General features: G+C 59.5%; 44 protein-coding genes, 4 tRNA genes, 1 pseudogene and 1 riboswitch (1 of these 50 running past the window's edge). Of the genes and pseudogenes, 34 read left to right on the forward strand and 15 right to left on the reverse strand.

The genetic code is table 11. The features are described from left to right. A protein-coding gene (locus ICY20_RS20645) for a dermonecrotic toxin domain-containing protein (RefSeq protein WP_194938471.1) crosses the window boundary here: on the reverse strand, positions 1-5,721 show its 5' portion. The gene continues 201 nt to the left of window position 1, outside the view; only the first 5,721 of its 5,922 coding nucleotides appear in the window; its start codon is at positions 5,719-5,721; the stop codon falls past the left edge of the window. 308 nt (positions 5,722-6,029) lie between these two features. Here ICY20_RS20645 and ICY20_RS20650 point away from each other — a divergent pair, with 308 nt between their 5' ends. The 7 genes from ICY20_RS20650 to astE all read left to right on the forward strand — a co-directional run bounded on the left by ICY20_RS20650 (position 6,030) and on the right by astE (position 13,857). Then, positions 6,030-7,250, forward strand: a complete 1,221-nt coding sequence (locus ICY20_RS20650; RefSeq protein ID WP_194938472.1) for an aspartate aminotransferase family protein — start codon at positions 6,030-6,032, stop codon at positions 7,248-7,250. A 208-nt stretch (positions 7,251-7,458) separates the two neighbouring features. Then, complete coding sequence (gene aruF / locus ICY20_RS20655; RefSeq protein WP_159961342.1) at positions 7,459-8,478, forward strand: arginine/ornithine succinyltransferase subunit alpha; 1,020 nt, start codon at positions 7,459-7,461, stop codon at positions 8,476-8,478. 53 nt (positions 8,479-8,531) lie between these two features. After that, entirely contained in the window at positions 8,532-9,557 is a 1,026-nt protein-coding gene (gene astA / locus ICY20_RS20660) for an arginine N-succinyltransferase (RefSeq protein WP_078738706.1), read from the forward strand. After that, positions 9,557-11,023: a succinylglutamate-semialdehyde dehydrogenase gene (gene astD, locus ICY20_RS20665; RefSeq protein WP_194938473.1), complete on the forward strand. Its 1,467-nt coding sequence runs from the start codon at positions 9,557-9,559 to the stop codon at positions 11,021-11,023. The genes astA and astD overlap by 1 nt, the downstream gene beginning before the upstream one ends. Positions 11,024-11,179: 156 nt before the next feature. Next, complete coding sequence (gene astB, locus ICY20_RS20670; protein ID WP_159961346.1) at positions 11,180-12,526, forward strand: N-succinylarginine dihydrolase; 1,347 nt, start codon at positions 11,180-11,182, stop codon at positions 12,524-12,526. Between the two features lie 24 nt (positions 12,527-12,550). Further along, positions 12,551-12,841, forward strand: coding sequence for a hypothetical protein (locus ICY20_RS20675; RefSeq protein WP_003214319.1), 291 nt, complete (start codon positions 12,551-12,553; stop codon positions 12,839-12,841). A gap of 11 nt (positions 12,842-12,852) precedes the next feature. After that, a complete protein-coding gene (gene astE, locus ICY20_RS20680) occupies positions 12,853-13,857 on the forward strand; it encodes a succinylglutamate desuccinylase (RefSeq protein WP_194938474.1) in 1,005 nt (334 codons plus the stop codon). A 96-nt stretch (positions 13,858-13,953) separates the two neighbouring features. On the opposite strand, the gene ICY20_RS20685 is transcribed toward astE, so the two are convergent. Beyond that, positions 13,954-14,814: a calcium-binding protein gene (locus ICY20_RS20685; protein WP_194938475.1), complete on the reverse strand. Its 861-nt coding sequence runs from the start codon at positions 14,812-14,814 to the stop codon at positions 13,954-13,956. Between the two features lie 169 nt (positions 14,815-14,983). Next, a complete protein-coding gene (locus ICY20_RS20690) occupies positions 14,984-15,490 on the reverse strand; it encodes a 6,7-dimethyl-8-ribityllumazine synthase (protein WP_112196517.1) in 507 nt (168 codons plus the stop codon). Positions 15,491-15,578: 88 nt separating this feature from the next. Further along, positions 15,579-15,748, reverse strand: a riboswitch (FMN riboswitch). Between the two features lie 190 nt (positions 15,749-15,938). Between ICY20_RS20690 and ltaE the strand changes: the two genes are divergently transcribed. The 8 genes from ltaE to mgtE all read left to right on the forward strand — a co-directional run bounded on the left by ltaE (position 15,939) and on the right by mgtE (position 23,664). Further along, on the forward strand, positions 15,939-16,943 hold the full coding sequence (gene ltaE / locus ICY20_RS20695; RefSeq protein ID WP_194938476.1) for a low-specificity L-threonine aldolase: 1,005 nt from the start codon (positions 15,939-15,941) through the stop codon (positions 16,941-16,943). 146 nt (positions 16,944-17,089) lie between these two features. Then, positions 17,090-19,708 (forward strand): alanine--tRNA ligase, encoded by a 2,619-nt coding sequence (alaS, locus tag ICY20_RS20700; protein ID WP_159961352.1) that lies wholly within the window; start codon positions 17,090-17,092, stop codon positions 19,706-19,708. A gap of 95 nt (positions 19,709-19,803) precedes the next feature. Further along, positions 19,804-21,045, forward strand: coding sequence for an aspartate kinase (locus tag ICY20_RS20705; RefSeq protein ID WP_090400445.1), 1,242 nt, complete (start codon positions 19,804-19,806; stop codon positions 21,043-21,045). A 174-nt stretch (positions 21,046-21,219) separates the two neighbouring features. Next, positions 21,220-21,408 carry a carbon storage regulator CsrA gene (gene csrA / locus ICY20_RS20710; RefSeq protein WP_003175645.1) on the forward strand — a complete coding sequence of 63 codons (189 nt, stop codon included), beginning with the start codon at positions 21,220-21,222 and terminating at the stop codon, positions 21,406-21,408. Positions 21,409-21,470: 62 nt separating this feature from the next. Beyond that, a tRNA-Ser gene (locus tag ICY20_RS20715) sits at positions 21,471-21,561 on the forward strand. A gap of 108 nt (positions 21,562-21,669) precedes the next feature. Next, positions 21,670-21,746 (forward strand) — tRNA-Arg (locus ICY20_RS20720). Positions 21,747-21,818: 72 nt separating this feature from the next. Next, a tRNA-Arg gene (locus tag ICY20_RS20725) sits at positions 21,819-21,895 on the forward strand. Positions 21,896-22,221: 326 nt separating this feature from the next. Beyond that, positions 22,222-23,664 carry a magnesium transporter gene (mgtE, locus tag ICY20_RS20730; RefSeq protein WP_135291620.1) on the forward strand — a complete coding sequence of 481 codons (1,443 nt, stop codon included), beginning with the start codon at positions 22,222-22,224 and terminating at the stop codon, positions 23,662-23,664. 103 nt (positions 23,665-23,767) lie between these two features. Here the strand turns inward: mgtE and ICY20_RS20735 are convergent, their stop codons facing one another. The 3 genes from ICY20_RS20735 to ICY20_RS20745 form a co-directional block, all read right to left on the reverse strand. Beyond that, positions 23,768-24,094, reverse strand: coding sequence for an Arc family DNA-binding protein (locus tag ICY20_RS20735; RefSeq protein ID WP_003193592.1), 327 nt, complete (start codon positions 24,092-24,094; stop codon positions 23,768-23,770). A gap of 400 nt (positions 24,095-24,494) precedes the next feature. Then, positions 24,495-24,674: a PA3371 family protein gene (locus ICY20_RS20740; protein ID WP_159961354.1), complete on the reverse strand. Its 180-nt coding sequence runs from the start codon at positions 24,672-24,674 to the stop codon at positions 24,495-24,497. A gap of 11 nt (positions 24,675-24,685) precedes the next feature. After that, complete coding sequence (locus ICY20_RS20745; protein ID WP_015885464.1) at positions 24,686-24,913, reverse strand: hypothetical protein; 228 nt, start codon at positions 24,911-24,913, stop codon at positions 24,686-24,688. Positions 24,914-25,238: 325 nt separating this feature from the next. Between ICY20_RS20745 and ICY20_RS20750 the strand changes: the two genes are divergently transcribed. Then, a tRNA-Arg gene (locus tag ICY20_RS20750) sits at positions 25,239-25,315 on the forward strand. Positions 25,316-25,582: 267 nt separating this feature from the next. Beyond that, positions 25,583-26,962, forward strand: coding sequence for an MFS transporter (locus ICY20_RS20755; protein WP_194938477.1), 1,380 nt, complete (start codon positions 25,583-25,585; stop codon positions 26,960-26,962). A 71-nt stretch (positions 26,963-27,033) separates the two neighbouring features. Here the strand turns inward: ICY20_RS20755 and ICY20_RS20760 are convergent, their stop codons facing one another. The 4 genes from ICY20_RS20760 to flgA all read right to left on the reverse strand — a co-directional run bounded on the left by ICY20_RS20760 (position 27,034) and on the right by flgA (position 29,628). Further along, positions 27,034-27,783 (reverse strand): flagellar brake protein, encoded by a 750-nt coding sequence (locus tag ICY20_RS20760; protein ID WP_159961358.1) that lies wholly within the window; start codon positions 27,781-27,783, stop codon positions 27,034-27,036. 96 nt (positions 27,784-27,879) lie between these two features. After that, positions 27,880-28,350 (reverse strand): flagella synthesis protein FlgN, encoded by a 471-nt coding sequence (locus tag ICY20_RS20765; RefSeq protein WP_159961360.1) that lies wholly within the window; start codon positions 28,348-28,350, stop codon positions 27,880-27,882. Between the two features lie 48 nt (positions 28,351-28,398). After that, positions 28,399-28,722 (reverse strand): flagellar biosynthesis anti-sigma factor FlgM, encoded by a 324-nt coding sequence (gene flgM / locus ICY20_RS20770; RefSeq protein WP_159961362.1) that lies wholly within the window; start codon positions 28,720-28,722, stop codon positions 28,399-28,401. Between the two features lie 141 nt (positions 28,723-28,863). Beyond that, the gene (flgA, locus tag ICY20_RS20775; protein WP_159961364.1) at positions 28,864-29,628 is read right to left on the reverse strand and encodes a flagellar basal body P-ring formation chaperone FlgA; all 765 of its coding nucleotides are present in this window, start codon (positions 29,626-29,628) and stop codon (positions 28,864-28,866) included. Between the two features lie 81 nt (positions 29,629-29,709). Between flgA and ICY20_RS20780 the strand changes: the two genes are divergently transcribed. From ICY20_RS20780 to flgE, 6 genes are all read left to right on the forward strand, one after another. Next, positions 29,710-30,642 carry a chemotaxis protein CheV gene (locus tag ICY20_RS20780; RefSeq protein ID WP_159961366.1) on the forward strand — a complete coding sequence of 311 codons (933 nt, stop codon included), beginning with the start codon at positions 29,710-29,712 and terminating at the stop codon, positions 30,640-30,642. Between the two features lie 42 nt (positions 30,643-30,684). Further along, positions 30,685-31,512: a protein-glutamate O-methyltransferase CheR gene (gene cheR, locus ICY20_RS20785; protein ID WP_016979774.1), complete on the forward strand. Its 828-nt coding sequence runs from the start codon at positions 30,685-30,687 to the stop codon at positions 31,510-31,512. A gap of 313 nt (positions 31,513-31,825) precedes the next feature. Continuing rightward, positions 31,826-32,233 carry a flagellar basal body rod protein FlgB gene (flgB, locus tag ICY20_RS20790; RefSeq protein ID WP_017529461.1) on the forward strand — a complete coding sequence of 136 codons (408 nt, stop codon included), beginning with the start codon at positions 31,826-31,828 and terminating at the stop codon, positions 32,231-32,233. Positions 32,234-32,236: 3 nt separating this feature from the next. After that, entirely contained in the window at positions 32,237-32,680 is a 444-nt protein-coding gene (gene flgC, locus ICY20_RS20795) for a flagellar basal body rod protein FlgC (protein WP_122485069.1), read from the forward strand. Between the two features lie 15 nt (positions 32,681-32,695). Further along, on the forward strand, positions 32,696-33,418 hold the full coding sequence (gene flgD, locus ICY20_RS20800) for a flagellar hook assembly protein FlgD (RefSeq protein WP_159961368.1): 723 nt from the start codon (positions 32,696-32,698) through the stop codon (positions 33,416-33,418). Positions 33,419-33,449: 31 nt separating this feature from the next. Next, positions 33,450-34,742 (forward strand): flagellar hook protein FlgE, encoded by a 1,293-nt coding sequence (flgE, locus tag ICY20_RS20805; protein WP_194938478.1) that lies wholly within the window; start codon positions 33,450-33,452, stop codon positions 34,740-34,742. A gap of 206 nt (positions 34,743-34,948) precedes the next feature. On the opposite strand, the gene ICY20_RS20810 is transcribed toward flgE, so the two are convergent. Further along, entirely contained in the window at positions 34,949-37,846 is a 2,898-nt protein-coding gene (locus ICY20_RS20810) for a ribonucleoside-diphosphate reductase subunit alpha (protein ID WP_159961372.1), read from the reverse strand. 681 nt (positions 37,847-38,527) lie between these two features. On the opposite strand from ICY20_RS20810, the gene ICY20_RS20815 reads away from it, so the two are divergent. Further along, positions 38,528-39,253 carry a response regulator gene (locus ICY20_RS20815; protein ID WP_159961374.1) on the forward strand — a complete coding sequence of 242 codons (726 nt, stop codon included), beginning with the start codon at positions 38,528-38,530 and terminating at the stop codon, positions 39,251-39,253. Further along, positions 39,250-40,860: an ATP-binding protein gene (locus ICY20_RS20820; protein WP_159961376.1), complete on the forward strand. Its 1,611-nt coding sequence runs from the start codon at positions 39,250-39,252 to the stop codon at positions 40,858-40,860. Before ICY20_RS20815 ends, ICY20_RS20820 begins: the two co-directional genes overlap by 4 nt. Before the next feature lie 113 nt (positions 40,861-40,973). Here the strand turns inward: ICY20_RS20820 and ICY20_RS20825 are convergent, their stop codons facing one another. Next, positions 40,974-41,690, reverse strand: a complete 717-nt coding sequence (locus ICY20_RS20825; RefSeq protein WP_159961378.1) for a 4'-phosphopantetheinyl transferase family protein — start codon at positions 41,688-41,690, stop codon at positions 40,974-40,976. 114 nt (positions 41,691-41,804) lie between these two features. Between ICY20_RS20825 and ICY20_RS20830 the strand changes: the two genes are divergently transcribed. The 3 genes from ICY20_RS20830 to ICY20_RS20840 are packed head-to-tail and all read left to right on the forward strand — an operon-like array spanning position 41,805 to position 44,152. Then, positions 41,805-42,113: a hypothetical protein gene (locus ICY20_RS20830; RefSeq protein ID WP_159961380.1), complete on the forward strand. Its 309-nt coding sequence runs from the start codon at positions 41,805-41,807 to the stop codon at positions 42,111-42,113. Positions 42,114-42,131: 18 nt separating this feature from the next. Beyond that, complete coding sequence (locus ICY20_RS20835; RefSeq protein WP_159961382.1) at positions 42,132-42,809, forward strand: response regulator; 678 nt, start codon at positions 42,132-42,134, stop codon at positions 42,807-42,809. Then, positions 42,806-44,152: an ATP-binding protein gene (locus ICY20_RS20840; protein WP_159961384.1), complete on the forward strand. Its 1,347-nt coding sequence runs from the start codon at positions 42,806-42,808 to the stop codon at positions 44,150-44,152. The genes ICY20_RS20835 and ICY20_RS20840 overlap by 4 nt, the downstream gene beginning before the upstream one ends. 139 nt (positions 44,153-44,291) lie before the next feature. Here the strand turns inward: ICY20_RS20840 and ICY20_RS20845 are convergent, their stop codons facing one another. Next, complete coding sequence (locus ICY20_RS20845) at positions 44,292-45,290, reverse strand: AraC family transcriptional regulator (protein ID WP_194938479.1); 999 nt, start codon at positions 45,288-45,290, stop codon at positions 44,292-44,294. Positions 45,291-45,629: 339 nt separating this feature from the next. Here ICY20_RS20845 and ICY20_RS20850 point away from each other — a divergent pair, with 339 nt between their 5' ends. From ICY20_RS20850 to ICY20_RS20860, 3 genes are all read left to right on the forward strand, one after another. Beyond that, the gene (locus ICY20_RS20850; RefSeq protein WP_159961388.1) at positions 45,630-46,961 is read left to right on the forward strand and encodes a dicarboxylate/amino acid:cation symporter; all 1,332 of its coding nucleotides are present in this window, start codon (positions 45,630-45,632) and stop codon (positions 46,959-46,961) included. A gap of 134 nt (positions 46,962-47,095) precedes the next feature. Next, entirely contained in the window at positions 47,096-48,049 is a 954-nt protein-coding gene (locus ICY20_RS20855; protein ID WP_194938480.1) for an XdhC family protein, read from the forward strand. After that, the gene (locus ICY20_RS20860; protein ID WP_159961392.1) at positions 48,046-48,636 is read left to right on the forward strand and encodes a nucleotidyltransferase family protein; all 591 of its coding nucleotides are present in this window, start codon (positions 48,046-48,048) and stop codon (positions 48,634-48,636) included. Before ICY20_RS20855 ends, ICY20_RS20860 begins: the two co-directional genes overlap by 4 nt. A gap of 175 nt (positions 48,637-48,811) precedes the next feature. Here ICY20_RS20860 and rne read toward each other — a convergent pair whose 3' ends face one another. Beyond that, positions 48,812-51,952, reverse strand: a complete 3,141-nt coding sequence (rne, locus tag ICY20_RS20865) for a ribonuclease E (protein ID WP_159961394.1) — start codon at positions 51,950-51,952, stop codon at positions 48,812-48,814. A 759-nt stretch (positions 51,953-52,711) separates the two neighbouring features. On the opposite strand from rne, the gene rluC reads away from it, so the two are divergent. From rluC to ICY20_RS20880, 3 genes are read left to right on the forward strand one after another with little or no spacing between them, the layout of a single operon-like run. Further along, the gene (rluC, locus tag ICY20_RS20870) at positions 52,712-53,671 is read left to right on the forward strand and encodes a 23S rRNA pseudouridine(955/2504/2580) synthase RluC (protein WP_015885439.1); all 960 of its coding nucleotides are present in this window, start codon (positions 52,712-52,714) and stop codon (positions 53,669-53,671) included. Further along, a complete protein-coding gene (locus ICY20_RS20875) occupies positions 53,658-54,320 on the forward strand; it encodes an HAD-IA family hydrolase (protein ID WP_159961396.1) in 663 nt (220 codons plus the stop codon). The genes rluC and ICY20_RS20875 overlap by 14 nt, the downstream gene beginning before the upstream one ends. A 21-nt stretch (positions 54,321-54,341) precedes the next feature. Next, a complete protein-coding gene (locus ICY20_RS20880; protein WP_194938481.1) occupies positions 54,342-55,325 on the forward strand; it encodes a S49 family peptidase in 984 nt (327 codons plus the stop codon). A gap of 133 nt (positions 55,326-55,458) precedes the next feature. Here ICY20_RS20880 and ICY20_RS20885 read toward each other — a convergent pair. Then, a pseudogene (locus ICY20_RS20885) lies at positions 55,459-55,559 on the reverse strand (septum formation inhibitor Maf); the annotation flags it as partial.

Here is a 55,559-nt window from a genome sequence, read left to right on the forward strand (position 1 = left end):
AATCTCTTCGATCAAGTTGTCGCTCAAGTCCAGGGTGCGCAGCTCACGCAAGGCGACCAGCCCACTGGGCATTTCAGTGATGTCAGTGTCTGGCAGGTGCAGCACTTCCAGTTCAGACAGCTGACTGACGTCAGGCGTGAGGCCCAGCAGGTTGCCGCCCAAGTCCAGGTATTGCAGGTTCCTCATCCCTGACAGGGCATCGACACTGGTTGGCGTCAGGTGGATAGCTGACTCGGTCAGGCTCAGGGCGTTGAGTTCAGTCAGGCTGAGCGCGGTGAGGGGAATATCGCCCAGGCTGAATCGCGTGATGACCAGACTCTTGAGTTTAGGGAAACATTTGAGCAGCCCGTCGATACGGGTGGTGGTGCCATTGCCTTCAAGGTCGATGGTTGTCACATGGTCAAACCGGGCGCTCAATTCGGGCAGCTCGCCCAGTATCGGCACTTCAAGCGCCAGCTTATGGGTAGGCCCAAAGCTGTCGTTGTTGTCGTCCAGTTCGATTTCGCGGCGCCAGGCTTCTTCGAGCAGCGCTTTGAATGCCCGGCGATTGAGCTGATCCTGTGCCCGCGTTTGTTCATCCAGTGGCGCGTCCATGACCGGGTGCCGTTCTGGAACATTCACCACCCATTCCTCAAGGTCGGTGCGCAGTTGTGCGTATTCGGCTTCAAGTTGTCCGATGGCAGGCTCAGCCGCATCCAGGTCACCGGGTAGCTCAAAGAAAAAGCTGTTGGCTTCGCTTTCGGTGAAGGTGGGGTACAGCGCTTGAATCCTGCCTCGCGGCGCTGCCGGGGCATCGACGCGCCAATGCTCGCCAGTACGTTGGCAATGGCGTTTGATCTGTGCCAGTGCCGCGCGGCTCAGTGGGTTGTGGGAGAGGTCAAAGCTAGCGGTTACTGCGTCGGGCAGTTTGAACGCACTGTCGGGCACTTGGGTGATGAGGTTGTAGCTCAGGTTGACATGTTGGCGCTCCACGGCCGTCAGCAGGCTGTCGGGGATTGCAGTCAGGCCGGTTGCTTCAAGGCCGATAGTGGAAAGCCTGGGCAGCGCGCCGAAGTCGGGGAGTTGCCCCAGTGGGTTATGGCTTACGTCCAGCGTCCGCAGTTCGCTCAGTGTGGCCAGTGAAGCGGTACTCTCAGTTGATAGTGTGATCGTGCAATGGGGCAGGCGCAACGATGAAAGTTGAGGCAAGTCCCATAGCGAAGCAGGAATGTCACCCATCACGTAACCCTCGATATACAAGTGGTTAAGGGTTGGGAAGCCTCTGAAGAACAGCGAGGACTCCAAGGGGAATGGACCCTGCGCGCCCTTCAGGCGCAATGAAGAGACGTGCCTGAAAATGCCGCTGTCGAGTGACGGGAATGTACCCGTTAACGGTTGCGGGCCTTCCAGAGCGAACGTAGGAATGGCCTGTGGGCTGCTCACGTCCAGTGGACCCTCTCGGCGCCAGCAAGCGAGAAGTTCCTCTTTGAAATCCTCCCGCCGGATTTGCTCTTGCGCAGCGGGTGCCTCCCTTGCCCAGGCATCCAGCCTGTCGGATAGACCGGCATATTCGCCTTCCAGTCGTGCCAGTTCGATCTGGCCCATTTCAATAGTGCCGGGTAGGCCGAAGATGAATCGGTTGACCTCGTTCACGCTGAAGTCCGGGAAGAGCGTCTTGACTTGCTGAATATCGATTGCCAAGGCGTCAATGTCCCAATAGCGACCTGTTCGTTGGTAATAGCTTTTCACCTGCTCCAGGGTCGCTCGCGACAGGGGGTTGCCCGACAGATCGAAGGTGGTTGGAGTGTTGGCGGGCAGCTCGAACAGCTCGGAAGGCAGTTGCGTGATCTGGTTTCTGGACAGCACTGCCAGCTCCAGCGATGCCCGGCTGAGCAGGCCGACAGGTACGGTGGAAATAGTGGTCTCGGACAGGTCCAGATAGCGCAGGTCAATCATGCGTTCAATGTTGGGGGTCAATCCCAGCGGGTTATTGTACAAGTCCAGGGTTCGAAGCCTGCTCATGGCCGTCAGCGCGTTCAGGCTGTCGGGTGTGAGGGTGATGCCGCAGTCGCTGAGGACCAATGTGTTAAGGCGCGGCATTGCGCTGAGACTGGCTGGCAGCTGACCCAGTTGGGCATTGACGAGGCTAAGGTGGCGAGCATTGGGGAAGCTACGCAAAAAGCCATCGACATTCAGTACGGTCTGGTGGCCGTTGAGTTCGAGGTACGAAATGTGCTCGAAATTGGCCTGCAGCGCCGGCAGGTCTCCAAAGAGAACGGCGCGTGATTTGAATCGCTGACCGTTTTGGGTAGGAAGCTCGAAGTAGGCGTCTATCTCGGTTTCCCGGCGCCAGGCGCTTAAGAGTTCCCGCCAGAAAAGGACACGATTTTGACGCACATCACTGTATTCCTGGCGACCCATAGTCACCTCCGAGCCTGGGTAGCGGCGCGGGGTGTCTTCTGTCCAGCGGGCCATGTCGTGATTGAGTTGCCGATACTCTTGGCGCAGGGCGGTTAATGCCGGCACGGCCCCGCCCGGGTGATTGTCGAGCGCCAGAATCATCTCATCGATTTGCGCATCGGTATGGGCGGGGTACAGTTCCCTTGCCAACGCCTGTACGTTGGGTTGTTCAGCCGGTGCCGGTGGGTAGTTGTCCATGCCCAGCAGGCGCATGTGGGTACGGGTGTCGGTGGGCGCGCGCGCGGGCTCTGCGGTGATCAGCGTTCGCAACGGCGCGCGCTCCAGTGCATGGGCGCGCAGCGCCAGGCGCAGGGCCGGGCCTTGGCCGATGCGCAGGCCCAGAGCGTTACGCTCGGCATCGGGGAGGGCTTGTAGCACCGCGTTGTACAGGTCGGTTGCGCCGGACAGCTCGCCGCTGCTGTCTTGTGGGGTGTAACGCCCATCGGGTGAGCGCACCAGGATTCTTTTGATTCGTGCCTTGGGTTTGCCGATCGCATCCAAGAGGGGGCCTTCAGCCCCGGAACTCCTGATCTCGATGCGCACCTTTTTTCCTGCCCAACCGGGCAATTGCTCCAGGGAGTGCAAGGCCAGTCGGTGAGTGTCCAGACTGTCCGTCGAGTCGAGGTACAACCCGTCATAGGCGTGGTTCACCTTGGCTTCTTCTCGTAGCGATTGGGCCAACTCGGTCAAGCGCACGGGAACGTCACCCTGGTCGACTGCCTTGAGTTCCTGACTGTTGGCGGTGTCCAGCAGTGCATCGGCTGCGCTGAGCGGCAGCCCAGGGGTGCTATCGACCAGTGCCTGCTGTCGAGCAGAGGTGGGCGTTTCCAGCTTCAGGTAACGGGAATTGAACAGTTCTACCCGATGGGATTGGGCCAGCCCGGCCAGTTTTTTCCTGAGTTTATGTGCGCGGTTTTCCAGGGAGGTGACCGGGTCGCCGAATGATTCCCCCAGCAGGGTTTTGCGCTGGGGTTCATTCAGCGCTTCCAGCAGGGTTTTCAGCAAATTACCGTTTTTCAACTGGGCTTCGCTAATTTGAACCACGCTGGCGTTGGTTTCGCCGGGCAACTGCCAGGTGGTTCTGCCTTCGGCGTCTACAAACTGCAGGGTCTTGGCTTTTGGCCATAGGTTCAGGTTGGCCAACAGGTGCAACTGAGACTGCGCATCGGCCCGTTTGTAAACCGCCGGATCATCGCTGTTCATTTGATCGATGAAGTCTTGCAGTGTCTGGTCGATCTGGAAGCGGTCAACGGTGTCGGTCAGCAAAGGGGGCGGCTGGTGTTGGTTGACGTACATCTTGCGCAGCGCGCCGTCGCCGGTGCCGCTGATGCGCCGGGCAGTGAGCAACTGTTCATCGCTGAGCCCGGCGGATTTTGGGCCTTGGCGTTTCATGAGGGTGGCGCTGTCCCAGCTCAGGGGCGTGTCCAGTTCGCTCATCCATGCGCCCTTGCCGTTGGTCAGCAGGGGCGAGCGGTAGGCGTCGGCCCGGGTGGGATGTTGAAGGTAGGGCTGCCCGGTGACAGGGTCCGTCTGTACAACCAACGGTTTGTCCGGGAGCAGCAGGATATTTTTACCGTTGTGGGCGTGCAGGCCCTGGGCGTTTGGGTAGGCGTGATCAGCCAATTTGATAGCGTGGGCGTAGGGCGCAAGATCTGGCTTCCAAAGTCGGGCCTTGCCGTTTGGCAGCGTGACGGGCTTGAGGCCATTGAAAAACGTGATGACTTCGGCAGGCAGCACGGCACGCAAGGCGCCAGCGGCCAACGGTGCGCCCGCGATGAACAGGCCCAATTGTAACCCTTGTTCCACGAATGACAGAAAATGCCCCCATGCCACGGTCGCGTCGCCCACAGCCAAATCGATGACCCATTCAAAGACGTCATCGAGCATTTGATAGGCGGCGTAGCCGAGCATCAGCAGGCCCACGGGGGGAACAAAGGGAGCGACGACCAGCGCTGCAATTTGCAGGATGGCCGAGGCGACTTTCTGCACGATGGCCCATCGCTCCCAGCGCACTCTCTGGTCGACACTGGCGGTGGACACTGCGACGACGCGAGCATCGTTGAACACCTTGCTGAGTTTCGTCTGAAACAGGTGCTTGAACAGATCCCCGCTGATGCTGGAGGCGCTGAACGACAAATGCGGATTATCGATGGGCGTCTCGCGCCAGGAGGGCAGTGGGTCGCCGCGTGTATGCTCGTGCCAAGTGACTTTGGACAGCCTGCGATTGAGGTCGGCAAAAAAGGCGCCGCGGTCCTCATGATTGACGAAACGGCTGAAGAACTGCTGGTACTCAGCGTTGCGCAGGTTGTTGCCCAGTGCGGTCATGAAGTCGACGAGCGTGGGGTATTGCTTGAGCGGCGCGTAAGGGTCGTCTGGGATATAGGCGATAACGCCTACGGGGTGACGGCTGCCGATGTTCTCGGCAAACAGAACGATGCCGGTGAGGGCGGTGGACATGATGCTCAGGTTGTAACACCGCAGCGGGTAACCGGCACTTCGACTGTCGTCGCTGTCGAGCAGGCGCTGCAACAGTACGAAGGATTGATCATCGTGCAGATCGTCTTTCATCCAGGCCATTTGCACTGCGACGTGCAAGTCCGCTGCCTGACTTTGCTTGACCTTCAACTGCAGGCTCGCCATGGCCACTGAGTTTTTGAAATCAAAGAAGCGCTCAAGGTAGCGCTGGTACTGGGCGCCGATGTCCAGCTCCCGGCACAACGCGGTGAATTGTGCCACCGTGATCCGTGTGTTCAGTGAGGTGAGCCTGTCGAATTGCCCGGTGCTGGTGGGTTGGGTAATGAAGGCCGATTGCGCTTCAAATGCCTCGCCGTCTTCAAAGTTGTGCAGGGCGGCGTCGATCAATGACACCGTCCAGGTTCTTGCCGCGCCTGAGTGAACGGGGAACCAAGGTATCGTTTGGGGAATGTAGAGCCGCAGGTACGTGCTGTTGACATCAGTTTCGATGCCGAAGCGTTGCTTGAGCAGCTGCTGTAAAAGCGGCGCCCCGAAGTCTTGCGCCGATTTCAGCTCGGCCAGGGTCTGGTCAAGCAGCAGTTGTGCGTTCCAGGCGCTATTCATCCGTTTTTTCAGCAGGTCATGATCCTCGGAAGAAGCGGTTTTGTACCACCGTGGGAAGTCTGGCTTGACTGCGCTCAACGCTGCGCGCTTGTCAGGTGAGAGCTTGGGCAGCCAGTCGGGAACCGCTTGCGTGAGGATATCCAGATGCAGGTCTCGATAAGAGGACAGGTCCGGGAGCTGAATGGAGGAGGTGGGTTGGGTCACGGGAGAACGCCTTTGTGTGATGAACAGGCGTGAGAGCAGAACAATTTCGACCGCCCGACCGGGGGTAGATAGATAGCCGGCCACCCCTTGCGTGGCAGCTATCCTGCTGAACACCTGCCGCTGCGACGCCGCAGCGTTTAAACTGCGCCATTGCGACGGTATTTGTCGCATTGGCGTAAACCCGCCAAAATCGCGGGTTGGCGCTATAAGAAGTTGTCGCTTGGCGGCAAGGCCGCGCTGAAAACTGTCCTTACAATCCCTGCATCGCCCGCCATGTCCAGGCAGGCGTTCCTCTTCAGGAGACTCCGATGTCCGTTGAGCAAGCCCCGGTGCAACGTGCCGATTTCGACCAGGTCATGGTGCCTAACTACGCACCGGCTGCATTCATTCCTGTACGTGGCGAAGGTTCGCGCGTGTGGGACCAGGCGGGTCGCGAGCTGATCGACTTTGCCGGCGGCATCGCGGTCAACGTATTGGGCCATGCCCACCCGGCGCTGGTCGGTGCACTGACCGAACAGGCCAACAAGCTGTGGCACGTCTCTAACGTGTTCACCAATGAGCCGGCCCTGCGCCTGGCCCATAAGCTGATCGACGCCACGTTTGCCGAGCGTGTGTTCTTCTGCAACTCTGGCGCCGAAGCCAACGAGGCCGCGTTCAAGCTGGCCCGTCGTGTGGCGTTCGACCGTTTCGGCACTGAGAAGTACGAGATCATCGCTGCGCTCAACAGCTTCCATGGCCGTACCCTGTTCACCGTTAACGTCGGTGGCCAGTCCAAGTATTCCGATGGTTTCGGCCCTAAAATCACCGGTATCACCCACGTGCCTTATAACGACTTGGCTGCGCTGAAAGCGGCCGTGTCGGACAAGACCTGCGCCGTGGTGCTGGAGCCGATCCAGGGCGAAGGCGGCGTATTACCCGCCGAGTTGGCGTACTTGCAAGGTGCTCGCGACCTGTGTGACGCCAATAACGCGCTGCTGGTGTTCGACGAAGTGCAGACCGGCATGGGTCGTAGCGGCCACCTGTTTGCCTACCAGCATTACGGCGTGGTGCCAGACATCCTCACCAGCGCCAAGAGCCTGGGCGGTGGTTTCCCGATCGCAGCGATGCTCACCACTGAAGCGCTGGCCAAGCATTTGGTAGTCGGCACCCACGGCACCACGTACGGCGGCAACCCGCTGGCGTGCGCAGTGGCCGAAGCTGTGATCGACGTGATCAACACCCCTGAAGTGCTGGCGGGCGTGAATGCCAAGCATGATCAGTTCAAGTCGCGCCTGGAGCAGATCGGCAAGCAGTACGGCATCTTCACCGAAGTGCGCGGCATGGGCCTGCTGATCGGTTGCGTGCTGAGCGATGCGTTCAAGGGCAAGGCCAAGGACGTGTTCAACGCGGCCGAGAAAGAAAACCTGATGATCCTGCAAGCCGGCCCGGACGTGGTGCGTTTTGCGCCGAGTCTGGTGGTGGATGAGGCGGATATCACTGAAGGTTTGGATCGTTTTGAGCGTGCGGTAAAAACCCTTACACAAGCCTGATACACATTTGTCTGCCGGACTCGGTAAAAAATGTGGGAGGGGGCTTGCTCCCGATAGCGGTGGATCAGTCACCTGATTTATCAACTGACAGACTGCTATCGGGGGCAAGTCGAATCGTCGCACCGCCCCTCCCACATTGGGAACTGTGTTGTTCCTGATCTTTCCGGCATCTTTTTCCTATGAGTTTTTCGAGTTAAGGAGTGACACCATGCTGGTGATGCGCCCCGCGCAAATGGCTGATCTGGGCGAGGTACAGCGTCTGGCTGCGGACAGCCCGATTGGTGTGACTTCCTTGCCGGATGATGTCGAACGCCTCAGCGACAAGATCGCTGCCAGCGAAGCGTCCTTCGCGGCCGAGGTGAGTTTCAACGGTGAAGAGAGCTACTTCTTTGTGCTCGAAGACACCGAGACCGGCAAGCTCGCCGGCTGCTCGGCCATCGTTGCGTCGGCCGGTTACTCGGAACCCTTCTACAGTTTTCGTAATGAGACCTTCGTGCACGCCTCCCGCGAGCTGAAGATCCATAACAAGATTCACGTGCTTTCCCAGTGCCACGACCTCACCGGCAACAGCCTGCTCACCAGTTTCTACGTGGTGCCTGAGCTGGTCGGCTCGCCGTGGTCGGAACTCAATTCCCGTGGCCGCCTGCTGTTTGTCGCCAGCCACCCCGAGCGCTTTGCCGACTCGGTGGTGACCGAGATCGTCGGCTACAGCGACGAGAACGGTGACTCGCCGTTCTGGGACGCCATCGGTCGCAACTTCTTCGACCTCAACTACGCCGCCGCCGAGCGCCTGTGCGGGCTCAAAAGCCGCACCTTCCTCGCCGAGCTGATGCCGCATTACCCGATCTATGTGCCGTTGCTGCCTGACGAAGCCCAAGAGGCAATGGGCCAGGTGCACCCGCGTGCGCAGATCACTTTCGACATCCTCATGCGCGAAGGCTTCGAGACCGACCACTACATCGACATCTTCGACGGTGGCCCAACGCTGCATGCACGGGTGTCGGGCATTCGCTCGATTGCCCAGAGCCGCGTGGTGCCGGTGAAGATCGGCGAGATGGTCAAGGGCGGCGGCCGTCAGTACCTGGTGAGCAATGCGTCGTTGCAGGACTACCGCGCGGTGATGCTGGACCTGGACTATGCGCCGGGTAAACCGGTGACCTTGGACCTGGCCGCCGCCGAAGCGCTGGGTGTTGGCGAAGGCGCGAGCGTGCGTCTGGTCGCGGTTTAAAGAATTGAGTTTCGCGGGTGGCTGCCAAACAGCGGCCCGTATGAGGAGATAGCATGATCGTTCGTCCTGTACGCAGCAGCGATTTACCCGCCCTGATTGACCTGGCGCGCAGCACCGGCACCGGCCTCACCACCTTGCCGGCCAACGAAGAGCGCCTGACCCACCGGGTTGGCTGGGCCGAGAAAACCTTTCGCGGCGACGCCGGGCGCGGCGATGCCGACTACCTGTTCGTGCTGGAAAACGACGAAGGCCGTGTGGTGGGGATTTCCGCCATCGCTGGCGCCGTTGGTCTGCGTGAGCCTTGGTACAACTTCCGGGTGGGCCTGACGGTCAGCGCTTCCCAGGAGCTGAACATCTACCGCGAGATCCCGACGCTGTTTTTGGCCAACGACCTCACCGGCAATTCCGAGTTGTGCTCGTTGTTCCTGCACGCCGATTACCGCACCGGCCTTAACGGTCGCATGCTGGCCAAGGCGCGCATGTTGTTTATCGCGGAGTTCCCGCAGTTGTTTGGCAACAAGATCATTGCCGAGATGCGTGGTGTGTCTAACGACGCCGGGCGCTCGCCGTTCTGGGAGAGCCTGGGCCGGCACTTCTTCAAGATGGAGTTCAGCCAGGCCGACTACCTCACTGGCGTGGGCAACAAGGCGTTTATCGCCGAGCTGATGCCGAAGTTTCCGCTCTACAGCTGCTTCCTGTCTGAAGACGCGCGCAACGTGATCGGCAAGGTCCACCCCGATACCGAGCCCGCGCTGAGCATGCTCAAGAGTGAAGGGTTCAGCTACCAGGGTTATGTCGATATCTTCGACGCGGGCCCGGCGGTTGAGTGTGAAACCAGCAAGATCCGCGCGGTGCGCGATAGCCAGTCGCTGGTACTGGCCATCGGCACGCCGGGGGACGACGCCACGCCGTTCCTGATCCATAACCGCAAGCGCGAGGAGTGCCGCATTACGGCCGCTCCGGCCCGTCTGGCGGCAGGCACCTTGGTGGTCGACCCGCAGACCGCCAAGCGCCTGCAACTGGTGGTGGGTGATCAAGTGCGTGCTGTTCCGTTGTCTGCTGCCCGGGAGTCGAAGTAATGAATTCGTTGTATATCGCAGGTAGCTGGCTGGCTGGCCAGGGTGAGCTGTTTGAATCGCGCAACCCGGTGACCCAGCACGTGCTGTGGGCTGGCAATGGCGCCACCGCTGAGCAGGTCGAGTCCGCCGTTCAGGCTGCGCGCCAGGCATTCCCGGCGTGGGCCAAGCGCTCGCTGGAAGAACGCATCAGCGTGCTGGAAACCTTCGCCGCTACCCTGAAAAAGCGCGCTGACGAAATCGCCCGCTGCATCGGTGAAGAGACTGGCAAGCCCCTGTGGGAGTCGGCCACTGAAGTCACCAGCATGGCCAACAAGATCGCTATTTCGGTGCAAAGCTACCGCGAACGTACGGGCGAGAAAAGCGGCCCGTTGGGCGACGCCACCGCCGTGTTGCGCCACAAACCTCACGGTGTGGTGGCGGTGTTTGGCCCGTATAACTTCCCAGGTCACTTGCCCAACGGGCATATCGTGCCGGCGCTGTTGGCGGGCAATACCGTACTGTTCAAGCCGAGCGAGTTGACCCCCAAAGTCGCCGAGCTGACCGTGCAATGCTGGATCGAAGCCGGTTTGCCGGCAGGCGTGCTGAACCTGCTGCAAGGCGCACGGGAAACCGGTATCGCCCTGGCGGCCAACCCTGGGATCGACGGGTTGTTCTTCACCGGTTCCAGCCGTACCGGCAACCATCTGCACCAGCAATTTTCCGGGCGCCCAGACAAAATCCTGGCCCTGGAAATGGGTGGAAATAACCCGCTGGTGGTGGACGAAGTCGCGGATGTGGACGCCGCTGTCTACACCATCATCCAGTCCGCATTTATTTCCGCTGGCCAGCGTTGCACCTGTGCCCGCCGCCTGTTGGTGCCGGAAGGCGCTTGGGGCGATGCGTTGCTGACGCGCCTGGTGGCGGTCAGCGTGGCGATTGAAGTTGGCGCGTTCGACCAGCAACCGGCGCCGTTCATGGGCTCGGTGATTTCCCTCGCGGCGGCCAAAGCCTTGATGGACGCCCAGGAATTGATGTTGGCCAACGGCGCCGTGGCGCTGCTGGAAATGACCCAGCCCCAGGATCAGGCGGCGTTGCTGACCCCCGGCATCATCGACGTGACCGGCGTGACCGAGCGCGAAGACGAAGAACTGTTCGGCCCGCTGTTGCAGGTGATTCGCTACGCTGATTTCGAGGCGGCCATCGCCGAGGCCAACAACACCCAGTACGGCCTGGCCGCAGGCTTGTTGTCGGATTCCGAAGCGCGTTACCAACAGTTCTGGCTGGAAAGCCGTGCGGGCATCGTCAACTGGAACAAACAACTGACCGGCGCCGCGAGTACCGCGCCGTTTGGTGGGGTAGGGGCCTCGGGCAATCATCGCGCCAGTGCGTATTACGCGGCGGATTATTGTGCGTATCCGGTGGCGTCGTTGGAAACACCCAGTCTGGTAGTGCCTGCCACCCTGACCCCAGGGATAACACTGAGCTAAATGTGGGAGGGGGCTTGCTCCCGATGGCGGTGTGTCAGTCACCTGATTTATCAACTGACAAACTGCTATCGGGAGCAAGCCCCCTCCCACACTTGATTTGTGGTGTGTTCAAGCAATTTGAAGCCTATAAAAACAGATGTTCGTGGAGCCTCGCCGATGAAATCCTATGAAGTCAATTTTGACGGTCTAGTGGGGCCGACCCATAACTACGGCGGTTTGTCCTTTGGCAACGTCGCGTCACAAAGCAACAGCCAGCAAGCTTCCAACCCCAAGGAAGCGGCGTTGCAGGGCCTGCAGAAAATGAAGGCCCTGATGGACATGGGCTTTGTGCAAGGGGTGTTGGCGCCCCAGGAGCGCCCTGACGTCGCCGCCTTGCGCAGCCTCGGTTTCAGCGGCACCGACGCCCAGGTCATCCAGCAGGCCGCCAAGGACGCCATGCCGTTGCTGGTCGCCAGCTGCTCTGCATCGAGCATGTGGGTCGCCAATGCCGCTACCGTCAGCCCAAGTGCCGACACCTTTGACGGCCGCGTGCATTTCACCGCCGCCAACCTCAACTGCAAATACCACCGCAGCATCGAACACCCGACCACCAGCCGCGTGCTGGGGGCGATGTTTGCCGATGCGAAACACTTCGCCCATCACGCCGCATTGCCGGCGGTGGCGCAGTTCGGCGACGAAGGCGCGGCCAACCACACACGCTTCTGCCGTGCGTACGGTGAGGCCGGCGTTGAGTTTTTCGTGTTCGGCCGCAGTGCGTTCGACCCTCGTTACCCGGCGCCGCAAAAGTACCCGGCGCGCCAGACCCTCGAAGCCTCCCAGGCGGTTGCACGCCTGCACGGCCTGAAGGATGACGGCGTGGTCTACGCCCAGCAGAACCCGGCGGTCATCGATGCCGGTGTGTTCCACAACGACGTGATCGCGGTGGGCAACGGTGAAGTGCTGTTCTATCACGAGGACGCGTTCCTCCATACCGAGGCGATGCTCGCCGAGCTGCAAGCCAAGCTGGCCAAAGTGGGCGGCAACTTCCAGTCGGTCTGCGTGCCGCGTGCCCAGGTCAGCGTTGAAGACGCGGTGCGTTCCTACCTGTTCAACAGCCAGTTGCTGACCCGCCCCGACGGCTCGATGCTATTGATCGTGCCGGAAGAATGCCGTGCCAATGAACGCGTCTGGAACTACCTGCAAGGCCTGACAGCCTCCGGTGGGCTGATCCGCGAAGTCAACGTCTTCGACCTTAAGCAAAGCATGCAGAACGGCGGTGGCCCGGCGTGCCTGCGCTTGCGTGTGGCCTTGAACGAAACGGAGCTGGCGGCGGTGAACCCAGGCGTTATCATGACAGCGCCGTTGTACGACACCCTGACCCAATGGGTCGAGAAGCACTACCGCGACAGCCTGCGTGAAACCGACCTGGCTGACCCGCAGTTGCTGCTTGAGTGCCGGACGGCACTGGATGAACTGACGCAAATCCTTAAACTGGGCGCGGTTTATCCTTTCCAGATCAATTAAATGCCATACGGCTGAGAGTTATTTATGACCACCGACACCCTGAAACTGATCCTCGAAGACACCGACGGCACCCAGCTGGAAACCTCCTGCACTCGCGTCGCTGTCGTTTGGCAGGGCAAGGAAATCTGGATCCAGCACGACGGCCGCGGCCAACTGCTGATCGGTGTAGACGTTGAAGAAGGCGACGCCGAATACGCCAACCTGCTGATGCGCCCGCTGGCCACCAACCTGATGAGCCTGCAACTGGAAATGGAACCGGCCGACGTTGAAGGTGATGACGACGATCACGTCCACGGCCCAGGCTGCAACCACTAAGGAAGCTGCTTATGCTCGCCCTCGGCAAACTGCTTGAACTGACCCTCGCCGGTCGTGAACCGGCGCAAAAAATTCAACTGACTGTCGACGGCGTGCAGATGCGCTGGCTCAGCGAAGGTGCGCTTGAAGTGCGCCCGCCGCAGGGCAAGGACGATGGCGGCGACCTGCTGCTGTCGTCTGGCATCCATGGCAACGAAACGGCGCCGATCGAACTGCTCGACCGCCTGTTGCATGGCATCGCCCGTGGGGAGATCAAACCCCGCAATCGAATTTTGTTCCTGTTCGGCAACCCCGAGGCCATGCGCCGCGGTGAGCGTTACCTGGAACTGGACGTCAACCGGCTGTTCAACGGCCGTCACGAACAAAACATCGGCCCGGAGGCCATGCGCGCCGCCGAGCTTGAGCAACTGGCCCGCAGCTTTTTCAGCCTGCCTGATCGTTTGCGCCTGCATTACGACCTGCACACGGCCATTCGCGGTTCGAAGATCGAGCAGTTTGCGCTGTACCCGTGGAAGGCAGGGCGCCAGCATTCGCGCCGTGAGCTTGAACGCCTTAACGCCGCCGGTATGGAAGCGGTGCTGTTGCAAAACAAGACCTCCATCACCTTCACCGCGTTTACCTACGAGCAGCTCGACGCCGAGGCCTTTACCCTGGAGTTGGGCAAGGCACGGCCATTCGGTCAGAACCAGGGCGTGGATGTGTCACGCCTGGAAGCTCGCCTCAAACAGATCATCGAAGGCACCGAGCCGCAAACCGGCAGCCTCGACGGGCTGAAACTGTTTGCCGTGTCACGGGAAGTGATTAAGCACAGCGATGGGTTCATCCTGCATTTACCGGCGGACGTGGAAAACTTTTCGGAATTGGAAAAGGGCTACTTGCTGGCCGAGGACGTGGCCAAGACCCGTTGGGTGATCGAGGAGGAGGGCGCGCGCATTATCTTTCCCAACCCGAAGGTGAAGAATGGGTTGCGGGCAGGCATCCTAATTGTTCCAACCACCGAGGCTGTGCTGGTGTAAAGGCTCGCCTGGATAGTTCCCGGTTCAACCTGAAGGGTGCTTGCCCGCAGCCGTTTTGCCACCGGCAAGCACTTGCACTCTGTCCCGCTCCTCTGGTTAGGTCGGTAACTTGGTGACCGGCGCGGTCTGGTAGTTGTGAAGCATGATGTCATCAGGCTTGAGCAAGGTGACTTTATCCTTTGCGTCACCGGTAATAATGACGTTGGTCGTATCGCCGGCTTCAATGTCGTCGTCGCCTGGGCCGCCAATGAGAATGCTGTGGCCGTGGCCACCGATGATGAGGTCATTATCGTTGCCGCCATCGATGAATGAGTGGCGGCCGCCCGCGATTTCATCGTTACCTGGCCCTCCATACGCGGTGATGTCGGCGTCAAACTTCGCCTGGATCAGATCGTCGCCCGGGCCGGCGTCGATGTGGTTTGCCCCTTTAAAGACCGTCACGCTGTCATTGCCGGCCCCGGTAACAATTTTGGCACTGGTGGCCGCGCTGATAACAAAGTCATCCCCGTCGCCGGAGTCCACCATGACGGGGTTTTCAATCCTGTCATCGATCTGCACGACGTCTGAGCCGCCTTGAGTGATGAACACCAGTACCTGATGCCGGGTAGCGGGGATGATGCAGTACTTTTCGTCGTTGACCTCAAGCGTGAGGGTCGTGAGCGGTAGCGCGGTGTGTGACCTGCTGAGGGGGATCGCGTGAATCTTCGCTGCTTCGGGTACATACTTTCGCAGTACGACGATGTCATCATGGTTCAGCGTGGTGAATATCAATTGATCCGCATCAGTGCTCACCCTGCGTGCGATCGTCAGTTGATTGCTCGAATGCAGCAATACCTCGACGCTCCCCTGAATAACAGGGGGGACAGGCCCCGGCGCCGTGCCTGCACCCTGAATGACTTTGAATCCCTGGGCGGTTATCTGGCCTATTTCCAGTTCGTATTGGCCTGCAATGGACATGCGAATTTCTCCCTATCTAACCAGTAATGTCGCCTTATGGCGCCTCAGCATTACTAAATAGAAAATTGCGGTAGGCAGGGGGTAATTAGTTAGTGTGAAACCCGCCCCAAATAAAAACACCCCGGCAAGCGCGCTTTGCCGGGGTGTTTTTTTGACGGGATGAGGCGTGTCAGACGGCCAGTTTTTGCTCGCTACGGCGAATCGCACGGACTTTATGCAGCGTGTCGGCGCAGGTGCGCGCCGCTTCCTGACCCTTGTGCACAAAGTGATCATGGAAGAACGCATGGTGCTCGCTGCCCGCATGGAAGTGATGCGGCGTCAGCGATACCGAAAACACCGGCACTTCAGTCTCCAGTTGCACCTGCATCAGGCCGCTGACCACCGACTGGGCCACGAACTCGTGACGGTAGATGCCGCCGTCCACCACCAGCGCGGCAGCGACGATACCGGCGTAACGGCCGGTCTTGGCCAGCAGCTTGGCGTGCAGGGGCATTTCAAAGGCGCCGCCGACTTCGAAGAAATCGATGTCCGATTCCTGGTAGCCCTGAGCGATCATTTCGGCGAGGAAGCCTTTACGGGATTGGTCGACAATATCCTTGTGCCAGCAGGCCTGGATAAACGCGACGCGCTCGCCGTGATGGTTTTTGCTTTTGCTGTCGATTGCGGTGGGTTGCATGTTCTGACTCCTGTTTAAGAAAAAAACAGGGCGTTATGAATCGAATGGGATTTAAGGGTACGCATACAGAGCGGCCCTTAGGTGCCAATCCCGTTCTCTCTTCATCCGGACTATGACCGTCGGCCCCGGGATCACACCGGGTCTGCTGACCTTGTCGCCGTCCTGCGTGAGCAGTTCGAGGCGCCAAGCGCTCGCGGGCTATACACATTGCGTGTAATTACCGCCGGTGGGGAATTGCACCCCGCCCTGAGAACGTTGCCGCCAGAACCCTGGCGGCGGAGAGTTTTTAACATGGTTTTTCAAAAACTGCACCACCGTCGTATCGATAGGCTATATCGGTTTGTTTGGTTGGTATTCGATTGAATGCAGCGGGGGCTTGATATTGAGCGGGTTTGCCCGCAGTAATCATCCACAAAAGGACTTCACCACCCCCTCAGAGGCTTGTTTCATGACTGTGATTGACCTGCGCAGCGACACCGTGACCCAACCCACCCCCGGTATGCGCGACGCGATGGCCAGCGCCCCCAGTGGCGATGACGTGTATGGCGAAGACCCCAGCGTCAACCATCTGGAAGCCGAACTGGCCAAGCGCCTGGGGTTTGAAGCGGCGTTGTTCGTGCCCACCGGCACCATGAGCAACCTGTTAGCGTTGATGGCCCACTGTGAGCGCGGCGAGGAATACATCGTTGGGCAGCAGGCCCACACCTACAAGTATGAAGGCGGTGGTGCTGCAGTGCTGGGTTCGATCCAGCCCCAGCCATTGGAAGTGCAGGCAGACGGCTCGCTAGACCTGGATCAGGTATTGGCCGCCATCAAGCCCGACGATTTCCACTTTGCCCGCACCCGCCTGTTGGCGTTGGAAAACACCATGCAGGGCAAAGTGTTGCCGCTGGAGTACCTGGCCAAGGCGCGGGCGTTCACGCGTGAACACGGCCTGGCCCTGCATCTGGACGGCGCGCGACTCTATAACGCTGCGGTGAAGCTGGGAGTGGATGCGCGGGAAATTGCCCAGCACTTCGACTCGGTCTCGGTGTGCCTGTCCAAGGGCCTCGGCGCGCCGATTGGCTCAGTGTTGTGCGGCACCACGGCGTTGATCGCCAAGGCACGGCGCCTGCGCAAAATGGTCGGCGGCGGCATGCGCCAGGCCGGCTCACTGGCGGCAGCGGGGTTGTACGCCCTGGATCACCAGGTACAGCGCCTGGCCGACGACCATGCCAACGCCCAATGGCTGGGCGACGAGTTGCGCAAGGCCGGCTTTGAAGTGGAGCCAGTACAGACCAACATGGTCTACGTGCAGATGGGCGACCGGGCCCAGGCCTTGAAAGACTTTGCCGCCGAGCGCGGTATCAAGTTGAGCGCCGCGTCGCGCCTGCGCATGGTCACGCATTTGGATGTGAGCCGGGCACAGATTGAGCAGGTGCTCGCGACATTCGTCGAATTTTCGCGCAAATGACCGTGCAGACCGTCCAATTGAACCGCTCTATCGCATAAACACGCTGTACCCCCGGCAAAGGGCCGATATAATGCGGCCCTTTGCCGTCGCTCCGTCTGATGATGTTGCGCACTGGCCTTTGGCCGCAGCCTCCGTGGAAGAACCTAATGAAAAGCGCAGAAATCCGTGAAGCCTTCCTTCGCTTCTTCGAAGAGCAAGGTCACACCCGTGTCTCCTCCAGCTCCTTGATCCCAGGCAATGACCCAACCCTGCTGTTCACCAACGCGGGGATGAACCAGTTCAAGGACTGCTTCCTGGGCCAGGAAAAACGCGCCTACACCCGTGCCACCAGCAGCCAGAAGTGCGTGCGGGCCGGCGGTAAGAACAGCGACCTGGAAAACGTCGGTTACACCGCTCGTCACCACACCTTCTTTGAAATGCTGGGTAACTTCAGCTTTGGTGACTATTTCAAGAAAGATGCGATTACTTTCGCCTGGACCTTCCTGACCGGCGTCTTGAAGCTGCCCAAGGAAAAACTCTGGGTCACCGTCTATGCGACAGACGATGAAGCCTATGACATCTGGACCCAGGAAATCGGCGTGCCCGCCGAGCGCATGATCCGCATCGGCGACAACAAAGGCGCACCGTACGCCTCTGACAACTTCTGGACCATGGGCGATACCGGCCCGTGCGGCCCTTGCACCGAGATCTTCTACGACCACGGCGCCGACATCTGGGGTGGCCCGCCAGGCTCGCCGGAAGAAGACGGCGACCGTTACATCGAGATCTGGAACAACGTGTTCATGCAGTTCAACCGCACCGCCGATGGTGTGTTGCATCCGTTGCCAGCGCCGTCGGTCGACACCGGCATGGGCCTGGAGCGGATCAGCGCGGTGATGCAGCACGTGCACTCCAACTACGAAATCGATCTGTTCACCAACCTGCTGAGCGCGTCGGCTGCGGCCATTGGTTGTGCCAATGAGAGCCAGTCGTCCCTCAAGGTGGTGTCGGACCACATCCGTTCGTGCGGCTTCCTGATCGCCGATGGCGTGCTGCCGTCGAACGAAGGCCGTGGCTATGTGCTGCGCCGTATCATCCGTCGCGCTTGCCGCCACGGTAACAAGCTGGGCGCCACCGGCAGCTTCTTCTACAAGATCGTTGCTGCACTGGTTGCCGAGATGGGCGAAGCCTTCCCGGAACTCAAGCAGCAACAAGCCAACATCGAGCGCGTGCTCAAGGCCGAAGAAGAGCAGTTCTCCAAGACCCTGGAGCATGGCCTGAAAATCCTGGAACAGGATCTGGCTGAACTCAAAGGCACCGTGGTGCCGGGCGACGTGGTGTTCAAGCTGTACGACACCTACGGCTTCCCGATGGACCTGACTGCCGACATTGCCCGTGAGCGCGAGCTGACTATCGATGAGGCCGGTTTTGAGCGTGAGATGGAAGCCCAGCGCGTGCGCGCTCGTTCTGCCAGCTCCTTTGGCCTGGACTACAACACCCTGGTCAAGGTTGATGTGCCTACCGAGTTCACCGGCTACAACGCCACCGTGGGTTCGGCCAAGATCGTGGCTATCTATAAAGACGGCAAGTCGGTCGATGTGTTGAACGAAGGCGAAGAGGCCGTTGTGGTTCTGGACCAGACGCCGTTCTACGCCGAGTCCGGTGGCCAGGTTGGTGACTGTGGCTACCTGAGCTCGACGTCCGGTCGTTTTGAAGTGCGTGACACCACCAAGACTGGCGGTGCGTTCCTGCATCACGGTGTACTGGTCCTGGGTAACCTGACCATCGGTGCGCCGGTGGACACCCAGGTCGATGCCGATGTGCGTCACGCCACTGCGCTGAATCACTCGGCCACTCACTTGCTGCACGCGGCACTGCGCCAGGTGCTCGGTGAGCACGTCCAGCAAAAAGGGTCGTTGGTAGACAGCCAGCGCCTGCGCTTCGACTTCAGCCACTTTGAAGCGATCAAGCCTGAGCAAATCAAGGCCCTGGAAGACATCGTCAACGCCGAGATTCGCAAGAACACGCCGGTGCAAACCGAAGAAACCGACATCGAGACCGCCAAGGCCAAGGGCGCCATGGCGCTGTTCGGCGAGAAGTACGGCGACAGCGTGCGCGTATTGAGCATGGGCGGCGACTTCTCGGTAGAGCTGTGTGGCGGTATCCACGCCAACCGTACCGGCGACATCGCCCTGCTGAAAATCATCAGCGAAGGCGGCGTGGCCTCCGGTGTGCGTCGTATCGAGGCAGTGACCGGCGCTGCGGCCCTGGCCTACCTCAATGCGGCCGAAGAACAACTCAAGGAAGCGGCCAGCCTGGTCAAGGGCAGCCGCGACAACCTGATCGACAAGCTGTCGGCTGTGCTGGAGCGCAACCGTGCGCTGGAAAAACAGCTCGAACAGCTGCAAGCCAAGGCAGCCAGCGCAGCGGGCGACGATTTGTCGGCCTCTGCGGTGGACGTCAAGGACGTGAAAGTGTTGGCTGCACGCCTGGAAGGTCAGGACGGCAAGGCGCTGTTGGCGCTGGTCGATCAGTTGAAGAACAAGCTCGGCCGCGCAGTGATCCTGCTCGGCAGTGTCCATGAGGATAAGGTCGTTCTGGTTGCCGGTGTAACCAAGGACCTGACTGGCCAACTCAAGGCCGGTGATTTGATGAAGCAAGCCGCTGCGGCAGTGGGCGGGAAGGGCGGTGGTCGTCCGGACATGGCGCAAGGCGGTGGTGTAGACGCTGGCGCCCTGGACGCGGCACTGGCCCTGACCGTGCCGTTTGTCGAGGCAGGTATTTAAGGCATTGTTAACCCGCCCGTGGTCTAGTCGCGGGCAGGTGCAGTGCTGGTTGATTGGATATTAGGCGCCCCTTTACGGGCTGAGGCGGCTTAGAAATGGCTTTGATCGTACAGAAGTTTGGAGGCACCTCGGTCGGTTCTGTCGAAAGAATCGAACAGGTGGCCGACAAAGTTAAAAAATTCCGCGATGCCGGCGACGACCTGGTGGTGGTGCTGTCGGCCATGAGCGGCGAGACCAATCGCCTGATCGAACTGGCCAAGGCAATCAGCGGCGATCAACAACCGCTGCCGCGTGAGCTGGATGTGATTGTGTCCACGGGCGAGCAGGTGACCATCGCCTTGCTGGCCATGGCGCTGAACAAGCGCGGTGTGCCGGCGGTGTCCTACACTGGCAGCCAGGTGCGCATCCTCACCGACAGCGCGCATACCAAGGCGCGCATCCTGCAGATTGACGATCAGAAAATTCGTACTGATCTCAAGGCCGGGCGCGTGGTAGTTGTAGCGGGCTTCCAGGGTGTGGATGAGCACGGCAACATCACGACCCTGGGGCGTGGCGGTTCAGACACTACTGGTGTAGCGCTGGCAGCGGCCCTCAAGGCTGATGAATGCCAGATCTACACCGATGTGGACGGCGTCTACACCACTGACCCGCGTGTGGTGTCCGTGGCCCAGCGCCTGGACAAGATCACCTTTGAAGAGATGCTGGAAATGGCCAGCCTCGGTTCCAAGGTGTTGCAGATCCGTGCGGTGGAATTCGCCGGCAAGTACAACGTTCCGCTGCGCGTATTGCACAGCTTCAAAGAGGGTCCGGGCACCCTCATTACTATTGATGAAGAGGAATCCATGGAACAGCCGATCATTTCCGGTATCGCTTTCAACCGTGATGAAGCCAAGCTGACTATCCGTGGCGTGCCAGACACCCCGGGCGTGGCGTTCAAGATTCTGGGCCCTATCAGCGACGCGAATGTTGAAGTCGACATGATCGTGCAGAACGTTTCGCACGATAACACCACCGATTTCACCTTTACTGTGCACCGCAATGAGTACGATGCGGCGCTCAAGATCCTGGAGAACACTGCGAGCGAGATTGGCGCCCGTGAAGTGGTCGGCGATACCAAGATTGCCAAGGTGTCGATCGTTGGCGTGGGCATGCGTTCCCATGCCGGTGTTGCCAGCCGCATGTTTGGGGCCCTGGCCAAAGAGAGCATCAACATCCAGATGATCTCCACCTCGGAGATCAAGGTCTCGGTGGTGATTGAAGAGAAGTACCTGGAACTGGCTGTACGCGCGCTGCATACCGCGTTTGAGCTGGACGCTCCGGCCCGACAGGGCGAGTGATGTAATGCCAGGAAGGCGCGGTTTACCGCGCCTTTCCTTTTTTTGTAGGGCGCATGTTCTTTTGCGTGGGCTCGACAATACTTAGGCGGTAGGGCTATGGCCTGTTGGTTGTAGGTCGAAGGCCTTTTTTTTGCAGACTGTTGTTCCTGAAATGAAATGCGTGAGGAGAAAGGTATGCTGATTCTGACTCGTCGTTGCGCAGAAAGCCTGATTATCGGTGATGGCGAAATCACCGTGACCGTGCTCGGCGTCAAAGGCAATCAAGTGCGTATAGGGGTTAACGCTCCGAAAGAGGTAGCTGTCCACCGCGAGGAAATCTACCTGCGGATCAAGAAAGAGAAGGACGAAGAACCAAGCCTTTAATTTTTATCGTTTTTTATGTTTGCAAACGGGGATGAACGTGGTTAATATACGCCCCGTGTTGCGGAGAGCTGGCCGAGTGGCCGAAGGCGCTCCCCTGCTAAGGGAGTACACCTCAAAAGGGTGTCGGGGGTTCGAATCCCCCGTTCTCCGCCATTATTTGCTTAGTACGTTGCAATCTGGTTTTTTTCGTAAGTTGTTGAAATTAAACGAAAAAAACGCTTTACATAGAGATTGAACGGCCTATAATGCGCGGCAACAAATGCACTCGTAGCTCAGCTGGATAGAGTACTCGGCTACGAACCGAGCGGTCACAGGTTCGAATCCTGTCGAGTGCACCATTTAAGAGTCAGTTGCAGCAATGCAGGTGACTTGGCTTCAACCAGTTGTGATCTGGTCTAAAAACACAATCTGCACTCGTAGCTCAGCTGGATAGAGTACTCGGCTACGAACCGAGCGGTCACAGGTTCGAATCCTGTCGAGTGCACCATACAAACAAAAAGCCCGCCTAGTGCGGGCTTTTTGCCGTCTGGGTTTTATCTTTTTCTCCCGCCCCATGTGTTTTCCTTTCGGGCTGCGTCGTCGCAGTTCATAGATGCAGCCGATACTAGCTTTGGTTCGCAAGCGCTTGTTCTTTCCAGTTTTTTAACGTTTAAAACGCACGCAGCGTGTATCATTGCGCCCGTCAGCCCCGCCGGGGCTTGTGGAATACCTCCATGGACTTACCCAGTAGTAACTCAGTAACCCGTTTTACCAATCATGAATTGACTGATTGATCCTTCCGGCGTGCCCCGCTGCTGGGAGTGGAGTTCGCCTATGACCGAAGTAGAAGTAAAGAAAACACAAGAAAGCCTGCAGGATCGCCTGGCTCAAGTCATTGAGCTGTTGCAGCGCCAGCGCGTGGTCGAAGACCTCACGCATCGCCAGGATGGTCCGAATAACAATCTGGTTGAAAACCTGGTTCACCGGCAGAACCTCGTCGAGCTGCAACGCAAGCTCGATGACCTGCACTCCGCCGACGTTGCCTATATCCTCGAAGCCTTGCCGCTCGATGATCGACTGACTCTTTGGCAGTTGGTCAAGGCTGACCGCGACGGCGACATCCTCCTCGAAGTATCCGACTCGGTTCGTGAAACCCTGATCGCCGACATGGACGATCACGAGCTCCTGGCTGCGGCCAAGGAGATGGATGCCGACGAACTCGCTGACCTGGCCCCTGAGTTGCCACGCGACGTTGTGCATGAGCTGATGGAGGCTCTGGACGGCCAGCAGCGTGAGCGTGTGCGCTCTGCGCTGTCCTATGACGAGGATCAGGTCGGCGCCCTGATGGACTTCGAGATGGTCACCATCCGCGAAGACGTCAGCCTGGAAGTGGTCTTGCGTTACCTGCGCCGCCTCAAGGAGCTGCCAGGTCATACCGACAAACTGTTTGTGGTGGATTACGAAGGCATCCTCAAGGGTGTGCTGCCGATCAAGCGTCTGCTGGTCAATGACCCGGATAAAAAAGTTGCTGACTTGATGGCCAGCGACACCGTGAGCTTTCACCCGGATGAAGATGCCTACGAGGCCGCCCAGGCATTCGAGCGTTATGACCTGATCTCGGCGCCCGTGGTCGACAAGAACGGCAAGCTGATCGGCCGTCTGACCATCGATGAAATGGTCGACTTGATTCGTGAAGAGAGTGAAACCGAAGTTCTCAACATGGCGGGTTTGCGTGAAGAGGAAGATATCTTTGCGTCGGTCTGGCGCTCGCTGCATAACCGTTGGGCGTGGCTGGCCGTTAACCTGATTACCGCCTTTATCGCTTCGCGGGTGATTGGGCTGTTTGAGGGCTCGATCGAGAAGCTGGTGGCCCTGGCGGCGCTGATGCCGATCGTTGCCGGCATCGGCGGTAACTCGGGCAACCAAACGATCACCATGATCGTGCGCGCCATGGCGCTGGATCAGGTGAGCACCGCCAATTCGTCACGCTTGCTTCGCAAGGAGCTGGCGGTTGGCCTGATCAACGGCCTTGTATGGGGTGGCGTGATTGGTGTGGTGGCTTACTTGCTGTATGGCAGTTGGTCGCTCGGCGTTGTTATGACAGCGGCAATGACCCTCAACCTCCTGTTGGCCGCGTTGATGGGGGTATTAATCCCCATGACCCTGGCGCGGCTGGGGCGTGACCCGGCAATGGGTGCCAGTGTGATGATTACCGCCATGACTGACAGTGGTGGCTTCTTTATCTTCCTTGGTTTGGCGACGATCTTCCTGCTTTGACCTCATCCTGTGGGGGCAGCTCTGCCCCCCACTTCATTGCATCTTCTCAAATCCCACGCAAAAAAAAGCCAGCACATGGCTGGCTTCGGCTTTCAGTGGCAGATCAATTGGCTTCTGCGGCCGCCTCAACGTCGTGCGCGATAAGCGAGACGAGAGCATTTTGCTGGCGGTGGGAGAGCTGACGAAAACGCTGCAGCAGTTCGCGTTCGTGCAGTGACAGCTCAGGGCTGTCCAGGCGCATGCTCAACTCTTCACCCAGCGCACCTTCCTGAATAAGGCTCTGTTCCAGGCGCGCGATGATTTCGGAGTTCATGCTGCGGTGATGATTGCGAGCCACCTCGGCAATGCGTTCCCGCATTCCGTCTGGCAGACGTACGACGAACTTGTCAGCCGTACGGCTGGAATAAATTGCCTGTTTCAATGGGCGCATATATTTAACCGGTTAGTTCAGGGGAGCGGTTTTTGGAATTGGCCGCAAGATGTCTGTTAGGACAAGGCTTGCGGGCAAATGTTCAACCTCAATTGCAAAGAGGCCGCATCATGCCTCAGATTTGCCAGTTCCTTGGCGTCAATTCTGTGACAAATATTGAACTGCCTAAAGGCTTTATGCCAGCACTCATTTGCATTTTTGCGGACTGGTTGGAAAACTTTCCGACGAATGATCCAGCAAGCGAACATCCCGTAAAACCGAGCCACCGCAGGGTTTGAGGCCACTCATTCTAAAGCAAAGTGGCCTTTTGCCCGTAGCGATAAGGCTAGTGGCATTTTGCCGATTTGCTAGCGCGAGGCGACATAAGGTCGGAGGAGGGGGAGTCGGAGGGCAGGGGGAGTTAGCGCAAGACGGGATCGAATTTGATGCGACGACCCACGATCAGGGTGATCAACAGTAGCGTGCCGGATATGCCCGCGGCGACCAGTGCGGTGATTTGCCCTTCCTCGGAGCTGACATTCAGGCCAAGCGCCAAGGTGATAAGGGTCAGGCAAAAAAACAGCCAGGCGGATTTGCTCATGAGTGGTTTCCTCAGAAAACCCAGTGTTCGGATGCAGGCGCAGCCTGGGTGCCTTGGGTCAGGCGTACCGGCGATTGTGCGTTTGGGGTCATCACCGCCAGTTGCGGACGTTGTTGCAGGTGGTGCGGCACAGCCTGGCTGATCTGGGCAGGGTCATTACTGCCGGTCGATTGAAAGTGAAACGTCACCAGTGCAGCCAGGGCTACGGTGTTAAGGGCTAACAGAAGGGCACTGTTCATGGTCATGTTCTCCGCTTAACGCCGTGACTGAAGAGGGTTGTGGGAGAAGTATTGCAGGTGTCGTGCCAATCTTTTATTTCAATAAAATCAAGGGTTTGAGTCTACTTCAAATGCCTCGGGTGTTGCAATTTGCAATGCTGGCATTTTGGGGTAGTGCATTTTGCACGGCGGGCCCAAGTGCCCGTGTTTGTGGGGTGAAACCTACGTCCGTCACAGGAGGATCGGCCTACACTCAAAAAGCCCACGGACGACATGACAAAACCGACCTCGGCCGTTAACATGCACGCCGTCCGTCGCTACGCCTGTGGCGCGATGGCTGTCATTTGTCCCAGTAGCTCAATTGGATAGAGCATCCCCCTCCTAAGGGGAAGGTTGGCCGTTCGAACCGGCCCTGGGACACCATATTCTAAGCCCCGCTCAGATTTCTCTGGCGGGGCTTTTTTGTGGGCGTTCGGCAAAGATAGGTCGAACCTTGCCAGTGTTCAGGGTTCACAGCAGGTGCGCGATGTATTTATCGCAATCTGTGTACCGTGCAGGCCGCCTGTCAGCGTCTGAGCAGGTAAGTAAATTAATCCCGAATCGGCGCCTGTCGCCTGTCCGGAACCGGCCACCCCGGACTATCATGCCGATAGCCCTGTCTCTCACTGCAAGGAGCCGCTCGGAACGCCGATGCGCCAGATCTGGAAATCTTTTCGAGCCCTTTATTTTGCCTCCCTGATGATGCTGATCGGCTCCGGCCTGCTCAGTACTTACCTGGCCTTGCGCCTGGCGGCCGACCATGTCGACAGCTTGTGGGTCGGTGCGCTGATGGCGGCCAACTACTTCGGCCTGGTGCTGGGCGGCAAGATCGGGCACCGCCTGATCGCCCGGGTCGGGCATATTCGTGCCTATGCCACGTGCGCCGGTATCGTCGGCGCAGCGGTGCTGGGCCATGGCTTGGTCAACTGGCTGCCGGCCTGGATCGTGCTGCGGATGATCGTGGGCCTGGGAATGATGTGCCAGTACATGGTCATCGAGAGCTGGCTGAACGAGCAGGCCGACGCCAAGCAACGGGGTGTGGTGTTCAGCGGCTACATGATCGCGTCCTATCTGGGCTTGGTGTTGGGCCAACTGATCCTGGTCATGCACCCCGAGCTCGGCCTCGAGCTGCTGATGCTGGTCGCACTGTGCTTCGCGCTGTGCCTGGTGCCGGTGGCCATGACCCGGCGTATTCACCCGGCGCCGTTGCACCCTGCGCCGATGGAGCCGCGCTTTTTTATCAAGCGTGTGCCGCAGTCGCTGAGTACGGTGCTGGGGGCGGGGTTGATCGTGGGCTCCTTCTACGGCTTGGCACCGCTCTATGCATCGCAGCAAGGCTTGACCACCGAGCAGGTGGGTCTGTTTATGGGTAGCTGCATTTTTGCCGGCCTGGTGGTGCAGTGGCCTTTGGGTTGGTTGTCGGACCGCTATGATCGCGCGCTGTTGATTCGCTGCTTTGCCCTGAGCCTGGCGGTGGCTGCGTTGCCGTTGGCGATAATGACTAAAGTGCCTTTGGAGGTGCTATTCGTAGCCGGCTTCCTGTGCTCGCTGGTGCAGTTCTGTCTGTACCCGCTGGCCGTGGCGTTCTCCAATGACCATGTGGAAGGCGATCGTCGTGTCTCCCTCACGGCCATGTTGCTGGTGACCTACGGTGTCGGCGCCAGTATCGGGCCGCTGTTGGCGGGCGTGGTGATGAAGATGTTTGGCAGCCACATGCTGTATGCGTTCTTCAGCCTGTGTGCGCTGATACTGGTGTGGCGCATCCGGCCTAAAGCCGTGACCAACCTGCATCAGGTGGACGACGCGCCGCTGCATCACGTGGCGATGCCTGACAGTATGTCCAGCTCTCCCTTGGTCGCTGCGCTGGACCCGCGGGTGGATGAACAGGTGGTGCAGGAGCAGATGCAAACTGCGGTTACAGAGCCGGAGCCTGAGCCAGCCCCGGCTGTGGATGAGTCGCCCTTCGTGGGGCCCCCAGAGCCTATCGCGCCGGATGAGCACCCGCATGACTTGAGCAGGGCGCGCCCCTGAAAGCGCCCCTGAAAGTAAAAACGGGCAGTTCCCATTAGGAGCTGCCCGTTTTTTATGGCGCGATCTTAACTTTAAAAATCGTCGTCTTTATCAAAGCGCCGCGCTTCGCGTTGCAGCTGGTACACAAAACGCTCGACCTGGCGCTGCACCAGGCCACTCATGTTGTGGAAGCGTACGCCGGCGAAGGTGGTGTTGATCTTCTCTTCGAAGTGCAGGTAACGCAGCTCGACGGAGGTGGTCATGCTGCCAAAGGGCAGAGCGGCGATAAAGCGGTCGTAGACCTGGCCCAGTTGCAGGCGCTCGGAAATGTCGCCTTCGAAACGCAATTTGCAGCCTGTGGCGGAGATATCCAGCAGTTTGCCGCCGATGGGGGCTTTGAGTTTCTCGCCGCCCATCTCGATGTTGACCAGTTGAGCGAGCTTCAAGGCGGCGCGGAAGGCATTGCGGCGCTGATGGTAGACCACCTCGTCAGGCATGCCGCCGGTGTAGATGCGGTGACCGTCTTTTTCGCTGATGGTCATGCTGCCGGTGCTTTCCCAGGCAACGCGCACGCCGTCGTGGAAGCCTTCGATGCGGAAAGGTTCGCCGCTTTCGAGGTGGCGCTCGCCGTCACGTGGGATCATTTCGTCCAGGGCGAGGGTGCCGTTGTCACGGTCGACATCCACCAGATAGCTCTGGAAGCGCTGGCTGCGTTCGTGGAAGGTGATGATCAGCGGGTCATGGCTGTCTTGCAGCATGCGCAAGGTGCTGGCGATTTCCAGAGGCGTGGTGAGCACCTTGGGTGGCTGCGGTGCATCTTCCGCATTAAGGGCGTTGAACACGGTTCTTCCATCTCCAGACAAAATACGACTACACGCAAGAACCGGCATTTTGCCAGCATGTGGCGCGCCTTGGATAGGCCGCGCTGTAAACAGGCGTCAGGCTTGGCTGCGGGTGCCCGACTTGACCAGGCGCGAGGTGGAACCTTGGGCGTTATAGAGCGCCGGAGGCTCTCCGCCGTGAAGTATACGCAACTGGTTGGCGGTCGTGGCTTGCTGAAGCTGGATCGACTGACCGTTGAGCTGGTTGGCTTCCTGGCACTGGGCGAGCAAATGATTGAGTGCTTGGCTCTGGGCCAGCAATTGATCGCCGACCGAGGAGTGACTGGCTAACTGGGTCAGGCCGTCGTGGTCTGCCGGCAGCCCCAGGCTAATGAGGATCTGGCTGCGCTTCTTGCCATGCTGTTCCAGCAGGACGATCAACGATTGCTTGCGCGCCAGAATGTCTTCCAGCAACGGCATATCCCGGCCATAGAGGGCCAGGGATTCTTCCTTCAGCAGCTCGAGCAGGTGCTGCGTCGGCGCTAGATCATCAATGATCAGTTGAAGCAGATTTTCGTCGTGATGCATGGCTGGCCTTGGGGTTTAAGCGTCCAAAAGCCCGGCGCAGGCCTTTGCCTAGCGCTCGGCTTCGAAGTTAAGCAGCTTGCTGGCTACACGGTTGCTGTCGACTTTATAGCTGCCATCGGCGATGGCCTGTTTCAATTCGGCCACACGGGCTTTATTGACAACCGGTTGATCGCGCAGCGAGTCAGTGACCTTCTGCAACTGTTGAGCCTCATTGCTCAGGTGTACGGATTCCCCGCTTTGGCTAGCACTGGCCTGTTCTGCCTTGGCGGGCAGGGCCGGCGACTTGGCTTCTACGCTGTCCTTGGCACCTGTGGTGCGCGTAGTGCCGGGCAAAGCCTGGGAGTTATTTAAACGGCTGAAATCGATGACCATGATAAAAAAACCTCTGGGTATTTGGACGCTTGCCATGTTTTCGGCCATACCCGGACAAACTTTAGGCTCGATTGACAATAAAACCTACAGGCCGGCATCCAGTCGACAGTGTAGGAAAAGCTGACGTGCGATACCAGTAGTCTATAAAGCTACCTCGACTTGGCCGGGTGCCGTCACCCGCGCTTTGATCACACGATTGGAGTTGAGGTTCTTCACGCGGATCTGTTCGCTCATGCCGCCGTTAGATAACGCTTCACCCGGCATTTTCACGTTCAACGCGCCGCTGCTGGCTGAAATTACCACCTGGTCACCCTTGCGAATGACCTCGGCCTGTTCCAATTGCACCAGGGTCATGACCTGGTCAGTGACCACTGGTCGGGTCAGCTTCTGCCCAATGGCCTGGTCAACGGAAGTCAGGTAGCCCTGGTTGATCAAGCTGATGTCTCGTTCACGCAGCACAACATCCTCGAAACCGATGATGCCCATGCGTTTCATCGGGCGGGCCACCACCACCACATCGCGGAACAGCTTGACCTGCGCCGGCACAAACACCGTCCAGGGCGACGCGCCTTCGCAGCGCACCTTGACCGTCACGCGGCCGATGGGCTGGGCAGGGCTTTCCAGGGTGGCTGTCAATTCCTTGTCGCACATGGGCATGCGCAGGCGTGGGTCCAGCGGGTTGACCTGGATTTCATAGCGACCCGGAGTCTGGGTGGTCGCCAGATAATCTTCTACAGTGAACTCAAGAAACCCTTGGGTGACGCCGATAAGTAGATCAGGCAGGGTGACGTTGTCTGCACGGGCCGTGGTGCCCAGGCTGAAAGCGAGCAACGCCACCGAGGCGCAGAGCAGTCTGCGGTACAGGGGTAGGTGAAGGCGTCGGGAAACTGTCGTTTTAATATCCATACCCAATAAATAGCAAAGCTCGTGCCGTTTAGTGTTGGGTGCGCGTCGCATCCCTGAAGGTTTTAGCGTAGGAGTCTGGGCATGGCAGGAGTAATGGATTCAGTAAACCAGCGCACACAGCTGGTAGGGCAGAATCGCCTGGAGTTGTTGCTTTTTCGCCTGGACGGCAAACAGTTATATGGCATCAACGTGTTCAAGGTGCGGGAAGTGCTGCAATGCCCCAAGCTGACGATCATGCCCAAGTCCAGCCCGGTGGTGTGTGGCGTCGCCAACATCCGCGGTGCGACCATCCCGATTCTTGACCTGGCCCTGGCCACGGGCTCGGCCGGTTTGCAGGACCGTGAAAACCCGTTCGTGATCATTACCGAATACAACACCAAGACCCAGGGTTTCCTGGTGCGCTCGGTGGAACGTATCGTCAACATGAACTGGGAAGAGATTCATCCACCACCCAAGGGCACTGGCCGCGACCACTACCTCACGGCGGTGACGCGGGTCGATAACCAGTTGGTGGAAATCATCGACGTGGAGAAGATCCTCGCCGAAGTGGCGCCGACCTCGGAATCGATTTCGGTGGGTGTAGTAGACGCAGAGACGGCGCACAAGGCCATTTCCCTGCGCGTACTCACGGTGGATGACTCCTCGGTGGCACGCAAGCAGGTGACGCGTTGCCTGCAAACCGTCGGTGTGGAAGTCGTGGCGCTCAATGACGGTCGCCAGGCCCTGGATTACCTGCGCAAGCTGGTAGATGAAGGCAAGAAACCGGAAGAAGAATTCTTGATGATGATTTCTGACATCGAGATGCCGGAAATGGACGGCTACACACTCACGGCCGAGATACGCAGCGATCCTCGCATGCAAAAGTTGCATATCATCCTGCATACTTCGTTGTCGGGCGTATTCAACCAGGCGATGGTCAAGAAGGTCGGTGCCGATGACTTTTTGGCTAAATTCCGTCCTGATGACCTGGCAAACCGGGTAGTCGACCGGATCAAGGCAGCAGATCACGGCTAGGGTTTTCTCCCTGGCGGTCATACGATTTTAGAGGCGGTATCAGTGTCTACGGGTAATTTGGATTTTGAACAGTTCCGGGTTTTCCTGGAAAAAGCCTGTGGCATCTTGCTCGGTGAAAACAAGCAGTACCTGGTATCCAGCCGTCTCAACAAGTTGATGGAGCAGCAGGGCATCAAGTCGTTGGGCGAATTGGTCCAGCGTATCCAGGGTCAGCCGCGCAGCGGCCTCAAGGAAATGGTGGTCGATGCCATGACCACCAACGAAACCTTGTGGTTTCGCGATACCTACCCCTTTGAAGTGCTCAAGAGCAAAGTGCTGCCGGAGGCCATCAAGGCCAGCCCGGGCCAGCGCCTGCGCATCTGGTCGGCGGCGTGCTCCTCGGGGCAGGAACCGTATTCGATCTCGATGTCCATCGATGAGTTCGAGCGGACCAACATGGGCCAGTTGAAGGCCGGCGCGCAAATCGTTGCCACTGACCTGTCTGGCACCATGCTTACCAACTGCAAGACGGGTGAGTACGACAGCCTGGCCCTGGGCCGTGGTTTGTCCCAGGAGCGCCTGCAACGTTATTTCGACCCGAAAGGGGCGGGCCGTTGGGCGGTCAAGGCGCCGATCAAGAGCCGGGTGGAGTTTCGCTCGTTCAACCTGCTCGACAGCTATGCCAGCCTGGGCAAGTTCGACATGGTGTTCTGCCGCAACGTGCTGATCTACTTCTCGGCCGAAGTGAAGAAAGACATCCTGTTGCGCATCCACGGCACTCTCAAGCGTGGCGGCTATCTGTTCCTCGGTGCTTCCGAAGCACTGAACGGTTTGCCGGATCATTACCAGATGGTGCAGTGCAGCCCTGGGATCATCTACCAGGCCAAGTAAGCCTGAGTTCACTTGGTCCAAAATGTGGGAGGGGGCTTGCCCCCGATAGCGGTAGTTCAGTTGATACATCTATCACTGACACACCGCCATCGGGGGCAAGCCCCCTCCCACATTTGTTATGTGGCAATCCTTACTGCAGCGGCAAGGCCCATTGCCGCTTTACTGGCACCACGCGGAAACCCATTGCCGCTTTTCTGGCATTGCCGCCCGGCAATCCGCCGCCAAACCCTTTAAATACGGGCTCTGCGTAAACTGGCACACACCTTGCTATAACCCTGTTAACGAAAAGCAGGTCAGCCTAAAGGTTTCCGCCATGAGCATCAGCTTCGATAAAGCGCTCGGTATCCACGAACAAGCCCTGGGCTTCCGCGCCCAGCGTGCCGAAGTCCTGGCCAACAACATTGCCAACGCCGACACCCCGAACTACAAGGCTCGGGACCTGGACTTCTCCGCCGTGCTCGCCGCACAGCAGGACAAGACCAAGAACGGCACCTTCGCCTTGAACATGACCAACAACCGTCATATCGAAGCACAAGGCCTGAGCAGTGGTGACGAGTCGTTGCTGTATCGCACGCCGATGCAGCCGTCGATCGACCAGAACACCGTCGACGCCCAGCTGGAGCAATCGGCCTATGCCGAGAACTCGGTGAACTTCCAGGCCAGCTTCACCCTGCTCAACAGCAAATTCAAAGGGCTGATGTCAGCCCTGCGTGGAGAGTAAGCCATGTCCCTGTCCAGTGTTTTCAATATTGCCGGTAGTGGCATGAGCGCTCAGACCACCCGTCTGAACACCGTCGCCAGTAACATCGCCAACGCCGAGACCGTGTCTTCGAGCATTGACCAGACCTACCGCGCTCGCCATCCGGTGTTCGCCACCATGTTCCAGGCCGGCCAGAACGGTGGCAGCGATTCGCTGTTCCAGGAGCAGGGTGCTGCCGGTTCAGGCGTGCAAGTGCTTGGCGTGGTCGAAGACCAGAGCAACCTCGAAGCCCGTTACGAGCCTAACCATCCCGCCGCGAACGAAAAGGGTTATGTCTACTACCCCAACGTCAACGTGGTCGAGGAAATGGCTGACATGATTTCCGCCAGCCGCTCGTTCCAGACCAACGCGGAAATGATGAACACCGCCAAATCCATGATGCAGAAGGTCCTGACCCTGGGTCAGTGATAAGGGGCGCCGAAGATGGCCATCGTTGATACCACATCAACTAACACCGCGGTCCAGGACCTTTTCAATACCAAGGTCGCCACCGCCACCAATAACGTTGCGAGCACTGCAACCGCTGCCACGGGTAACCAATCCCTGGGCAAGGACGCATTCTTGCAGTTGCTGGTGACCCAGCTGAAAAACCAGGACCCGCTGTCGCCGCAAGACAACGGCGCGTTCGTGGCCCAGTTGGCGCAGTTCAGCAGCCTGGAAGGCATCAACACCCTTAACGACTCGGTGAATGCAATCTCCAGCAACTTCAGCTCTTCGCAAGCGCTGCAGGCTTCGTCGCTGGTTGGGCGGTCGATCATCACCCAGACCGACAAGGCCTTGGTGGATACGAGCAAGAGTATGACTGGCTCGGTGGCTGTCACGGCGGCAACCGGCAACGTTTCGGTGAAGATCACCGACGCGAACGGCAACGTGGTGCGCACCATCGACATGGGCGCCCAAAGCGCCGGTTCTGCGGACTTTATCTGGGATGGCAAGAACGACAAGGGTGAAGTGGCTCCGGCGGGCACCTACACCTTCGCTGCCACCACCAAGAATGACAAGGGTGACGCGGTTGCCCTGGCCACCTCGCTTCCAGCCACGGTCACCAGCGTGACCTTGAGCAAGACCGGCGGCGAGATGGTGTTGAACCTCGCGGGCGGCATGGGCAGCGTCAAGCTGTCGCAAATTCAGACTATCGGTACATAGAGCCGGCTAAATACGGCAGAGGGAGAGAAACATGTCTTTTAACATCGGCCTTAGCGGCCTCTATGCGGCCAACAAACAACTGGACGTGACCGGCAACAACATCGCCAACGTCGCGACCACTGGCTTCAAGTCGTCCCGTGCGGAATTCGCGGACATCTACGCCGCTTCCAAACTGGGCACTGGCCAGAACAGCATCGGTAACGGCGTGAACCTGGCGGCAGTGTCCCAGCAGTTCACCCAGGGTGATGTGAACGGCAGCGGCGGCATTCTGGACATGGCGATCCAGGGTGGTGGCTTCTTCGTACAGAAGGGCAGCGACGGCTCGCTGGAATACACCCGTAGCGGTGCCTTCCGTGCCGACAAAGACGGCTACATCACCAACAACACCGGCACCTCGCGCTTGCAAGGTTATGCGGCCGATGCTGATGGCAAGATCATCAAGGGCGCGCTGACTGACCTGCAACTGAACCTGGCGAACCTGCCGCCGCAGGCGTCCAGCAAAGTGGACTCCACCAGTAACCTGAACTCGTCGGAACCGTCGATCGATCAAACCGTCAAGGCGTTCAATCCGACCGACACCAGCACGTTCACTACCCAGTACAGCACCACCTTGTACGATTCCCAGGGTAATGCTCACCCGATGGTGCAGTACATGGTGAAGACCGACTCCAACAAGTGGATGGCCTACACCTTGATCGACGGGCGTAATCCCGACGGTACCACTACCGCGCCAGTGGGTAAGCTGCTGTCGTTTGACGGCGCCGGTAAGCTCGATACCATCACTGTTCCGCCTGCCACCGTTTCCAACACCACCTGGACCATCGCTGACTGGAACCCGGGCTCGCTGGTCGACGGCGTATGGACAGACAACGGTGCGGACTCCAAAAGCATTGCGGTGAACATGAGCAACATCACCCAGTACAACTCCGCCAGCTACCGTAACCCGCCAGTCACCGATGGCTACGCCACCGGCCAGATCACCGGCCTGAAAATCGACGGCAGCGGCGTATTGTTCGCCACCTTCAGCAACCAGCAGAGCAAGGCCATCGGCCAGATCTCCCTGGCCAGCTTCAACAACGAGCAGGGCTTGCAGCCGGCCGGCGGCACCACGTGGAGAGAGACCTTCGCGTCGGGCCAGCCGGGTTACGACACCCCGCAAGCTGGCACTTTGGGTTCGATCGTGGCCAACTCCCTGGAGAACTCCAACGTCAACCTGACCAACGAACTGGTAGACCTGATCAAGGCCCAGAGCAACTATCAGGCGAACGCCAAGACCATCTCTACCCAGAGCACCATCATGCAGACCATCATTCAGATGACCTGATGCGGTAGCGCTCCACAAGAAGCCCCTCAATCGAGGGGCTTTTTTGTGGGCGGTTATTGACGGTCTTTGTAGTGAGCGGGGCAAGCCCGCTCACTACAGGGTGCTCACCAGGAGGGCGGATCGGCGGGCAAAAGAAAACCCCCGCCAAACCCAGGGGGCTTGGCGGGGGTTTCAGGTCAGCGCCTTTCGGCGCTTACCGGCTCAGCTTATTGGCAAGCTTCGCAATCCGGCTCGTCAATCGCGCAGGCTTTTGGCACGGGTGCCGGGCCAGCTGGAGCGGCGAGTACCGAGTCATCACCGTGGTTGCCGCCGCTGGAAACAGCGTTGAGCTTACCGGTGTTGATGGTCGACTTCTCGGTGCTGGTCGCAGCCAGGGCACGGAGGTAGTAAGTGGTTTTCAGGCCACGGTACCAAGCCATACGGTAGGTTACGTCCAGCTTCTTGCCCGAAGCGCCGGCGATGTACAGGTTCAGGGACTGGGCCTGGTCGATCCACTTCTGACGACGGCTGGCGGCGTCAACGATCCACTTGGTGTCCACTTCGAACGCAGTCGCGTAGAGCTCTTTGAGTTCTTGCGGGATGCGTTCGATCTGCTGCACGGAACCGTCGTAGTACTTCAGGTCGTTGATCATGACCGAGTCCCACAGGCCGCGGGCTTTCAGGTCGCGAACCAGGTACGGGTTGATCACGGTGAATTCGCCCGAGAGGTTCGATTTCACGTACAGGTTCTGGTAGGTCGGTTCGATCGACTGCGATACGCCAGTGATGTTGGCGATGGTCGCGGTCGGTGCGATGGCCATGATGTTGGAGTTACGAATGCCTTTCTGCACACGGGCACGTACCGGCGCCCAGTCCAGGGATTCTTCCAGGTCAACATCGATGTACTTCTGGCCACGCTGCTCGATCAGGATCTGTTGCGAATCCAGCGGCAGGATGCCCTTGGACCACAGCGAACCCTGGAACGTCTCGTAGGCGCCGCGCTCGTCGGCCAGGTCGCAGGAAGCCTGGATCGCGTAGTAGCTGACCGCTTCCATGGACTTGTCGGCGAACTCGACCGCAGCATCCGAACCGTAAGGAATGTGCTGCAGGTACAGTGCGTCCTGGAAGCCCATGATGCCCAGGCCAACCGGGCGGTGCTTGAAGTTGGAGTTTTGCGCCTGTGGCACCGAGTAGTAGTTGATGTCGATAACGTTATCGAGCATGCGAACGGCGGTGTTGACGGTGCGCTCCAGCTTGGCGGTGTCCAGCTTGCCGTTGACGATGTGGTTCGGCAGGTTGATCGAGCCCAGGTTGCAAACGGCGATCTCGTCCTTGTTGGTGTTCAAGGTGATCTCGGTGCACAGGTTCGAGCTGTGGACCACGCCCACGTGCTGCTGCGGGCTGCGCAGGTTGCACGGGTCTTTGAAGGTCAGCCATGGGTGGCCGGTTTCAAACAGCATGGACAGCATTTTGCGCCACAGGTCTTTGGCCTGGATGGTCTTGAACAGCTTGATCTTGCCAGGGTACTGGGACAGGGCTTCGTAGTACTCGTAGCGCTCTTCGAAGGCCTTGCCGGTCAGGTCGTGCAGGTCCGGTACTTCGGACGGCGAGAACAGGGTCCACTGGCCGTCATCGAAGACGCGCTTCATGAACAGGTCAGGGATCCAGTTGGCGGTGTTCATGTCGTGGGTACGACGACGGTCATCACCGGTGTTCTTGCGCAGCTCGATGAACTCTTCGATGTCCATGTGCCAGGTTTCCAGGTAGGCACACACAGCGCCTTTGCGCTTGCCACCCTGGTTAACGGCTACCGCGGTGTCGTTCACCACTTTCAGGAACGGAACAACGCCCTGGGACTTGCCGTTGGTGCCCTTGATGTACGAACCCAGTGCACGCACCGGGGTCCAGTCATTGCCCAGGCCGCCGGCGAATTTGGACAACATGGCGTTGTCGTGGATCGCGTGGTAGATGCCCGAAAGATCATCCGGCACGGTGGTCAGGTAGCAGCTCGACAGCTGTGGACGCAGGGTGCCGGCGTTGAACAGGGTCGGGGTCGACGACATGTAGTCAAAGGACGACAACAGGTTGTAGAACTCGATGGCGCGGTCTTCTTTGTGCTTCTCTTCAATCGCCAGGCCCATGGCCACGCGCATGAAGAACACTTGCGGCAACTCGAAGCGGATACCGTCCTTGTGGATGAAGTAACGGTCGTACAGGGTTTGCAGGCCCAGGTACGTGAACTGCTGGTCGCGCTCGTGGTTGATCGCCTTGCCGAGTTTTTCCAGGTCAAAGGTGGCCAGGATCGGGTTCAGCAATTCGAATTCGATACCCTTGGCGATGTAGGCCGGCAGTGCCTTGGCGTACAGGTCGGCCATTTCGTGGTGGGTAGCGCTCTGGGCGACACCGAGGAAGCCCAGGCCTTCGGCACGCAGGGTGTCCATCAGCAGGCGCGCGGTCACGAACGAGTAGTTCGGCTCACGTTCAACCAGGGTACGGGCGGTCATCACCAGGGCGGTGTTGACGTCGGTCAGGGCCACGCCGTCGTACAGGTTTTTCAGGGTTTCGCGCTGGATCAGGTCACCGTCGACTTCTTCCAGGCCTTCGCAGGCTTCGGTGACGATGGTGTTCAGGCGACCCAGGTCCAGCGGTGCAAACGTACCGTCGGCCAGGGTGATGCGGATCGATGGGTGAGCCTGTACCGAAGCGTCTTCAGCTGGGGTGCGTACGGCGCGCTCTTTGGAGCGGGCGTCACGGTAGATCACGTAGTCGCGAGCCACTTTCTGCTCGCCGGCACGCATCAGGGCCAGTTCGACCTGGTCCTGGATTTCTTCGATGTGGATAGTGCCGCCCGAAGGCATGCGACGCTTGAAGGTCGCGGTGACTTGTTCGGTCAGGCGGGCAACGGTGTCGTGGATGCGCGACGAGGCAGCAGCGGTGCCGCCTTCAACTGCAAGAAACGCTTTGGTGATCGCGACGGTGATTTTGTCGTCGGTGTAAGGCACGACAGTGCCGTTACGTTTGATCACGCGCAGTTGGCCGGGTGCAGTGGCGGACAGATCCAGGTTCGAATCAGCGGCCTGCGGCACGGAGCCCTGCGGGTTCTCGCGAGTTGTGTCGGTTTGCATGGGGGGTTGTCTCCACGTTCTATATTTGATTGCGAGTGCCAGGCTCTTCCTGCAACACCCGTACCGTTTTCCATATCGGGGATGGGAAACAGCTGCCATCCGCGTGAGCGGTTTGGTCTACTGAAAGTCTCTTGGTTCCATGCTGCGCTAGCAATAAAACGCTTGAATTTCGAGCCACTTGTGTGGTTGGGCGATTTCGTCAAAAACCCCACATATAGGGTCTTCTCTGGCGCCGAGGTACAAGATAATGCGTTTTGTAGGGGTTGGCAACGCAGTAACCTGTGGATAACGCTGTGGGTAAAATGTGTATGAAAGGTGGAACATGCGTGTAGGCCGCATTACTGCTGTGTTGCACCGTTTGTCATGAAATATTTCGGGCTTTAAACCGCTGGCCCATTTTCGAAGGGCGCGAACCCTATCACAAAAAAACGCGATCACCGAATGGATTTCCTGGCTTGTGCTAGAGGGCTGGGCCATGGCTACAATCGGCCTTTGTTATGCCTTCCTAACATTACAAATAGCGTATGGCTGGTGAAGATCAAATGTGGGAGGGGGCTTGCCCCCGATAGCGGTGTATCTGTTCCAAATGCAGTGACTGACACTCTGCCATCGGGGGCAAGCCCCCTCCCACATTTGAATCTCCACCGGTAATAAAATTTCTAATAACAACGAGGACCACCCGTGGAGCAAGAAGCCTGGCAGGTATTGATTGTTGAAGACGACCAGCGACTCGCCGAGTTGACCCGCGACTATCTGGAGAGCAATGGCCTGCGGGTATCGATCGAAGGCGACGGCGCGTTGGCTGCCGCACGCATCATCGCCGAGCAGCCAGACCTGGTCATCCTCGACCTGATGCTGCCCGGCGAAGACGGCCTGAGCATCTGCCGCAAGGTGCGCGAACGCTATGACGGCGTGATCCTGATGCTCACCGCCCGTACCGACGACATGGACCAGGTGCAGGGACTGGACTTGGGCGCCGACGACTACGTGTGCAAACCCGTGCGCCCGCGCCTCTTATTGGCGCGCATCCAGGCCTTGCTGCGGCGCAGTGAGCCCGCCGAAGCGCCAGCCGTAGAAAGCCTGCGCCGCCTGCAATTCGGCCCCCTGGTGGTAGACAACGCCCTGCGCGAAGCCTGGCTGCACGAGGGCGGTATCGAGCTGACCAGCGCCGAATTCGACCTGTTGTGGCTGTTGGTGGCGAACGCGGGGCGCATTCTGTCCCGCGAAGAAATCTTCATCGCCCTGCGCGGTATCGGCTATGACGGCCAGGACCGCTCCATTGATGTGCGCATTTCACGTATTCGCCCCAAGATCGGCGACGACCCTATCCACCCGCGCCTGATCAAGACCATCCGCAGCAAAGGCTACCTGTTCGTCCCCGAAGCTTGTGCCGACATGCCGCTGTGAATTCAATCTTCCTGCGTATCTATGGCGGCATGTGTGCGGCGCTTATTCTGGTGGCCCTGCTGGGGGTGCTGGCCCTGCATCTGCTCAACGAGGTGCGCAGCGGCCAGTACCGCGAGCGCCTGGCCCACGGCACCTTCGCCTTGATGGGCGACAACCTTCAGCCCATGAGCCCTATCGAGCGCCAGCGTGCCCTGGCGGTGTGGGAGCGCCTGCTGGGCATTCCCCTGGAGCTGCGCACCCTGAGCGACGCTCAGTTGGACCTTGGCCAGCGCAACCGCCTGCAACGTGGCCAGGTGCTGGTGGAGCAGACCGGGCCCCATGCGGCGCGCGTCTTGCGTTTGGTCAGTGAGAGAGAGCAACTGGTGCTCACGGGAGAGGTGCAGCAGATCAGCGAGCAACTGGCCCGAGCCACTATTTACCTGTTGGCCGATGAGCTGGTGCGCTTCCCGGTGGCCGAGCAACCGCAACGGTTGGCAGACATAAAGGAAGCCAAAGGTTTTGGCTTCGAAATGCACCTGATGACCCTGGATCAGGCGGACATGGATGAAGACCAGCGTCGCCGCGTATCCGAAGGCGACACGGTGATGGCTCTGGGCAAGGGCGGCGATTCGATCCGGGTGTTTGCCGGCATGGTCGGCACACCCTGGGTGCTGGAAATCGGCCCGCTGTTTCAAATGAACCCGTACCCGGCGCAATGGCTGATTCTGATCGCGCTGATCGGCCTGACCCTGATTGGCCTGATCGTCTATTTGCTGGTGCGTCAACTGGAGCGGCGCCTCAAAGGCCTGGAAGCCGCCGCCACGCGCATCGCCAAGGGCAACCTCGAAGTGCGTGTGCCGGCCCGTGGCGCGGACTCCGTTGGGCGCCTGGCCGCGGCGTTCAATGGCATGGCCGAGCACTTGCAGCAATTGCTGGCGATCCAGCGCGAACTGGTGCGTGCGGTGTCGCACGAGCTGCGCACCCCGGTGGCGCGCCTGCGCTTCGGCCTGGAGATGATCGGCAGCGCCGCCACCCCCGAAGCCCGACACAAATATATGGACGGCATGGACAGCGATATCCAGGACCTCGACGGCCTGGTGGACGAAATGCTCACCTACGCCCGCCTTGAGCAAGGCGCGCCGGCGCTGAACTTTCAGCGGGTTGACCTCGATGCACTGCTTGATCAAGTGATCGACGAGTTGTCGCCATTGCGCCCGCAGGTCACGGTAGCCCGTGGTATCTGCCTGTCGTCGGCGCATTGGGATGACGCTTGGGTCGACGCAGAACCGCGCTACCTGCACCGCGCCCTGCAAAACCTGGTGAGCAACGCGATGCGTCACGCTCAAGGGCAGGTGTTGATCAGTTATCAGGTGGGGCAGGTGCGTTGCCGCATCGACGTGGAAGATGACGGCCCCGGCGTGCCGGAAAGTGCCTGGGAGCGGATCTTTACGCCGTTCCTGCGTCTGGACGACAGCCGCACCCGTGCTTCCGGCGGGCATGGCCTGGGGTTGTCGATTGTGCGGCGGATTGTCCATTGGCATGGCGGGCGGGCGTTGATTGGCAAGAGCAATAACCTTGGCGGGGCTTGCTTTAGCCTGAGCTGGCCTCGGGATCAGGAGAAACCCTGACACCGCTATCGTAGGCAAGCCAGCTCCCACATTCGACTGCATTTCAACGTTGGAATGCAGTCAACTGTGGGAGGGGCGGTGCGACGATTCGACTTGCCCCCGATAGCGGTAGTTCAGGCGCTGATGGCTACCAGGCTCAACAACTGCCCGCCACTCACCGCAAACTGCCCAGCCAACTCAGTGCCATGGTTCCACTCGCTGGAAAGGTCTGTCAGCAGCCGCAACCGCACAGCCCCCGTCTCAGACCACTCCAACACTTCGGCATGTTCAAAATAGAAACGCTTGTGCACGATCGGATACAGCGCCTTGAACAGGCTCTCCTTGACCGAAAACGTCAACGTCACCAACAGCGCAATTTGCTCACGCGGTATCAAGGCTAGGCGCTGCATTTCATCCGCGGTCAAAATCTCCCCCGCCAGCCGCTCCGCCCTCTCCAAGCTCAGCACATTCTCCAAATCCATCCCCAGCCCACGCCACTGCGCCTTGTGCCCGACAATCGCAGCCGCATGCCCAGTGCTGTGGGTGATCGAACCGCTGATATGCCCGGGCCATACGGGCGCACGGTCTTCGCCGATGGCGGGGATGCAATCAAGCTGGTCAAGTTGTTGCAGGGCGGCGCGGGCACACAGACGGCCGGCCAGGAACTCTGCCTGACGCTTGGCCACCGAACGCTGGATGCTGGCCGGTGGCGGTACCGCGCAACGCTGGAAATCACCCGCTGTTAGTAAGGCCGGGTCGAAACGGGTGCTGAGAAACACCGTGCCCGGCAAGGGTTCGGGCAACGGCCAATGGGCATCGAGTGGGGTGCAGCAAGCGGGTAGGGGATTCATGGGCGGTATTTTGCCCAGTTGCTGTGCCAGAGGATAGCCCGCAACTGTTCAGGGGGAGTTCAGGGGCAACTGGGTAGTCTGGCCACAACAGCCAAACGCGTAGAGGCAAGCACCATGACTGCGATCAAAAAGCTGATGTTGGCGTTAACCATGCTCAGTGCTACTGCTGGGGCCCAGGCGTCCGATAGTGATTTCGCTGCCTTCGGCAATCAAAAAACCAAGAAATCCAGCACCTTGATCCAGCGTGTCAGTTTCGAAGAGGCCGGCAGCCCATCGACGCCCTGGGGCCAGTCTTTGGGCTTTACAGCCCCGCAACCCGCCTACCGCGCCGGTTATGAACACCTGACGGGCCAGTACAACGGTATTAAATTACGCCAGCAAGATTTGCAGGGCCGCTATGATATCCCCCTGTCGGACAGTTGATTTGCTTTGGAGAGCCTTATGAAATTGCTGGTGGTGGAAGATGAGGCGCTGCTGCGTCATCACCTGTATACCCGCCTGACCGACAGCGGGCATGTGGTCGAGGCCGTGGCCAATGCCGAAGAGGCGCTGTACCAGACGGGTCAATTCAACCACGACCTGGCGATCATCGACCTGGGCCTGCCCGGCATGGGTGGGCTGGACCTGATCCGCCAACTGCGCAGCCAGGCCAAGACGTTTCCGATCCTGATCCTCACCGCGCGCGGCAACTGGCAGGACAAGGTCGAAGGCCTGGCCGCCGGCGCCGACGATTACGTGGTCAAACCGTTCCAGTTCGAAGAGCTGGAGGCGCGGATGAACGCTCTGTTGCGCCGTTCCAGCGGCTTTACCCAATCGACCATCGTGGCCGGGCCTTTGCTGCTGGACCTCAATCGCAAACAAGCCTCCCTCGACGAGCAACCGCTGGCACTGACGGCCTACGAATACCGCATCCTCGAATACCTGATGCGCCATCACCAGCAAGTGGTCGCGAAGGATCGCTTGATGGAACAGCTCTACCCCGACGACGACGAGCGCGACCCGAATGTCATCGAAGTGTTGGTAGGCCGTCTGCGCCGCAAACTGGAAGGCCCCGCCGGGTTTAAGCCAATCGACACTGTGCGCGGCCTGGGTTACCTGTTCAATGAGCGCTGCCGTTGATTCGCTCGCTGCGCGTGCGCTTGATGCTGGCGGCCGCCACCTTGGCCGTGCTGTTTATGCTCGGTCTGTTACCGGCGATGCAAGGCGCTTTCAGCCTGGCGTTGCAGGACTCCATCGAGCAACGGCTGGCGTCGGACGTCACCACGTTGATTTCGGCGGCGCGGGTAGAAAACAACCGCCTGCAGATGCCGGCGCAATTACCGGATGAGCGTTTCAACCTCGCCGACAGCCGACTGCTGGGCTATATCTACGATCGCGAGGGCCGCCTGGTGTGGCGCTCGCGGGCAACCAAAGAAGAAAACATCAACTACAAACCGCGTTACGACGGGCGCGGTAATGAGTTCGCACGGATTCGCGAGGCCAACGGTCAGGAGTTCTTCGTCTATGACGTCGAGGTCAAGCTGCTGGGAGGCAAGAGCGCGGCGTTCAGTATCGTCGCTCTGCAACCGGTGCGCGAATACCAGCTGACCCTCGAAGGCTTGCGCGAGAACCTCTACCTGGGCTTCGGCGCGGCCTTGTTGGTGCTGCTGACCTTGCTGTGGCTGGGCCTGACTTGGGGCCTGCAAGCCCTGCGACGCCTGAGCCAGGAGTTGGACCAGATCGAAGGTGGCACCCGCGAAAGCCTCACCGAGCAACACCCCCGCGAACTGCTGCGCCTCACGGGTTCCCTCAACCGCCTGTTGGCCAGTGAACGCGAGCAACGGGCGCGCTACCGCGATTCCCTCGACGACCTGGCCCATAGCCTGAAAACCCCGCTCGCGGTGTTGCAAGGCGTGAGCGAAGACATGGCCCAGCGCCCCGAAGACCGCGACCAGGCCTGGGTGCTGCAATCGCAGATCGAGCGCATGAGCCAGCAGATCAGCTATCAGTTGCAGCGCGCCAGCCTGCGCAAAAGCGGCCTGGTGCGCCACCAGGTACGCTTGGAACCTGTGCTGCAAAGCCTGTGCGACACGCTGGACAAGGTCTACCGCGACAAGCGCGTCACCGTGACCTTTGAATTGCCGCCAAAGTGCGATGTGCCTATCGAGAAGGGCGCGTTGCTGGAAATGCTCGGTAACTTGTTGGAAAACGCCTATCGCCTGTGCCTGAGCGAGGTTCGCATCAGCCTGAGTGAAAGCCTTGAAGGCACTGAACTGTGTATCGAAGATGACGGCCCAGGTGTGCCACCGGACCAGCGTGCGCGCATTTTGCAAAGGGGCGAGCGGTTGGACCGTCAGCATCCGGGGCAGGGGATCGGGCTGGCGGTGGTCAAGGACATTATCGAAAGCTACGGGGCGCGGCTGACCTTGGGGGATTCGCCATTGGGTGGGGCGGCGTTCAAGATTCACTTTCCGGCCTTGTGATCTCTATTGGCTGTACTGGCCTTATCGGGGGCAAGCCCCCTCCCACACTGAATGGGTTCACACGTCAAAATAGGTGTGAACCCGATCAAAATGTGGGAGGGGGCTTGCCCCCGATGAGGCCAGCACATTCACAGCATCTCTAACTTTCTTGTGCCCTGTAAGCCCCGGGCGTCACCCCCGTCCACTTCTTGAACGCCCGATGAAACGCCGACGGCTCAGAAAACCCCAACTGCTCGGCAATCTCCTGCAACGCCAAATTCCCCCGGCCCAAATGATAAATGGCGATGTCCCGCCGCAGCTCGTCCTTGAGCGCTTGAAAACTGGTGCCTTCCTCCCGCAGGTGCCGGCGCAGGGTCTGCGGGCTGATGTGCAGGTGCTTGGCCACAGCCTCCAGATCGGGCCAGGGCGTGCGGTCACGGCTTAGCAGGCGACGCAATTGGCTGCTCAGGCTGTCGCCTTCATCCGGTCGAGACAACAGGTCGGCGGGTGAGCGTTGCAGAAAGTGCTTGAGGGTGCGTTCGTCCTGCAGCAGCGGCAGGCTCAGGTAGCGGGCGGGGAACACCAGGCTGCTGTTCGGTGCGCCGAACACCTGGGGGCAGGGGAATAGCAGGTCGTATTCGCCAGCATGGGCCGGCATCGGGTAGCTGAAGCTGGCTTGGTGCAGACGAATGCGCTGGCCGATCAGCCAACTGCCGAGGCGATGCCAGATCACCAGCAGGCACTCGCTGAGAAAGTGATCCGGGTCCCAGAGTTGGGAATCGTCCAGGCTCAAGCGGGCCATATCGCCCTCTCTTGTCAGCTGCCAGCGCGGGCCTTGCGGGAATAAGCTATAAAACAATAAGCCGCGTTCCAGAGCCTTCTCCAGGGTGCGGCAGTGGATCAGCGCGTGGCACATCATGGCGAAGGTGCCACGTTTGCTTCGGGCCTCGGCGAACCCCAGGTATTCATCGTCCAGTGCCAGCCAGAGCATCTGCAACAGCCGGGTAAATTGCTCCGGTGCGATGCGGGCGCGCGGTTCGCTCAACAGCTCTGGGGTGATTCCCAACTGTTGCAGCAAGCCTGAAGAGTCATAGCCCGCCCGACGCGCACCGCCGAGGGCAGCACGGGCGTAGTGGCTGGCGATGGTACGTTCACGCATGCGGAGCCCTCGTCCATGAAGTGGCGAATGGTAGTCACCACCGGGCAGGGCGACAAGGCGGATATCCGCCAAATTGTAGGACGGGATTGGGTGAGTGGGCGGATATCCGCCACCTCGATTGGCGCGCTGAAAGGCGCTTCGAAACCTTGAGGCCTGATGCCTAAAGGCCTGTAGGGTTTTTCAGCAAAGTGGCACGGCGTTTGCGATAAGGACTACAGCGCAGGCCGGTTTCCATAGGTCTCGCAAACAACAAATCCCTCCAGTGCAGGAGGGTTCGCAATTGAAGTGTCGTGGGCAATGGCGGATCTTTGCCACACGGGACGATTGAGGAATTTTGCAATGACGACTCGTCAGCCATTCTACAAAACCCTGTATTTCCAGGTGATCGTCGCAATTGTTATCGGTATTTTGCTCGGTCACTTTTACCCGCAGACCGGCGTGGCTCTCAAGCCACTGGGTGACGGCTTTATCAAGCTGATCAAAATGGTCATTGCCCCGATCATCTTCTGCACCGTTGTCAGCGGTATCGCTGGCATGCAGAGTATGAAATCGGTCGGCAAAACCGGCGGCTACGCGCTGCTGTACTTCGAAATCGTTTCCACTGTCGCGCTGCTGATCGGCCTGATCGTGGTCAACGTTGTGCAACCGGGCGCCGGCATGCACATCGACGTAGCCACCCTGGACGCCTCTAAAGTCGCGGCCTACGTGACTGCCGGTAAAGACCAGAGCATCGTTGGCTTTATCCTCAACGTTATCCCGAACACCATCGTCGGCGCTTTCGCCAACGGCGACATCCTGCAAGTGCTGATGTTCTCGGTGATCTTCGGTTTCGCCCTGCACCGCCTGGGTGCCTACGGCAAGCCGGTACTGGACTTCATCGATCGCTTCGCCCACGTGATGTTCAACATCATCAACATGATCATGAAGCTCGCGCCAATCGGTGCCCTGGGTGCCATGGCGTTCACCATCGGCGCCTACGGTGTAGGTTCCCTGGTGCAACTGGGCCAGTTGATGATCTGCTTCTACATCACCTGCCTGCTGTTCGTACTGGTGGTATTGGGCGGTATCTGCCGCGCTCACGGCTTCAGCGTGATCAAGCTGATCCGCTACATCCGTGAAGAGCTGCTGATCGTTCTGGGTACTTCTTCCTCCGAATCCGCACTGCCACGCATGCTGATCAAGATGGAGCGTCTGGGCGCGAAGAAATCCGTAGTAGGCCTGGTGATCCCAACCGGCTACTCCTTCAACCTCGACGGTACTTCGATCTACCTGACCATGGCTGCCGTGTTCATCGCTCAGGCGACCGACACACACATGGACATCACCCACCAGATCACCCTGCTGCTGGTGCTGCTGCTGTCCTCCAAAGGCGCCGCAGGCGTGACCGGTTCGGGCTTTATCGTACTGGCTGCCACCCTGTCGGCCGTAGGCCACCTGCCGGTTGCCGGCCTGGCGCTGATCCTGGGTATCGACCGCTTCATGTCCGAAGCCCGCGCACTGACCAACCTGGTGGGCAACGCCGTTGCTACCATCGTTGTGGCCAAGTGGGTCAAGGAACTGGACACCGACAAGCTGCAAAGCGAGCTGGCGTCTGGCGGTACCGGTATCTCGGAAACCCGCGAAATCGACGACCTGGGTGTGGCTGAAGGCCCTGCACCGGCTGTCAAGTAAGACGCTGATGGCGTGAACTGACGCCACAGCAACTCACAAACGCCCCGACTTGTTCGGGGCGTTTGCGTTTCTGGCGATCTTTTGTTTTACAGTGAGTGAATCGGCTATGGGTGGAAACGCTTGCAGGAGGTCTTGTGGACAGTGTGGATCTGAATGTCCTGCGCAGCGTGCTCGAATGGCGCCGCGCCGGGCAGCGAGTGGTGTTGTACAGCGTGGTCCAGACCTGGGGTAGCGCGCCACGCCCGCCGGGGGCGATGCTGGCCTTGCGTGGCGATGGGGTGGTGATTGGCTCGGTGTCAGGTGGTTGCATCGAGGACGACTTGATCGCCCGCCTGCACGACGGTCGGCTGCCTGAAGACGGGCCGCCGGTGCAGCTGGTGACCTATGGCGTTACCCGCGATGAGGCGGCGCGGTTCGGCTTGCCGTGCGGCGGTACTCTGCGCCTGACAGAAGAGCGGGTCGACGATTGGGAGTGGGTGTCGCAACTGCTGGCACGCTGTGAAGATCATCAGATCGTCGCGCGTGAGTTGGACCTGGCCAGCGGAGCAGTCACGTTAAGCGCAGCCAGCAAGGATGATGTGGTCACCTTCGACGGCGAACGCCTGCGGGCGATCTATGGGCCGCGCTGGCGCCTGCTATTGATCGGTGCCGGGCAGTTGTCACGCTACGTGGCAGAAATGGCGCGCTTGTTGGATTTCGAAGTGTTGATCTGCGACCCGCGCCTAGAGTTCGTCTACGGCTGGGAAGAACAGCACGGCCGGTTTGTGCCGGGCATGCCCGATGAGGCGGTGCTGAATATCCAGACCGACGAACGCACGGCCATCGTCTGCCTGACCCACGACCCGCGCCTGGATGATATGGCGTTACTGACGGCGTTGAATTCGTCGGCGTTCTATATCGGCGCGCTGGGTTCGCGGGTTAACAGTCAGAAACGCCGGGAGACCCTGGCAGCGCTGGAGTTGTCGCCGGAAGCGATTGCGCGTTTGCACGGGCCGATTGGTTTGCATATCGGTAGCCACACCCCGGCGGAAATTGCCTTGTCATTGATGGCAGAAATTGTTGCGATCAAAAATGGTGTGGCGCAGTGAATGTGGCGGCGATTGTGCTGGCGGCGGGGCAGGGCAGTCGCTTTCGTGCTGAAGCAGGGGCTGATCAGGACAAACTGCTGGCCGAGTGCGTAGGCCTGGATGGTGTGGCGCGGCCAGTGATTGAGCAGGTGCTAAGGAATTTGCCTACGGGCGTTACAAGGCGCTGGCTGGTGACGTCGCCGGAGCGTACGACGGTCATTCGTCTGGCTCGGGAATATGGATGTGAAGTTTTGCTGCTGCGCTCGGCCGGGATGGGTGACAGCCTCGCGGCGGCGGTGGCGGCCAGTGGTCCGGCAGATGGCTGGTTGGTGGTGCTGGGGGATATGCCGTTTATTCGGTTGTCGAGTATTGAACGGGTGATTGAGGGGTTGAGCGAGGATGGCATCAGTGCGCCGGTGCAGGAGGGGCAGTATGGGCATCCGGTGGCGTTTGGCCAGGCTTTTGGGGCTCGGCTGATGGCGTTGACCGGTGATCGTGGAGCCAAGCCGTTGTTCGCTCAGGCGGTGGTGAGTGAGGTCGTAGTTGATGATCCCGGTGTGCTGTGGGATATCGACCTGCCACATTCCTTGGACTTCAAGCAGGACTAAATGTGGGAGGGGGCTTGCTCCCGATAGCGGCGGGTCAGTTGAAATATGCGCCAACTGATACTCTGCTATCGGGAGCAAGCCCCCTCCCACATGGGAACTGCGGCATTTTTCAGAATGCATAAAAAAGCCCCGCCTGATCACTCAGGCGGGGCTTTTTAGTTGCTGCGCGAGGGGTTTAGTCTCGTGCTTCAGCTTCCTGTGCAGCGGCGGCTGCGGCAGCTTCGGCTTCCTTGCGACGACGACGCACTTCACGTGGGTCATTCGGTGCACGGCCGTTTTCGGTCAGGGCGCTGGCCGGTGCGGCTTCAACCACGGGCGCAGCCACTTCGGCAACAACCGGTGCTTCAACCACTGGCGCAGGCTCGACGATTGGGGCTGGTTCAACCACTGGGGTTGGTTCGGCAACAATCACTTCGGCAACCGGTGCTGGCGCTTCTTCGACGACAGGGGTAGGTGCTGGTGCTTCAACCGGAGCGGCTGGCTCGGCAGTCCATTGGAAAGCGGTTTGTTCTTCACGAACTTCACGCACTTCTGGAGCTGCTTCAACAACCTGAGTTTCAACCACGGGCTCAGGCGCTACCACCGGTGCAGGCTCAATGGCGGCCACTTCAACTTCTGGCTGGGCTTCTTGAACCTGGGCAACTTCCACTTCCGGAACAACCGGCGCTTCGATTGGGGTGATGGCTTCTACAGCAGGGGCTTCAACCACCGGTGCTTCAACGGCTGGTGCTTCAACAACGACTGCTTCAACGACTGGCGTCTCGGCAACAGGTGTTTGCACAGCAGCGGTTTCTTCGACGGCAGCGGTAGCACGTTCAGCTTGCTCGTGAGCCTGGGCTTGCGCAGGAGCGCTGATGACCGAGCTGGCAACGGCGGCGGTAACGGCCAGGCCGGCAGCCAGTTCGGCGCCAGTCGGTTCGTCGGTTGCGGCTTCTGCGTTTTCGCCGGTCTCTTCCGAGCCTTCGATCACGTTGCCGTTGGCATCGCGTTGACGCTCACGACGGTTGCTGCGACGACGCTGGCCACGGGAGCGGCGACGTGGGCGATCGCCTTCGGCGCCGTCCTGACCGTCTTCCTGCAGTTGCTCTTCAGCGGTCAGCACTTCTTCTTCATCGCCGGCGGCAGCGGCTTGCTCGGCACGTGGTTGGCGTTCTTCACGCGGGGCGCGTGGTTGACGCTCCTCACGCGGTGCACGCTCTTCACGCGGCTGGCGAGCCGGGCGTTCTTCAGCAACAACGGCGGCACCGGCAACAGCAGGCGCTGCGTCCAATGGCTCGCGCAGTTCACGCACGCGTTCTTCACGTTCGCCGCGCGGTTTGCGATCTTCACGCGGTGCACGTGGAGCACGTGGTGCGCGTTCTTCACGCGGTGCACGTTCTTCGCGGGCTACGGCCGGGGTTTCTTCACGGGCTTCGCGAGGTGCACGTTCTTCACGCGGTGCGCGTTCTTCACGTGGGGCACGCTCTTCGCGCGGCTTGCGTTCTTCATCACGGCGACCGTTACGGTTGCGGCTCTGCTGGCGACCGTTGCGACGCTCTTCGTTACGTGCCGGGCGTTCGGTGGCAGGTTTTTCAACCACAACCGGAGCAGCAGGCTCTTCCTTGGTAGCGAACAGGCTGACCAGCGACTTCACCAGGCCCTTGAACAGGCTTGGCTCAGGCAGGGCGGCCGGGGCGGCAACTGGCGCTGCAACTTCGGTCGGAACCGGTGCGTTGGCACGGGCCGGCGCGGTCTTCACGGCAGCTTCCTGGCGAACCAGGGTGCGGGTCGCGGCGGCTGGCTGGACTTCTTCCACTTCGGCAGCGGCAGCAGCGATTTCGTAGCTGGACTGGCCGCTATGGGCTTCCGGGCTGTCATCACGCAGGCGCTGTACTTCGAAGTGCGGCGTCTCGAGGTGATCGTTCGGCAGGATCACGATACGGGCACGGGTGCGCAGTTCGATCTTGGTGATCGAGTTGCGTTTTTCGTTGAGCAGGAAGGCTGCAACCGGGATCGGCACTTGCGCGCGGACTTCAGCGGTGCGGTCTTTCAGGGCTTCTTCTTCGATCAGGCGCAGGATCGCCAGCGACAGCGATTCAACGTCACGGATGATGCCGGTGCCGTTGCAACGCGGGCAGACGATGCCGCTGCTTTCGCCCAGGGATGGACGCAGGCGCTGACGGGACATTTCCAGCAGGCCGAAGCGCGAGATGCGGCCAACTTGCACGCGGGCACGGTCAGCTTCCAGGCACTCGCGGACTTTCTCTTCCACGGCGCGCTGGTTCTTGGCAGGGGTCATGTCGATGAAGTCGATCACGATCAGGCCGCCGATATCACGCAGGCGCAGCTGGCGGGCGATTTCTTCAGCCGCTTCCAGGTTGGTCTGCAGGGCGGTTTCTTCGATGTCGCTACCTTTCGTGGCGCGCGCCGAGTTGATGTCGATAGACACCAGGGCTTCGGTCGGGTCGATCACGATGGAACCACCGGAAGGCAGTTCGACCACGCGCTGGAAGGCGGTCTCGATCTGGCTTTCGATCTGGAAACGGTTGAACAGCGGCACGCTGTCTTCGTACAGCTTGATCTTGCTGGCGTACTGCGGCATCACCTGGCGGATGAAGGTCAGGGCTTCGTCCTGGGCTTCAACGCTGTCGATCAGCACTTCGCCGATGTCCTGGCGCAGGTAGTCGCGGATGGCGCGGATGATCACGTTGCTTTCCTGATAGATCAGGAACGGCGCGGAACGATCCAGGGAGGCCTCTTTGATGGCGGTCCACAGTTGCAGCAGGTAGTCGAGGTCCCACTGCATTTCTTCGCTGCTGCGGCCCAGGCCAGCAGTACGAACGATCAGGCCCATGTCAGCCGGTGCGATCAGGCCGTTCAGCGCTTCACGCAGTTCGTTGCGCTCTTCGCCTTCGATGCGACGGGAAATACCGCCGGCACGTGGGTTGTTTGGCATCAGCACCAGGTAACGGCCAGCCAGGCTGATGAAGGTGGTCAGGGCTGCGCCCTTGTTGCCACGTTCTTCTTTTTCGACCTGAACGATGACTTCCTGGCCTTCGCTCAGGACGTCCTTGATGTTCACGCGGCCTTCAGGGGCTTTCTTGAAGTATTCGCGGGAGATTTCTTTGAGGGGCAGGAAGCCGTGGCGCTCGGAGCCGAAATCGACAAAGGCAGCCTCAAGGCTTGGTTCGATGCGAGTGATCTTGCCTTTATAGATGTTGGCTTTTTTCTGCTCGCGTGCACCGGACTCGATGTCCAGATCGTAAAGGCGCTGGCCATCTACCAGTGCAACACGCAACTCTTCGGGTTGAGTTGCGTTAATCAGCATTCTTTTCATGTTGTACCGTCGGTTTCCGGGCTGCCGGAAACGGCGTTCGGCACACACGACTTCTCACGGTCGGTGTCAGGTGCGTCAAGAGTGGTTGGCCACTCCAGTGTCCAGCAAATACAAGCCAATTGGGCCGGTATCGCGACGGACGCGTCCTGCTTGTTAGCGGTGGTGACAAAGGCACCACTTCAACAAAAGCTAAGGTCAGGAGGAGGAATCAACCGGCGACTGTGGACGAGATGAAGCGTCTAAATATAAGCCTAGTGCTACACGGTCCGACGGTTGTGCATCTCCACCCTACACGTATCCCTGATAATTCGGGTGCTGCCGCGCGCAGAATCCGCAGCGGGTTGGCATTTACCGTGTTCTCCAATGGGGAGAGCACGCTCATGGCTAAACAAGACTGAGTGTGGGCGACTGCGCTCGCACTCAGCTCTTAACAGGCGTTGTTTCCGAAGCATTCGCCATGGTCTGGCTCAAGACTGACTGCACTTTGTGAACTGGCCGTAAATATCGGCGCAAAACGCGAGTATTCACTCTGCTTTTTGCACTCGCTTCAGGCCTCATGTCACCTGCGCTCGTTACAATCCTGAGCCTTCCAAGGTGGCGAAAGCCCCGTAGGACGGCCTCGCGTCCTGATGAATTGCGATGGTCAGGGCCGGCTGTGTGCCGCATGTCCTCTGGCCAGGCCGCTTTTGGCGGCGTTCGCGACTATAGCAGCAATGATTAAGTGCTTCAATTCCATAAAAAATTGTTATCATCGCCGCCATGACGACTACCGCCCCCCAGACCCCCAGCGTCCAGCTGCTTGAGGTCTCGCCGGAATATGCCGGCCAACGCATCGATAATTTTCTCCTGGCCAGGCTCAAAGGCGTGCCCAAGACCTTGATTTACCGCATCTTGCGTAAAGGTGAAGTGCGGGTGAACAAGGGCCGGATCAAGCCCGAGTACAAGTTGCAGGCGGGCGATATCGTTCGTGTGCCGCCGGTTCGCGTGCCTGAGCGTGATGAGCCCGTGCCTTTGGCCCAAGGCTTGTTGCAGCGCCTGGAAGCCTCGATTGTCTTCGAAGACAACAAGCTGATCGTGATCAACAAGCCGTGCGGCATTGCGGTTCACGGTGGCAGCGGCCTGAACTTTGGCGTGATCGAAGCCTTTCGTCAGTTGCGCCCGGATGCCAAGGAGCTGGAACTGGTCCATCGCCTTGATCGCGACACCTCCGGCCTGCTGATGATCGCCAAGAAACGCAGCATGTTGCGTCACTTGCACACCGCCTTGCGTGGCGACGGCGTGGACAAGCGCTACATGGCGCTGGTACGCGGCAACTGGGCCAGTTCCATCAAGAGCGTCCGTGCGCCGTTGCAGAAGAGCAACCTGCGTTCTGGCGAGCGCATGGTGGAAGTGGACGAGGAGGGCAAAGAAGCCCTGACCCTGTTCAAGGTACTGCGCCGCTTCGGCGACTTCGCCACCATGGTCGAGGCCAAACCGGTCACCGGGCGTACCCATCAGATTCGTGTGCACACGTTGCATGCGGGCCACTGCATTGCCGGCGATACCAAGTATGGCGATGAGGGTTTCTCCAAGGAAATCCGCGATCTGGGCGGCAAGCGTCTGTTCTTGCACGCCTACATGCTCACCGTGCCGCTGCCCGATGGCGGCGAATTGAAGTTGCAGGCCCCGGTCGATGAGATGTGGGCCAAGACCGTGGAGCGTTTGAGTGTCGCACCTTGATTACAAGCTGCTGATTTTCGATTGGGACGGCACCCTGGCCAACTCCATTGGCCGGATTGTTGAGTCGATGCACGCCGCGTCGACCCGTTCGGGTTACGCGCTGTGCACCGATCACGCGGTCAAGGGGATTATCGGCCTGGGTTTGCCTGAGGCGATTCGCACCCTGTACCCCGAGATCAGCGATGCCGAGCTGGTCACCTACCGTGATCACTACGCCGACCACTACATCGCCCTGGAGGCGACGCCTTCGCCGTTGTTTGAAGGGGTTGTGCAGGCCCTGGACGCCTTCCGTGCCGAGGGGTATCGCCTGGCCGTTGCTACCGGCAAGGCCCGTCGTGGCCTGGATCGGGTGCTCAAGGCGCACGGCTGGGAAGATTATTTCGACATTACCCGTGCCGCCGATGAAACCGCCAGCAAGCCGCACCCTCTGATGCTTGAGCAGATCATGGCCCATTGCGGCGTGTCGCCTCGCCAGGCGTTGATGGTAGGGGACGCTTCCTTTGACCTGATGATGGCGCGCAATGCTGGCATGGACAGCGTGGCAGTCAGCTATGGCGCCCAGTCCGCCGAGGCGTTGCAGCAATATGAGCCGCGCGTGACGATCGATCATTTTTCCGAATTGCAGGCCTGGCTTGGCCGGGCCTTATAAGTCTTTGTTGGGGTTAATGGCATGAGTGACGAGTGGAAAGCGCCCGAAAAGGCTGAAGGCGGTGATGACAAAAGCTGGAAGCTGCTGGAGAAGACCCTCCTGGCCAGCGTCCAGGAGCAGCGTCGTTCACGGCGTTGGGGGATTTTCTTCAAACTGCTGACCTTCACTTACCTGTTGATCATGCTGGCACTGTTCAGCCCATTGATGGACATGGAAAAAAGCGCGACCCGCAGCGCCAATTACACCGCGCTGATCGAAGTGCGCGGCGTAATCGCCGACAAAGAGCCCGCTAGCGCCGATAACATCGTCAGCAGCCTGCGCGCTGCGTTTGAAGACCCCAAGGTCAAAGGCGTGATCCTGCGCATCAACAGCCCAGGTGGCAGCCCGGTGCAATCGGGTTATGTGTATGACGAGATTCGTCGTCTGCGTGGCCTGCATCCGGATACCAAGCTGTATGCGGTGATTTCCGACCTGGGTGCCTCGGGTGCTTATTACATTGCCAGCGCCGCTGACCAGATCTATGCCGACAAGGCCAGCCTGGTGGGCTCCATTGGTGTGACTGCTGCTGGCTACGGGTTTGTCGGTGCCATGGAGAAGCTGGGGGTGGAGCGTCGTACCTACACCTCGGGTGAGCACAAGTCATTCCTTGACCCGTTCCAGCCGCAAAAGGCTGATGAAACCGCTTTCTGGCAGGGCGTGCTCGATACGACCCACCGCCAGTTCATCGCCAGCGTGAAGCAGGGGCGTGGGGATCGTCTGAAGGACAAGGATCACCCAGAGTTGTTTTCCGGTTTGGTGTGGTCGGGCGAGCAGGCGTTGCCGCTGGGGCTGATCGATGGTCTGGGCAGTGCAAGCCTGGTGGCGCGGGATGTGATCGGCGAGAAAGAGTTGGTGGACTTCACCGTGCAGGAATCGCCGTTTGACCGGTTCTCCAAGAAACTGGGTGCCAGTGTGGCGGAGAAGTTGGCGCTGTATATGGGTTTCCAAGGCCCGGCGCTGCGCTGAGATCTTGAGCCTGATGTAGATCAAAATGTGGGAGGGGGCTTGCCCCCGATTGCGGTGTGTCAGCTACAGGTGAGCTGGCTGATCCACCGTCATCGGGGGCAAGCCCCCTCCCACATTTGGTTTTCGGTGTGCTTTAAGGGATTTGCACGCCTTCGGACAGAAGCATGTCCACCAGTCGGATCAGCGGCAAACCCACCAGGCTGGTGGCATCCGGCCCTTCCGTGCTCTGGAACA

The sequence above is a fragment of the Pseudomonas pisciculturae genome, assembly GCF_015461805.1.
Taxonomy (GTDB): Bacteria; Pseudomonadota; Gammaproteobacteria; order Pseudomonadales; family Pseudomonadaceae; genus Aquipseudomonas; species Aquipseudomonas pisciculturae.

Bases quoted from the DNA above. Each gene is read 5' to 3' on its own strand.
- ICY20_RS20675 (WP_003214319.1), top strand. From the start codon at position 12,551: ATGACCACCGACACCCTGAAACTGATCCTCGAAGACACCGACGGCACC.
- ICY20_RS20755 (WP_194938477.1), top strand. From the start codon at position 25,583: ATGCGCCAGATCTGGAAATCTTTTCGAGCCCTTTATTTTGCCTCCCTG.
- flgM (WP_159961362.1), bottom strand. From the start codon at position 28,722: ATGGTCATCGATTTCAGCCGTTTAAATAACTCCCAGGCTTTGCCCGGC.
- flgC (WP_122485069.1), top strand. From the start codon at position 32,237: ATGTCCCTGTCCAGTGTTTTCAATATTGCCGGTAGTGGCATGAGCGCT.
- astE (WP_194938474.1), top strand. From the start codon at position 12,853: ATGCTCGCCCTCGGCAAACTGCTTGAACTGACCCTCGCCGGTCGTGAA.
- aruF (WP_159961342.1), top strand. From the start codon at position 7,459: ATGCTGGTGATGCGCCCCGCGCAAATGGCTGATCTGGGCGAGGTACAG.
- astD (WP_194938473.1), top strand. From the start codon at position 9,557: ATGAATTCGTTGTATATCGCAGGTAGCTGGCTGGCTGGCCAGGGTGAG.
- ICY20_RS20810 (WP_159961372.1), bottom strand. From the start codon at position 37,846: ATGCAAACCGACACAACTCGCGAGAACCCGCAGGGCTCCGTGCCGCAG.
- rluC (WP_015885439.1), top strand. From the start codon at position 52,712: ATGACGACTACCGCCCCCCAGACCCCCAGCGTCCAGCTGCTTGAGGTC.
- flgD (WP_159961368.1), top strand. From the start codon at position 32,696: ATGGCCATCGTTGATACCACATCAACTAACACCGCGGTCCAGGACCTT.
- ltaE (WP_194938476.1), top strand. From the start codon at position 15,939: ATGACTGTGATTGACCTGCGCAGCGACACCGTGACCCAACCCACCCCC.
- flgB (WP_017529461.1), top strand. From the start codon at position 31,826: ATGAGCATCAGCTTCGATAAAGCGCTCGGTATCCACGAACAAGCCCTG.
- csrA (WP_003175645.1), top strand. From the start codon at position 21,220: ATGCTGATTCTGACTCGTCGTTGCGCAGAAAGCCTGATTATCGGTGAT.
- ICY20_RS20845 (WP_194938479.1), bottom strand. From the start codon at position 45,290: ATGCGTGAACGTACCATCGCCAGCCACTACGCCCGTGCTGCCCTCGGC.
- flgA (WP_159961364.1), bottom strand. From the start codon at position 29,628: ATGGATATTAAAACGACAGTTTCCCGACGCCTTCACCTACCCCTGTAC.
- astB (WP_159961346.1), top strand. From the start codon at position 11,180: ATGAAATCCTATGAAGTCAATTTTGACGGTCTAGTGGGGCCGACCCAT.
- astA (WP_078738706.1), top strand. From the start codon at position 8,532: ATGATCGTTCGTCCTGTACGCAGCAGCGATTTACCCGCCCTGATTGAC.
- ICY20_RS20765 (WP_159961360.1), bottom strand. From the start codon at position 28,350: ATGCATCACGACGAAAATCTGCTTCAACTGATCATTGATGATCTAGCG.
- ICY20_RS20735 (WP_003193592.1), bottom strand. From the start codon at position 24,094: ATGCGCCCATTGAAACAGGCAATTTATTCCAGCCGTACGGCTGACAAG.
- rne (WP_159961394.1), bottom strand. From the start codon at position 51,952: ATGAAAAGAATGCTGATTAACGCAACTCAACCCGAAGAGTTGCGTGTT.
- ICY20_RS20825 (WP_159961378.1), bottom strand. From the start codon at position 41,690: ATGAATCCCCTACCCGCTTGCTGCACCCCACTCGATGCCCATTGGCCG.
- ICY20_RS20850 (WP_159961388.1), top strand. From the start codon at position 45,630: ATGACGACTCGTCAGCCATTCTACAAAACCCTGTATTTCCAGGTGATC.
- ICY20_RS20780 (WP_159961366.1), top strand. From the start codon at position 29,710: ATGGCAGGAGTAATGGATTCAGTAAACCAGCGCACACAGCTGGTAGGG.
- ICY20_RS20705 (WP_090400445.1), top strand. From the start codon at position 19,804: ATGGCTTTGATCGTACAGAAGTTTGGAGGCACCTCGGTCGGTTCTGTC.
- alaS (WP_159961352.1), top strand. From the start codon at position 17,090: ATGAAAAGCGCAGAAATCCGTGAAGCCTTCCTTCGCTTCTTCGAAGAG.
- mgtE (WP_135291620.1), top strand. From the start codon at position 22,222: ATGACCGAAGTAGAAGTAAAGAAAACACAAGAAAGCCTGCAGGATCGC.
- ICY20_RS20690 (WP_112196517.1), bottom strand. From the start codon at position 15,490: ATGCAACCCACCGCAATCGACAGCAAAAGCAAAAACCATCACGGCGAG.
- ICY20_RS20650 (WP_194938472.1), top strand. From the start codon at position 6,030: ATGTCCGTTGAGCAAGCCCCGGTGCAACGTGCCGATTTCGACCAGGTC.
- ICY20_RS20880 (WP_194938481.1), top strand. From the start codon at position 54,342: ATGAGTGACGAGTGGAAAGCGCCCGAAAAGGCTGAAGGCGGTGATGAC.
- ICY20_RS20745 (WP_015885464.1), bottom strand. From the start codon at position 24,913: ATGAACAGTGCCCTTCTGTTAGCCCTTAACACCGTAGCCCTGGCTGCA.
- ICY20_RS20685 (WP_194938475.1), bottom strand. From the start codon at position 14,814: ATGTCCATTGCAGGCCAATACGAACTGGAAATAGGCCAGATAACCGCC.
- ICY20_RS20835 (WP_159961382.1), top strand. From the start codon at position 42,132: ATGAAATTGCTGGTGGTGGAAGATGAGGCGCTGCTGCGTCATCACCTG.
- ICY20_RS20830 (WP_159961380.1), top strand. From the start codon at position 41,805: ATGACTGCGATCAAAAAGCTGATGTTGGCGTTAACCATGCTCAGTGCT.
- flgE (WP_194938478.1), top strand. From the start codon at position 33,450: ATGTCTTTTAACATCGGCCTTAGCGGCCTCTATGCGGCCAACAAACAA.
- ICY20_RS20740 (WP_159961354.1), bottom strand. From the start codon at position 24,674: ATGAGCAAATCCGCCTGGCTGTTTTTTTGCCTGACCCTTATCACCTTG.